This window comes from Muricauda sp. MAR_2010_75 (assembly GCF_000745185.1).
Lineage (GTDB): Bacteria > Bacteroidota > Bacteroidia > Flavobacteriales > Flavobacteriaceae > Flagellimonas.
Genome location: NZ_JQNJ01000001.1, coordinates 3,231,326 through 3,288,996, shown reverse-complemented (window position 1 = coordinate 3,288,996; position 57,671 = coordinate 3,231,326). Strand labels below are relative to the sequence as shown.

General features: G+C 39.3%; 66 protein-coding genes and 1 tRNA gene (2 of these 67 running past the window's edge). 3 read left to right on the top strand and 64 right to left on the bottom strand.

The window, feature by feature from the left end; genetic code table 11:
• A protein-coding gene (locus tag FG28_RS14910) for a relaxase/mobilization nuclease domain-containing protein (protein WP_036384184.1) crosses the window boundary here: on the top strand, positions 1–1,587 show its 3' portion. 714 nt of this gene lie to the left of the window's left edge; the window shows 1,587 of its 2,301 coding nt (coding positions 715–2,301); the start codon falls outside the window, past its left edge; the stop codon is at positions 1,585–1,587.
• 222 nt (positions 1,588–1,809) lie between these two features.
• Here FG28_RS14910 and FG28_RS21050 read toward each other — a convergent pair whose 3' ends face one another.
• Both FG28_RS21050 and FG28_RS14905 read right to left on the bottom strand, forming a co-directional pair.
• Positions 1,810–1,941, bottom strand: a complete 132-nt coding sequence (locus FG28_RS21050) for a hypothetical protein (protein ID WP_262491875.1) — start codon at positions 1,939–1,941, stop codon at positions 1,810–1,812.
• A 202-nt stretch (positions 1,942–2,143) separates the two neighbouring features.
• Complete coding sequence (locus FG28_RS14905) at positions 2,144–2,917, bottom strand: SDR family NAD(P)-dependent oxidoreductase (protein ID WP_036384182.1); 774 nt, start codon at positions 2,915–2,917, stop codon at positions 2,144–2,146.
• Between the two features lie 841 nt (positions 2,918–3,758).
• Between FG28_RS14905 and FG28_RS20845 the strand changes: the two genes are divergently transcribed.
• Positions 3,759–4,172, top strand: coding sequence for a CPBP family intramembrane glutamic endopeptidase (locus tag FG28_RS20845; protein ID WP_197062609.1), 414 nt, complete (start codon positions 3,759–3,761; stop codon positions 4,170–4,172).
• A gap of 59 nt (positions 4,173–4,231) precedes the next feature.
• Here FG28_RS20845 and FG28_RS20215 read toward each other — a convergent pair whose 3' ends face one another.
• The 26 genes from FG28_RS20215 to FG28_RS14770 all read right to left on the bottom strand — a co-directional run bounded on the left by FG28_RS20215 (position 4,232) and on the right by FG28_RS14770 (position 27,546).
• Entirely contained in the window at positions 4,232–4,702 is a 471-nt protein-coding gene (locus tag FG28_RS20215) for a thioesterase family protein (protein WP_051947388.1), read from the bottom strand.
• Positions 4,687–5,796, bottom strand: coding sequence for a DUF4872 domain-containing protein (locus tag FG28_RS14890; RefSeq protein ID WP_036384178.1), 1,110 nt, complete (start codon positions 5,794–5,796; stop codon positions 4,687–4,689). The genes FG28_RS20215 and FG28_RS14890 overlap by 16 nt, the downstream gene beginning before the upstream one ends.
• Positions 5,797–6,732, bottom strand: coding sequence for a glycosyltransferase family 2 protein (locus FG28_RS14885; RefSeq protein ID WP_036384176.1), 936 nt, complete (start codon positions 6,730–6,732; stop codon positions 5,797–5,799).
• Positions 6,733–6,744: 12 nt separating this feature from the next.
• The gene (locus FG28_RS14880) at positions 6,745–7,449 is read right to left on the bottom strand and encodes a PIG-L deacetylase family protein (RefSeq protein ID WP_197062608.1); all 705 of its coding nucleotides are present in this window, start codon (positions 7,447–7,449) and stop codon (positions 6,745–6,747) included.
• A 104-nt stretch (positions 7,450–7,553) separates the two neighbouring features.
• Complete coding sequence (locus FG28_RS14875; RefSeq protein WP_036384167.1) at positions 7,554–8,783, bottom strand: beta-ketoacyl-[acyl-carrier-protein] synthase family protein; 1,230 nt, start codon at positions 8,781–8,783, stop codon at positions 7,554–7,556.
• A gap of 68 nt (positions 8,784–8,851) precedes the next feature.
• Positions 8,852–10,438, bottom strand: a complete 1,587-nt coding sequence (locus FG28_RS14870; RefSeq protein WP_036384165.1) for an NAD(P)/FAD-dependent oxidoreductase — start codon at positions 10,436–10,438, stop codon at positions 8,852–8,854.
• Positions 10,439–10,455: 17 nt separating this feature from the next.
• The gene (locus FG28_RS14865; protein ID WP_081894413.1) at positions 10,456–11,211 is read right to left on the bottom strand and encodes an SDR family NAD(P)-dependent oxidoreductase; all 756 of its coding nucleotides are present in this window, start codon (positions 11,209–11,211) and stop codon (positions 10,456–10,458) included.
• A gap of 17 nt (positions 11,212–11,228) precedes the next feature.
• A complete protein-coding gene (locus tag FG28_RS14860) occupies positions 11,229–12,332 on the bottom strand; it encodes a beta-ketoacyl synthase N-terminal-like domain-containing protein (protein WP_036384162.1) in 1,104 nt (367 codons plus the stop codon).
• A 5-nt stretch (positions 12,333–12,337) separates the two neighbouring features.
• Positions 12,338–12,763, bottom strand: a complete 426-nt coding sequence (gene fabZ, locus FG28_RS14855) for a 3-hydroxyacyl-ACP dehydratase FabZ (protein ID WP_036384161.1) — start codon at positions 12,761–12,763, stop codon at positions 12,338–12,340.
• A gap of 104 nt (positions 12,764–12,867) precedes the next feature.
• Entirely contained in the window at positions 12,868–13,665 is a 798-nt protein-coding gene (locus tag FG28_RS14850; RefSeq protein ID WP_036384159.1) for a glycosyltransferase family 2 protein, read from the bottom strand.
• Between the two features lie 9 nt (positions 13,666–13,674).
• Entirely contained in the window at positions 13,675–14,094 is a 420-nt protein-coding gene (locus tag FG28_RS14845) for a DUF2141 domain-containing protein (protein WP_036384157.1), read from the bottom strand.
• A gap of 93 nt (positions 14,095–14,187) precedes the next feature.
• Positions 14,188–14,997: a glycosyltransferase family A protein gene (locus FG28_RS14840; protein WP_156102291.1), complete on the bottom strand. Its 810-nt coding sequence runs from the start codon at positions 14,995–14,997 to the stop codon at positions 14,188–14,190.
• Positions 14,998–15,017: 20 nt separating this feature from the next.
• Positions 15,018–16,106: a BtrH N-terminal domain-containing protein gene (locus FG28_RS14835; protein ID WP_081894409.1), complete on the bottom strand. Its 1,089-nt coding sequence runs from the start codon at positions 16,104–16,106 to the stop codon at positions 15,018–15,020.
• Positions 16,103–17,083, bottom strand: coding sequence for a hypothetical protein (locus tag FG28_RS14830; RefSeq protein ID WP_156102290.1), 981 nt, complete (start codon positions 17,081–17,083; stop codon positions 16,103–16,105). The genes FG28_RS14835 and FG28_RS14830 overlap by 4 nt, the downstream gene beginning before the upstream one ends.
• 132 nt (positions 17,084–17,215) lie before the next feature.
• Positions 17,216–17,662: a thioesterase family protein gene (locus FG28_RS20210; protein WP_051947384.1), complete on the bottom strand. Its 447-nt coding sequence runs from the start codon at positions 17,660–17,662 to the stop codon at positions 17,216–17,218.
• A gap of 60 nt (positions 17,663–17,722) precedes the next feature.
• Positions 17,723–18,439, bottom strand: coding sequence for an ABC transporter ATP-binding protein (locus FG28_RS14820; protein WP_036384148.1), 717 nt, complete (start codon positions 18,437–18,439; stop codon positions 17,723–17,725).
• Positions 18,440–18,455: 16 nt separating this feature from the next.
• A complete protein-coding gene (locus FG28_RS14815; protein WP_156102289.1) occupies positions 18,456–19,511 on the bottom strand; it encodes a hypothetical protein in 1,056 nt (351 codons plus the stop codon).
• A 96-nt stretch (positions 19,512–19,607) separates the two neighbouring features.
• Entirely contained in the window at positions 19,608–20,321 is a 714-nt protein-coding gene (locus tag FG28_RS14810; RefSeq protein ID WP_036384143.1) for an outer membrane lipoprotein-sorting protein, read from the bottom strand.
• A 22-nt stretch (positions 20,322–20,343) separates the two neighbouring features.
• Entirely contained in the window at positions 20,344–21,561 is a 1,218-nt protein-coding gene (locus FG28_RS14805; RefSeq protein ID WP_081894407.1) for an FtsX-like permease family protein, read from the bottom strand.
• A 58-nt stretch (positions 21,562–21,619) separates the two neighbouring features.
• Positions 21,620–22,855, bottom strand: coding sequence for an ABC transporter permease (locus FG28_RS14800; RefSeq protein ID WP_036384137.1), 1,236 nt, complete (start codon positions 22,853–22,855; stop codon positions 21,620–21,622).
• Between the two features lie 21 nt (positions 22,856–22,876).
• Complete coding sequence (locus FG28_RS14795) at positions 22,877–23,149, bottom strand: acyl carrier protein (protein ID WP_036384134.1); 273 nt, start codon at positions 23,147–23,149, stop codon at positions 22,877–22,879.
• A gap of 92 nt (positions 23,150–23,241) precedes the next feature.
• Positions 23,242–24,327 (bottom strand): ABC transporter permease, encoded by a 1,086-nt coding sequence (locus tag FG28_RS14790; RefSeq protein WP_036384131.1) that lies wholly within the window; start codon positions 24,325–24,327, stop codon positions 23,242–23,244.
• Entirely contained in the window at positions 24,324–25,295 is a 972-nt protein-coding gene (locus FG28_RS14785) for an ABC transporter ATP-binding protein (RefSeq protein ID WP_051947382.1), read from the bottom strand. Before FG28_RS14785 ends, FG28_RS14790 begins: the two co-directional genes overlap by 4 nt.
• Complete coding sequence (locus tag FG28_RS14780) at positions 25,270–25,977, bottom strand: 4'-phosphopantetheinyl transferase superfamily protein (protein ID WP_156102288.1); 708 nt, start codon at positions 25,975–25,977, stop codon at positions 25,270–25,272. The genes FG28_RS14785 and FG28_RS14780 overlap by 26 nt, the downstream gene beginning before the upstream one ends.
• 60 nt (positions 25,978–26,037) lie before the next feature.
• Positions 26,038–26,559, bottom strand: coding sequence for a UpxY family transcription antiterminator (locus FG28_RS14775; protein WP_036384125.1), 522 nt, complete (start codon positions 26,557–26,559; stop codon positions 26,038–26,040).
• A 303-nt stretch (positions 26,560–26,862) separates the two neighbouring features.
• The gene (locus tag FG28_RS14770) at positions 26,863–27,546 is read right to left on the bottom strand and encodes a hypothetical protein (RefSeq protein ID WP_051947380.1); all 684 of its coding nucleotides are present in this window, start codon (positions 27,544–27,546) and stop codon (positions 26,863–26,865) included.
• 299 nt (positions 27,547–27,845) lie between these two features.
• Between FG28_RS14770 and FG28_RS14765 the strand changes: the two genes are divergently transcribed.
• Entirely contained in the window at positions 27,846–28,604 is a 759-nt protein-coding gene (locus FG28_RS14765) for a response regulator transcription factor (protein WP_036384123.1), read from the top strand.
• Positions 28,605–28,618: 14 nt separating this feature from the next.
• Here the strand turns inward: FG28_RS14765 and FG28_RS14760 are convergent, their stop codons facing one another.
• From FG28_RS14760 to FG28_RS14585, 36 genes are all read right to left on the bottom strand, one after another.
• Positions 28,619–29,368, bottom strand: coding sequence for a ThiF family adenylyltransferase (locus tag FG28_RS14760; RefSeq protein WP_036384119.1), 750 nt, complete (start codon positions 29,366–29,368; stop codon positions 28,619–28,621).
• Between the two features lie 867 nt (positions 29,369–30,235).
• Positions 30,236–30,520 (bottom strand): hypothetical protein, encoded by a 285-nt coding sequence (locus tag FG28_RS14750; protein WP_036384113.1) that lies wholly within the window; start codon positions 30,518–30,520, stop codon positions 30,236–30,238.
• Positions 30,521–30,634: 114 nt separating this feature from the next.
• A complete protein-coding gene (locus FG28_RS14745; protein ID WP_051947379.1) occupies positions 30,635–31,060 on the bottom strand; it encodes a DUF5675 family protein in 426 nt (141 codons plus the stop codon).
• 169 nt (positions 31,061–31,229) lie between these two features.
• Complete coding sequence (locus FG28_RS14740; RefSeq protein ID WP_036384110.1) at positions 31,230–31,409, bottom strand: hypothetical protein; 180 nt, start codon at positions 31,407–31,409, stop codon at positions 31,230–31,232.
• Between the two features lie 2 nt (positions 31,410–31,411).
• Positions 31,412–31,696, bottom strand: a complete 285-nt coding sequence (locus FG28_RS14735; RefSeq protein WP_036384107.1) for a hypothetical protein — start codon at positions 31,694–31,696, stop codon at positions 31,412–31,414.
• Positions 31,697–31,705: 9 nt separating this feature from the next.
• A complete protein-coding gene (locus FG28_RS14730; protein WP_036384104.1) occupies positions 31,706–33,313 on the bottom strand; it encodes a hypothetical protein in 1,608 nt (535 codons plus the stop codon).
• A complete protein-coding gene (locus tag FG28_RS14725; RefSeq protein ID WP_036384101.1) occupies positions 33,310–34,860 on the bottom strand; it encodes a hypothetical protein in 1,551 nt (516 codons plus the stop codon). Before FG28_RS14725 ends, FG28_RS14730 begins: the two co-directional genes overlap by 4 nt.
• Position 34,861: 1 nt before the next feature.
• Positions 34,862–36,142 (bottom strand): hypothetical protein, encoded by a 1,281-nt coding sequence (locus tag FG28_RS14720; protein ID WP_036384097.1) that lies wholly within the window; start codon positions 36,140–36,142, stop codon positions 34,862–34,864.
• On the bottom strand, positions 36,139–36,312 hold the full coding sequence (locus FG28_RS20660) for a hypothetical protein (RefSeq protein WP_156102287.1): 174 nt from the start codon (positions 36,310–36,312) through the stop codon (positions 36,139–36,141). Before FG28_RS20660 ends, FG28_RS14720 begins: the two co-directional genes overlap by 4 nt.
• Positions 36,309–36,632: a hypothetical protein gene (locus FG28_RS14715; RefSeq protein ID WP_036384095.1), complete on the bottom strand. Its 324-nt coding sequence runs from the start codon at positions 36,630–36,632 to the stop codon at positions 36,309–36,311. The genes FG28_RS20660 and FG28_RS14715 overlap by 4 nt, the downstream gene beginning before the upstream one ends.
• Entirely contained in the window at positions 36,619–38,286 is a 1,668-nt protein-coding gene (locus FG28_RS14710; protein ID WP_036384093.1) for a phage portal protein, read from the bottom strand. Before FG28_RS14710 ends, FG28_RS14715 begins: the two co-directional genes overlap by 14 nt.
• 1 nt (position 38,287) lies before the next feature.
• Positions 38,288–38,587 (bottom strand): hypothetical protein, encoded by a 300-nt coding sequence (locus FG28_RS14705; protein WP_036384092.1) that lies wholly within the window; start codon positions 38,585–38,587, stop codon positions 38,288–38,290.
• Positions 38,588–38,639: 52 nt separating this feature from the next.
• Entirely contained in the window at positions 38,640–39,128 is a 489-nt protein-coding gene (locus FG28_RS14700) for a hypothetical protein (RefSeq protein WP_036384089.1), read from the bottom strand.
• The gene (locus FG28_RS14695; RefSeq protein ID WP_036384086.1) at positions 39,125–40,141 is read right to left on the bottom strand and encodes a hypothetical protein; all 1,017 of its coding nucleotides are present in this window, start codon (positions 40,139–40,141) and stop codon (positions 39,125–39,127) included. The genes FG28_RS14700 and FG28_RS14695 overlap by 4 nt, the downstream gene beginning before the upstream one ends.
• Before the next feature lies 1 nt (position 40,142).
• Positions 40,143–41,363, bottom strand: coding sequence for a hypothetical protein (locus FG28_RS14690; protein WP_036384083.1), 1,221 nt, complete (start codon positions 41,361–41,363; stop codon positions 40,143–40,145).
• A complete protein-coding gene (locus tag FG28_RS20840) occupies positions 41,360–41,992 on the bottom strand; it encodes a hypothetical protein (protein ID WP_197062607.1) in 633 nt (210 codons plus the stop codon). Before FG28_RS20840 ends, FG28_RS14690 begins: the two co-directional genes overlap by 4 nt.
• Before the next feature lie 32 nt (positions 41,993–42,024).
• Positions 42,025–42,348 carry a hypothetical protein gene (locus FG28_RS14680; protein ID WP_036384077.1) on the bottom strand — a complete coding sequence of 108 codons (324 nt, stop codon included), beginning with the start codon at positions 42,346–42,348 and terminating at the stop codon, positions 42,025–42,027.
• Between the two features lies 1 nt (position 42,349).
• Positions 42,350–43,516: a hypothetical protein gene (locus tag FG28_RS14675; RefSeq protein WP_036384074.1), complete on the bottom strand. Its 1,167-nt coding sequence runs from the start codon at positions 43,514–43,516 to the stop codon at positions 42,350–42,352.
• A 5-nt stretch (positions 43,517–43,521) separates the two neighbouring features.
• Positions 43,522–44,574: a hypothetical protein gene (locus FG28_RS14670; protein WP_051947376.1), complete on the bottom strand. Its 1,053-nt coding sequence runs from the start codon at positions 44,572–44,574 to the stop codon at positions 43,522–43,524.
• A 1-nt stretch (position 44,575) separates the two neighbouring features.
• Positions 44,576–45,373, bottom strand: coding sequence for a hypothetical protein (locus FG28_RS14665; protein ID WP_036384071.1), 798 nt, complete (start codon positions 45,371–45,373; stop codon positions 44,576–44,578).
• Positions 45,373–46,548, bottom strand: coding sequence for a baseplate J/gp47 family protein (locus FG28_RS14660; RefSeq protein WP_036384069.1), 1,176 nt, complete (start codon positions 46,546–46,548; stop codon positions 45,373–45,375). Before FG28_RS14660 ends, FG28_RS14665 begins: the two co-directional genes overlap by 1 nt.
• A 1-nt stretch (position 46,549) precedes the next feature.
• Positions 46,550–47,026, bottom strand: coding sequence for a hypothetical protein (locus FG28_RS14655; RefSeq protein WP_036384066.1), 477 nt, complete (start codon positions 47,024–47,026; stop codon positions 46,550–46,552).
• A complete protein-coding gene (locus FG28_RS14650) occupies positions 47,023–48,894 on the bottom strand; it encodes a phage tail tape measure protein (RefSeq protein ID WP_036384063.1) in 1,872 nt (623 codons plus the stop codon). The genes FG28_RS14655 and FG28_RS14650 overlap by 4 nt, the downstream gene beginning before the upstream one ends.
• 197 nt (positions 48,895–49,091) lie before the next feature.
• A complete protein-coding gene (locus FG28_RS14645) occupies positions 49,092–49,514 on the bottom strand; it encodes a phage tail assembly protein (protein ID WP_036384060.1) in 423 nt (140 codons plus the stop codon).
• A 10-nt stretch (positions 49,515–49,524) separates the two neighbouring features.
• Complete coding sequence (locus FG28_RS14640; protein ID WP_036384058.1) at positions 49,525–49,935, bottom strand: hypothetical protein; 411 nt, start codon at positions 49,933–49,935, stop codon at positions 49,525–49,527.
• Positions 49,936–49,965: 30 nt separating this feature from the next.
• Entirely contained in the window at positions 49,966–51,483 is a 1,518-nt protein-coding gene (locus FG28_RS14635) for a hypothetical protein (protein WP_036384055.1), read from the bottom strand.
• Between the two features lie 18 nt (positions 51,484–51,501).
• The gene (locus FG28_RS14630; protein ID WP_036384052.1) at positions 51,502–52,104 is read right to left on the bottom strand and encodes a hypothetical protein; all 603 of its coding nucleotides are present in this window, start codon (positions 52,102–52,104) and stop codon (positions 51,502–51,504) included.
• Positions 52,105–52,107: 3 nt separating this feature from the next.
• Complete coding sequence (locus tag FG28_RS14625) at positions 52,108–52,494, bottom strand: hypothetical protein (RefSeq protein ID WP_036384049.1); 387 nt, start codon at positions 52,492–52,494, stop codon at positions 52,108–52,110.
• Between the two features lie 10 nt (positions 52,495–52,504).
• The gene (locus FG28_RS20835; RefSeq protein WP_197062606.1) at positions 52,505–52,834 is read right to left on the bottom strand and encodes a hypothetical protein; all 330 of its coding nucleotides are present in this window, start codon (positions 52,832–52,834) and stop codon (positions 52,505–52,507) included.
• Between the two features lie 16 nt (positions 52,835–52,850).
• Positions 52,851–52,923, bottom strand: a tRNA-Met gene (locus FG28_RS14615).
• 57 nt (positions 52,924–52,980) lie between these two features.
• Complete coding sequence (locus FG28_RS14610; RefSeq protein ID WP_156102286.1) at positions 52,981–53,457, bottom strand: hypothetical protein; 477 nt, start codon at positions 53,455–53,457, stop codon at positions 52,981–52,983.
• Between the two features lie 110 nt (positions 53,458–53,567).
• On the bottom strand, positions 53,568–54,641 hold the full coding sequence (locus FG28_RS14605; RefSeq protein ID WP_036384038.1) for a major capsid protein: 1,074 nt from the start codon (positions 54,639–54,641) through the stop codon (positions 53,568–53,570).
• On the bottom strand, positions 54,641–55,093 hold the full coding sequence (locus FG28_RS14600; protein ID WP_036384035.1) for a hypothetical protein: 453 nt from the start codon (positions 55,091–55,093) through the stop codon (positions 54,641–54,643). The genes FG28_RS14605 and FG28_RS14600 overlap by 1 nt, the downstream gene beginning before the upstream one ends.
• A 3-nt stretch (positions 55,094–55,096) precedes the next feature.
• Entirely contained in the window at positions 55,097–56,362 is a 1,266-nt protein-coding gene (locus FG28_RS14595) for a hypothetical protein (RefSeq protein WP_051947374.1), read from the bottom strand.
• A 104-nt stretch (positions 56,363–56,466) separates the two neighbouring features.
• Positions 56,467–57,126, bottom strand: coding sequence for a phosphoadenosine phosphosulfate reductase (locus FG28_RS14590; protein WP_231562637.1), 660 nt, complete (start codon positions 57,124–57,126; stop codon positions 56,467–56,469).
• A gap of 160 nt (positions 57,127–57,286) precedes the next feature.
• Positions 57,287–57,671, bottom strand: partial view of a terminase gpA endonuclease subunit gene (locus FG28_RS14585; protein ID WP_036384029.1) — the 3' end only. It continues 1,661 nt past the right edge of the window; 385 of the gene's 2,046 nt are visible here — the last part of the coding sequence; its start codon lies off the right edge, out of view — the gene reads right to left on this strand; it ends in the stop codon at positions 57,287–57,289.

Sequence of the window (57,671 nt, the reverse complement as noted above, 5' to 3'; positions counted from 1 at the left end):
ACAGTACATAGAAACTTGAGCGGCCCAAAACTTCAGAAGGTCTTCAATATCAATTCCAGTTCCAAGTTGTTGCCCATGCACCGGAAACGCCTGTCAAAACAGGTAGAGACCACCTATGCCCTTTTCAAGACCATTCGGCCGAATGAACTGGCCGATGTGCTCAAGGTGTACCAGGGCATCGATATAAGACTGGACAGGAAAGGGGATATTGTTCAAGGATATACGATTTATGACAAATCGGGATATGTGTTTCAAGAAGCTGAACTAGGTAAACATATCAAGATGCGGAACCGTTTGGACATTTTTGGCAAGGGCGATTCCCCCACTGAGATGGATATCGAAAGTAAGCAGTTCAGACTGGAAATCCAAAAACTGATAAAGGAGGCTTTTTACGCATCGTATTTGAAAACCAAAAAACGAACAGGATTGTTTTCGGAGCATATGGAGACCAAAAACCTGCGGGATGTTCTTCAAGATCTGATCACATTGGAAAAGTACCGATTCTTGGAGCGATACCTTCCAAACAATCAAAAGGTACTGTTCAGGAAAGCGGTTCAAAATATGTTCCCAATTGTTAGAGACAGATTGGTCGGACTGGAAACAAAAAAGGAAAGGGAAACCCTCGAAGGCAAGTTCAGGCTTATTGGCGATATATTGGAAAAGGGTATTTTCGATGTAGGGGTCAAAGGGGGAAGCGTTCGGTATTTGTTCCAAGCATTGGGAGTGGAATACCGTGATGATCGATTGTACTTCGCGGACTCCAGCAAACATTCGATTCCTATAGCTTTGGGAAACCTACCCTCCCCCAAGGACATGGAGGAATATGTATCGACAGGTTTTGTCCGGCAGAACCATTTGCTGTTGGAAATGTTGACGGCACAAAATTCCGATAATGGTTCCAAGTTGACTGCAACTGCTTTTTTTCTGCCCATGGTCTTTCCGAAGCTTTTTGAACGGATGCATCCCGTTTACAGACAACGATACGAACATACTGCACTGGGTTCATATCTAGAGCATGCCGAACGGATGCATGCCCCTTTCGAGAGATCCGCCAAGGATTATATCTCCTTTTTTAATGCCAAAGGTTTCTATTTTGTAAAGGGGGAAAATGCGCTCGAGATCAAGTCCATTTATACGGACAAAGCATCAAGTTATGTATTGCCCAAAAGAACAAATCTTTATTTGAGCTCCACTCTAAAACTAGCCGAAATTTTTAGGGAACAGCAAGCCGTTATCAATGATTTGGAAAAGAACGGAAGGAACCATTTCAAAAACCTTTGGACAGGCCACTTGATGGAATTGGGATTGTACGATAGGGTTGCATTTATGTTGACAGCAGAAAAGGTGTACCCGAACCTACACGGTAATATCGTACAGCACCACATGGACAAGGGACTCCGACAAACCGTGCATAGGGCCATGGAAAGAAAAACCAGTATCCAACAGAACCGTTTGCTCAAAAAAGGTGTCTATTCCATTGGTTCCTTGTTGGTCGATAGAGATGGAGACCACGAGGAGGTATTTAACGGGTTCAGGGACGAGCTGACCGATTGGTCAAAACATAAGGGCAAGGAAATTTCGTTCTAAACCATACCTTGATATTTATAGTGCATAAAACAAATCTCTACTTTTTTGGAACTTTAAAGCAATACGCTTGTTTCCATAAGAAAAGTTTAGGGTTTCAACGAACCATAGGCACAACTATTAGATAATGTACAATATATCGAATCGTGACTTTACGGTAGCAAAGAAGAATCAAGTCTGAATCTCAGACATCACTTACATAAAGATTGGGAAGGCTGAGTGCATTTAATGGTAATCATACTGAAAGTCTATTGGATAGTCGATGGCCAAATCCCTGAATACAGCCAATACAATAATGCTCTCTTGGAAGGTGCCTTGAGGGTCGAGTGGGTATACCATCAAAACCAGAAGATACATTAGACTTTAAATCAATAGAAGAATTTGAAAACAAAATGAATAATTAAAACAGCAATATGTATCTTGTCTCATAATGACCTATATTTTGTTTTATAATCAGGTTGGTCTCATTAGGATATTGGAAGCTACTCAAGATCAGCTACTGGCTATTTGCAGGTTTCAAATGATATCAACGAATCAAATAGTTCGACTCATAAATGATTCAGAGTGCTGTAAGTCCGCCGTCTATAACAAGTTCAGTCCCTGTCATGAAAGAAGATTCATCTGAGGCAAGAAAGAGAATCCCATATGCAATTTCATCATATTCTGCACCTCTGCCCATTGGGGTGAATACGACAGCTGCCTTTGCAAATACTTGGGCCCTCTCCATATTCTTAGTCATGGGGGTAACTACATATCCTGGATGAACGGAGTTCACCCGAATGTTATCTCTAGCCAATTCAACCGCTGCCCCTTTGGTAAATATTCTTGATCCGCCCTTCGATGCCGTATAAGCAGTACCATTAGAAGTTCCTGTTATCCCCCCCACAGACGAAATATTGATAATTGAACCTCCCCCAACTTTACGCATAAATGGAACAACTGACTTTATCCCAATGAATTGACCTAAAAGATTCACGCCTATTACTTTATTGAATTCTTCAATTGTTCTATTCTCAAATGGTGACATAATATTTCCCAGTATCCCGGCATTGTTCACTAAAACATCTATTCGGCCATAACTATCTACGGCTTTCTTAATTACTCTCTCCCAACTCACTTCAGAACTGACATCATGGAAAATAAAGATAACCACACCTCCTGCTTTACTTATTTCAGAGGCAACTTGACTTAAAGGTTCTTCCTGTATATCGGTAATCAGTACTTTAGCCCCTTCCCGTGCGAACATTTTGGCTTCGGCTGCTCCCAGACCTCCAGCAGCTCCTGTAATTATAGCTACCTTCCCCTCCAACCTTCTAGTTGATTTTCTGTTCATAGTTGTATTATTGTATGGTAAATTCCTTAGCAACGGCCTGATAATTGCAGGAAATATTTTTGAGGAATTGTTACCATATACTCAAAAAACTGTATTTCAGATAAACATTAAATTTGAAAAATATCAGGAATAAAACGCATTGCCGAAAGTATTTACAGCACCCAACATTCTATAGGTGTTACAGTTTCTTTCGAAAATTAAAAGCCCACGGAAGAATGGGCTTTTAATTCTTAAGTGACAATAGAAAATTTCATGATTACTAATAATATATTTGAATGTTAGTATCATGCAAACGATACACTTGTGAATTTTGACGATATGAAATCCGTTTTCAACCAGGAGGATTTAAACCGATTATGAGTTTAGTATTTATATTTTTTATAAATTTTGGATGCGATAATCTTTTAACAAACAGCATATAGCAAAAATTTAATCATCATATTAATCCCACCTCATTGATAAATTCAAATTCTCCTTCAGCAATATTGATTATTTTGAATGATACATCGTTTATAAGTAGGTCATGAAGTTATTTATACAGGCCATTTGGGAGAAAAACATGGTATAAAATACAGTGGACTAAACATATAAATAAAACAAATATTATTGTATGAATCTTTCCTCAAAACACCCCCAAGTCGTAATTCTATCACCTCTGCTTATCATAATTGTAAATTTTGGGATTTCTTGGCTATTTCAACCTAGCATCGGTAAATGGGTATTTATTCCAATGATATTGGTTGGATGGATACTTTGGATATCCTTTATTCTCTTTTTTGGAAAAAAAAGTTCAATCCGAAAATGGCTACAGAAACCCAAAAGTGGTATAAAATGGGGGCTGTTGGCCATTCTCTTCGGGCTTATCCCTATACCCCTTTTTATTTTCCATTCACATACCCTTTCGGCCTGGCAAATCTGGTTACCTTGGATTCTATTAGCATTAATAAATCCCTGGATTGAGGAATTTTATTGGCGCGGACTAATCCTGGATTCTACGGCACACTGGAATAAATGGATTGCGGTATTTTACAGTAGTGCCTTATTTGCGATAAACCATATTGCATTTGGCCTTTCCTCTGAGCTTAACAACGGACCGGAAGTAGTCATTTCTACCTTTTTGATGGGATTGATCTGGGCTTTGGTTTATTTTAAAACCAAAAGCCTACGTTGGGTCATTTTAGCTCATTTCCTAGTAGATTTTTTTGGATTGTCCGCCCCAGCCTTTCTGGATTTATGGGAGAAAGGCTCCTGGTGATGATTACCAATTAAAAAACCTTCCTCTTATATTTTTCCAATAGTCACACTTCATCAACATTAAGAGGTCGGAACCAGACAAAAATAAGAGGGATTAGCTTTTTCAGCAGCCTTAATTCTATTAATTAAAAAATCGGGTGCCAATATTTTTAATTTAAGACTTTTGTCCGTAATCACCATTTTTACTTTAGCATGGGCAAAGACCTTATTTGGATTTTTTGCACATTCCAGTACATTAACCATTGTAAACATAGCGAATTGATTGTAATGCATATAACTCTTAACGCGTACAGTATCCACCCAATTCACATGGTTTTTGTATTGAAGTTCAATACTCTTAATTGGGTTAAACATATCTGTTTCCACTAATTCCTTTTTGGATATACCTAAAACATGATCCATAAAGTTAAAATTTGCTTCTTCGATCCATTGAACAAAGCGAGAATGATGAACTATCTGCAATGCGTCTACTTCACAGAACCGTGGCTTGATGATTATTTCATTTAAGAATACATTTATATCTTTTGGCATAGTGTCTTTGTTTTGTCTGACCAGGTCGCTAGGCTTATGAATTGAGATTCTTCTGCGTGCAGTATGAGATCTACATTCTGATTTAAAATACTCCTAAGCTTCTCGAAATCTCCAATTAATATTGATTTTTTAACTTCAACATTGCATAGTTTTCTAACGAATGTAGACCACAAATCAGAGGTCTCTCTGAAATCGGAGGCAATTGACTTCAAATCTTGATCTTCTATTATTGATGCAGCTTCGGAAAGAAATGAACTGTACAGCCTTCTACCAAATCCACCCCCGCTCAGGAAACGTTCAAGCACATAGATTAATTCAAGACTGTTTAAAAGTTGTTCTTTATCCATATTCGGATTCCAATTGGATAAACCTTCATGGAACTTTCTGATTGCAACAATTCCATGAGTGTGATTACCTCTTTTATTAAGGAATCCATTGGTTACTTTTTCAATAGCAAAACGGATTGTCAATTCATTTTTGTGTGCCTCCATTGAAGGATTCTGAATGGTATAGAAAGTGCCGTTGCACAATTGCATCGGATCTTTTGAACTCCTAGTAAATATTTCATCACAGAACCAAATCAGTTTAAAAATTTTGAAATCCAGTGAAATGGGTTTCGGGCAATCTGTTTCAAAAAAAACAACACTCCCGTCTTCAATAGAAGTAATGGACACATAATGAAATCCAACATTGGAAGGCCACCATTTGAATTCATTTATCGATTTGCCTGATAAAACGTGAACCAGTAAAGGTCTGTTCAATGCGACATTGACTACTATACCTTGTGAAAGGTATCCTTTAATGGAATCTAGTATGCCAATGTCATCTCTTTGAAATTTTCCCCGGGTCAGGTAGACTCCAAACACAGTACTAAGTCCTTCTAAGCTTTGATCAGTAAGCCCTGCAAGTGTATAAAAAGGGATTCTGCTTTGAATCGGATCGCCATAGACCATGGTAAGACACCCCGACAGACCGACCATCATTCCATTTGAAACATTGTATTCGAAACAGGTTGCCAATGTGTTTCGAAATGTTGTCATCCGGCAGTCGAAACCAGAAATATATTTAAGACGATATTTTTCGGTTAAATCCATTTATTTCAAAACATGTCTTTTGGACGAATAGTCCTTCATACTCAAATAAAATTCAGGAACATCAATCTTAGGGTAATTGAAAATTTCACTGCATTGATCATTGAATTCCTTTAAAGAGACCTTGGCATTGGTGAACATCAAATAAGTATATAATTCCAAAGGCTTTGAATACTTTTTCACAAAATAGACGGCGTTTCTGGTCATTGATCTCATGATCTTTTCGGAATCACGCTCATGATCTAAATGATATAAATAGCAATTCTCATTGTAATCTGCCTCAACACCTGAGCGAAAAAATCTGTAACATAAATCCGCATCTTCCGGCCCCCAACCAGTAATATTGGTATCAAAAAATCCTATATTTTTAAAGTGTTTTTTAGGTATACATAGATTTCCACCCGTTACAACAGCCCACCATACGCTGGGTTTAAATTCTGTGTACCTCTGTCTAAATGCATATAAAGATTTAATTCCTTCAAAGAAAATATGGTGTGCCCTCAATTTATCAAACTCAGTATAATTAGGTTGAGCATTGGAGAGTAATCCCTGAATAATAAATGGCGAAAATTTTTTATCGATATTTACAAGATTACCAATATGGATCTTATCAGGATTTACACGAACAGCCGCATCAAGATTTATCAAAAACAAAGGATGAAAAATGACGTCATCATCACAAAAAATAACATACTTTCCATTGCACTTCTCAATACCATAATTGCGAGCAGCAGTCAGACCTGAATTCTCAATGTAGTGGTACATCAAAGGATAGTATGGATAAAGTGTTTTCAGATATTCCAATGTTTCGTCTGTTGAGCCATCTACAACAATTTGCACTTCAAACTCTACATTCCTGGTCTCAAGAAATTCAAGATTGGCCAATACTGCTTTGAGCGACTCAACTTTATTATAAGTACAAATTAGAATACTGTACATAGTGCCGATCCGTTAAAAATTATCATTCTGAATAAGTGTATATCCTTCAATCAGCGTCTTCTTAAAACCTTTGATGTGAGTATTGAACTGATTAAATTTTTGTCTACGCTGATTGCCTAAAAACTCAATTATTCTCTTATAATCCACAGATGCCATTTGGGAGCGGTAACATGACATCCCATTTTCCATTTTTGTTTTTGCAGATTTGGAGATTTGGAAATAAGAATTCATCTTAACAGGGCCCCAAACCTCATATATTAACACGTATCTGATAAAATCAAATTGTCCTTTTTTCTTCCCTTCATGGATGATGTTATTCATTAAACCACCTATTACACGGTGATCAGGGTGCATTTCCTCAGAATTTGGAACAAAAATGCAATCTGGTCGCAGACCTTGAATAAATTCGTTAAGCTGGACTTCCAGTTTTTTCTTATTACCCGGCCTCCCATTAAATCCCAATTCTGGAAAATTAAAATAATGAAGATGTTGGTAACCCATAATTTCTTTGGCCTGATAACTTTCTCTTACCCGATGCATGGGATTGAATGCATAAGACTTTGCAATAGATCGCGTACTCTCTTTTGTACAAACCAGCACATGCACTTCGACTTTCTTTTTTTTAGAGAAATGGATTATAGCACCTCCACAACCAACAATCTCATCGTCAGCATGGGGGCATATCACCAAAACTTTCCTGACCTGAAGTTTAGCCACATTTATTATAGGTTCGGACCTCTCATTTTTGTACATCTCACGAAGTCTGCCAATCAATAGGTTAGTACGTAATTCTCTCGATTTCATCGCATTTGGCCCTATGCCTATTTCCTAAATATGAAAGATGCCCCGTTTCCCCCGAAACCGAAAGAGTTGTTCATTACAACATTAAGTTCCTTATGATCAGTATCCTTGGTCGCGACCTGATACTCAACGCCATCAATATGTTCCTCGAAATTTATGCTTGGCGGTATAAATCCGTGATTCATTGCCGTAACACAAATAACACCTTCTATTGATCCAGCAGCACCCAGCGCATGTCCAAGTAATGATTTTGAAGAACTAATAGGAATATTTCTGAGAGAATCCTTGAATATACGTTGAATGGCTTTTAGTTCGGCGTTATCATTATGCTTTGTTCCGGTACCATGCATGTTGATGTACTGGATATCCTCCGGGCTTAAACCAGCTTCTCTCAAGGCTTCCTTCATAGCAACCACTGCCCCTTCTCCGTTTGGATGGGGCTGTGTGGCATGGTAAGCATCATTACTCAAACCATAACCAGCAATTTCCGCATAACCCTTTCCACCACGTTTTATCAAATGGCTTTCACTTTCTAAGATAAAGCACGCTGAACCCTCTCCTATCAAGAGTCCATCCCTATTTTTATCCAATGGTTTTGGCATTTTTTGGGACATCGCCCTAATTGTATGAAAACCCATATAGGTGAGTTCTGACAAAGGATCAACCGATGCAACTATTACAGCGTCGGCCAAACCACTTCTGATGGTATCAACTGCCAATGCCATAGCATTACCACTAGCACTACAAGCTGTAACTGAAGAGGACAACACCCCTGAGATTCCATATTCCTTTGCTATTTCCGTAGCTAGCAAAGGTCCCGGTATATTAAGAATAGTCTCATCATGATTAAGCTGTATTTTGCTATTCAACAATGATGGATATTCTTCATTTCTTTTTGCATAATCCTCTTTAAACAGGCTATCGACGAATCCACCGTAACCCGCAATGGACGTGCCAATTGAAATTGATACCCTGGAACGATCAATATCTGATTCTAACAATCCTGAATCGTTAAGTGCTTGTTCAACAGAGGGACGAATTAACAGGTTCGACCGAACTCCGGTCTTACTTCTTGATTCGTCAAAACCCCTAACCACTCCAGCATATGTATTTCGATAAGTTGAAGTGTCAAATTCCGTTACTTCCTCAAATCCGTGATGAGCACTTATTAATGCATCATTAAGAGCATCGACATTTTTTCCAATTGGGCAATAGATTCCTATGCCGGAAATGATAACTTTTTCTTTCATGGCTATGATTAAATTATAATTAGGGTATGAATCTTGAGAAAACAAGATTGCTTTACGAAATGTTAAGGTTACACTTTCTGAGTTTCTAAGTGTTGTGCTTGTTTGACTATCTTAAAATAAATGTCTTTATCCTGAAATACAGCTTGGGCGGTCAAAACACCGCTTAGAACAGAAGCATAAATTCCTGAGGAGGTAACATCCGAACCGGTCAGAAATACATTGGCCAATGGAGTAAAGCAATTTATTTTATCCGACAAATAGCGTTCTGGGGTATCTGGAATACCAAAAATGTTTCCTTTGTAATGTAGGGTATTATTTCTTACATCAACAGGGGTTAAAACCTCCCACGTCTCTATTAATTCGAAGAGACCTGGGAAATATTTCTCCGCATCATTTAGCAACAACCGCCCAATTTTAAGCTTCAGATTCTCCAATGCACTTATGGCCGCCTTTTCATTCTCCAGTTCAAAATTAAATAATGAAAAGTCAACCAGAGTGTTGATCTTCATTGTGTGATTTCGACCATCTTCCTTTTTAAGCGATGGAAAGGAAATTGAGTATTGGGATATATATCCATTTCCAATATTTCCCTTGTTTCTATAAGTTTCTTCATGACACAGCGAATTATAAATCCATAATAATGAACTATCGGCTCCTATTGTTTCAGGGTTTTTTTTAAGAGTGGCATATACCTTGACCAAGCTCGCACCCGAGTGATTAAATTTATCTATCTGCTTTAACAGGTCATCGTTAACAAATGGTCTCAGCAACTTTTTATAGGTATTGGTTATGCCAATCCCAGAAACAAAATACCTGGCAAAATGTTCAAGTGTATCACCTGAATCTTTGTGATTTACCAAAACAGAATGTGCAGTATCTTTCTTAGCTTGTACTCGAAGGACTTGTGTATTACAAAGAATGGTACCTCCAGCATCTTCAATTCCGCTTTTTACCGATTCAATAAACCGGCGTGAACCGGTCTCAGGGTAATAAACTCCATCCCTATAGTTATTGACCAAAAGACACTGTTTAAGAAAAGCACTTTGACTTGGAGGTAATCCGTAGTCGGTCCAATGTGAAGCCAGAAAGCTTTGTAATTTTGAATTACCAAAACGGAGTTCCAGATATTCCCGGGTAGACATTACAGCCAACTTACTTTCTTCAGCCTTGAAGAGTTCTTCCAACAAGCGCTTGTTATTCTTATCAATACAACACATTGTATATTTACGATACCAGTTGGTTACAGCCCGGATGTCTCGATAATAGATATCAATATTTATAGCTTCATCAGGAAATCTTTCTTTTAAATACGTTTTTTGTTTGTCTTCCCCTGCAAAAACTTTGTAAGTGTCATCTGGGAATTGAAATGTTAAAAAATTCTCTGGCAGTTGCTTCCACCTGCTTTTTCCAAGCGTGATAAATTTCATAATCTTATGGAATATAGTAGATTCATGTAGCTCACCTACCTGATGAATCCCTATTTCAAATTCACTACCGCTTTTTGACACTAATGAACCTGAAAATCCACCTATCGTTTCATGTTGTTCAAGAATCAGAACTTTTTTCCGATAGATTCGGCTTACAATACTGGCACAGGTCAATGCGCCTATTCCAGAACCCATAAAAATAAAATCATATGTTTTGCCAGCAGACATAATGCAGAATTTTGTGACTAGGCAATTAGTAAACCTCCGTCAATAACGAGAATTTGCCCTGTCATGTAACTTGCTGCATCCGAAAGAAGAAAAAGAACAACAGAAGCAACTTCCCCAGCCGTACCAAATCTTTTCATGGGAATCATTTCTGTATGCTCCAGGTCATTTTTGGTTGCATTCTCTAACATTCCCGTGGCTATAAATCCGGGGGCAACCGCATTAACCCGAACATTGAAATCGGCCATTTCTTTTGCCGCGACCATAGTTAATGAGTTGAGTGCTCCTTTGGTAGAACTGTATACGGACTGTCCCTTCAATCCTCCTATGCCCGCAGCTGAACTGATATTGACAATACTCCCATATTTTTGACCTATCATTACAGCAGACACATGTTTCAGCACCAAGAAATTACCTAATAAATTGATGTCCAATGCATTCTGGAACTTCGATAATGACTGCATTGCCACAAAACCGCGAACAAGAATACCCGCATTATTAACCAACGCATCAATTCTTCCGTAAGCCTCCTTGATGGTATTAATTAGTTTCTTTACTTCATCCTCTTTCCTTATATCGGCCTTTACCTTCATGGAGGTAATACCCAAATCGCTAATTTCATTTAAAATCTCATCTGCTTTCTCACCATTACTATTGTAATGAATAATGGGTATAGCCTGATGTTCCGCAAGGGTAATACAGATCTGATGACCTATTCCACCTGTAGCACCCGTTACCAAAACTACTTTGTCTTTCACATTAGTTGAATTCATCATACCTTCGGAATAAGAATTTATACTTCTATGATCATTGAGAAGCAGTTACCTCCAATATGATAACTGTTTACAACAACATAAATCGGGCTAGTTTTTGAATGTTTGATTTCAAGCCCTCTTAAGTATCCGACTATCATTGCAAAACAGTCTGACGCTCCCAGTGTTTCACCCAAATTAGGTTTAGGATAGTACACTTCAGGAATCTTTTCGGGCCAAATCTTTTTTAATGCTTCTTTTTCAGATTCAATCTGATGACTATCTTCTCTTGCCAGTGATATAATCAGTGAAATCTTTGACCTTTCTATTTCGCTTCTTTCCAAAGCACTGGTCATGGTTTTGTATATGCATTCGGCAGAAATAAAGCCAAAGTTATCAATGGATTCCTCTGTATACTGAAGGTTCGAACTTACACTATAATTGCAGAGTTTAAATAGTATCTCTGATTTTCTCCCAATGGCAAACTCCTCCTCTTCCAAAAATAACATCGCCGAACCTTCACTGACATTGGCGATTGCAGAAGGCTTTTTAGTGCCATTTTCATCAACAATTGTGCGGTTCAAGTAGGCTTTTTCAAGCTCTGGAGAAAGTTCATCAAATCCTCCAGCAAGTATTGCTTTGGCCTTTTTATTGCGTATTACATCAAAGGCATAGGCTATTGGATTGTAACCTTGCACCGTTGTACTAAATCCACGGGTCTTCATTAGTACCGCAATAGCACCAGGCGCAGAGTTTATTACGGTATAAGGAAATATTAAGGGGCTTGCTGAATTAAGTCCTAACTTAAATCCTGAGTGAATGAAATCTCGTGCACTGGCAATAGGCCCATAGGAAGAACAGAATATACCCCCTACATCATTGATGTTTGACTCATCCACAGATAATTGCACTTTATCAAGGCAATCCACAGCTGCCATCATCGTAATCTTCGTCAGGCGATCCATCCTTCTTTGATTTACGGTTGAGAAGTTGGACAGATCCTTTTCCAAATTGCCATCATCAATATGTCTACGACAACCTATATCTTTTTGAGAATAGTTCTTTGCAAATGATGTGATTGAATTTCCATTGGGTGAACTTACACCAAGGGAAGTCACCACTACATTTAAAGGTTTGGTTTTCATTGTTCCTATTTTTCGAAGTTATACGTAATCATTCCTTTACCGACAATTCGGTCTTCCACACTCGCCGAAACATCGACTTTAACAAACTTGCCAATCATATTTATTAATTTACAGTGGATTTGTATTGAGTCTCCGGGTAGAATAAAGTCTACAAATTTGAAATTGTTTAGCATAGCAATGTATCCTCTACAGTCGTAGCCCGGATGTTCCGCAATCATTATACCACCGGTTTGGGCACTTGCCTCTACAAGTAATACTCCAGGAAATACTGGATTTCCGGGAAAGTGTCCGACCAAATAAGGATCGGTGAGACTAACATGCTTTACACCAATCACTTCCTTTTTGTTCACTTTTATTATTTTATCTACCAACAGAAAGGGGAATCGCTGGGGGATGCGATCTGCGATTTGCTCATATCGTAATAAGGTCATATACAAAGAATTTAATAGTGTCAATTAGAGATACCTGATCAAATAAAGTTGGGAAATTACCAGTCTGGCAATGCTAATGTGTTGGGAAATAATTGTTCAGATTGTTATACAACAATTTTATCCTTTGTCCACCTTAAGGGAATCCAACCATGTTCCTGTATCCAGTATTTTATAATATCTTTTCTTTGGGCGAAGAATTTATTTTTTTTCCATGTGGCCATCGAATCCCCTCCGTAATGTATCCTTATATTGCTACTATCAAATTCGTTTTGCGGTAAAACGAAGGTGGGAATTCCCGCTGCCACCATACATGAAGCAGATAAATGGATATCTTCACCATTGTTGAGCATTAGCGGAGTGTACCGGAAGAAATAATCTAACCATTCCCTTCTGAAGAAATAGCTACTACAGGCGTAGTCTACTTGTGTTAAATCCCTGATACAATTGAACTTTGGATTAATCATGTCGCCGACAAACGTATCGGTGCTTATTTTTGAATCCGCTACGGAATAGCAACCGTCCTCCAAACATCTCCCCGTTCCAGAAATTATTGCCCCTAATTCGATACAGGCGTGGTAACATCTTTCAATCCACCCCGGTGTTGGAATAACATCGTCATCAATAATGTAAACAAAGGGGGTTTCCAAACTAGCGGCAATATGAAATCGGGCGAAGTATTTCAGATTAAACTCAGATTCGATAAAGTACAAATTGGAATGTCTGGATTTAATACTGGTTTTGATATCCTCTGGGATTTCAATATAATCTTCATTATGGATAATAATTACATTTTCAACAGGTAAGGACTGCGATAGAATAGCCTCAATTTGCTCTTCAAAATAGGGACGTTTGTAAATATTAAGGATTACAGACACTCCATATGTTATTTCTCCAGGTTCCATGACAAATTTTTAAAATTTAATACGTATTGTTTTTTGATTGGAAGAGAAGGTGAATACCGCTTTCTTCCAACCCGGTGGCCCAAATAGCGATTTAACATTATTGGAAAACGCATACGGTTCTTTTGGTAGCCCCAGAAAACCGATATCGAATTTGTCGTTATTGTTTACATCATGAAAACAGGAAATCGCATAGTTGCCATAGGGTAAATCTGTAAATGTTGCCACAGCCGTTCCACTGCTTATCAAAGCTTTCTCACCAGCATATTGTTTGGTTAGCCATTGATTCTCTTCATTATAAATCCCAATCAGGACCATTCCATCATCGCTCTCAAGATTGGTAAGGACTACTTCTAGAGATCCGGTTGTATTTGGATGTTCGAATTGAATCATGAAGAAAATCAGCAGTACGATGTATATAAAGATTTTCATGAGAGTTAATAATTATTGTATCCAGCACCTCAGGCTGGCCGTTCATTAAAAAAAAGTTAATACTTGAAACCCTATCCAATTGGGACAACTTATTTAAGCACTGCGATAAATTGTGAGACCCGACAAAGAGAGATAACCCGCTTTCTTATGGAAGCAGTTTAGATCTTTGAGAAAGTCATTTCCAGAAAGAAGCATTTTTGCTTCTCCATTGCTTATTTCACCTTCAATAATCCCCCTAACCATTTCTGATTTATCCATTGACAAAGGCTGTGATAATTTGAATAGTTTTTCAAAATGATCCCTGTTCATGGTATTATTTCCATGGATAAAGTATATGACCAAATTGGGTTGGGAAAGTGGAACAACACCGCCTTTTTCCATCATTGCATTGACCAGGATTGCATCCTCACCACGTTGACGAGAACCATATTTAAGGTCCTCATTAATGCATTGCTTTTTGCAGAGCAAACTTGTTTCCCACAATCTGAACATAGAGAAGTATGCATTACCGGTACGTTGGTCATAAACCAAGAGATTGGTAAGTACTACCGCTTTCTGCCCCGTTCTCTCGAGAAACTCAACTTGCCGCATAATTCGATCTGGATGATACCAATCGTCATCATCCCAATTACAAAAATACGTGCCATTGGAAATGGAGACTGCTTGGTTTCTAATATCCCCCAGTGTAAGTTTTGGCGAGTTTAACGCATGCCCGACAATGTTTTCATTTTCCAAAGAATCTAAATATTCCTTGGTTTGATAGTCATCAGCACGGTAAATGACTAGTAGTTCAGTTCTGGGATACGTCTGAGACAGAAAACAACGAATAGATTTCTTTAAAAAAGAGACTCTGTTATAGGTAACACATATACAAGAAACGAGCTTGCAACAATTATCTTCCATTCTATTGATCACTTTAGAATTCAAGCCTTCATGAGTTCAGATACCGATAGTTTTGAAAGTATTGATTCCAAATCTTGAATTGCCTTCAACTCCAGTTCATAAAGCTCCCTTAGTTTCTTAACCAAATTGGAATTTGCCCCCCAATGGGAGTCATTCAATGGATTTTCCGCTACCTTGTCCAGGAACTCAATGAATTCCTGCCAAAGACTTCCCGATAGTCTGAATTGGCCTGCAATAAGAATCAGTGCATCCGAATTCAATTCCGAAGCACATCTATTCAAGTATTCTGAAAAGTTAAAGCGGTATGCTCCTCTGGCCATACCCGAAACTGTCAAAGTAATTTTAAGAGCGGCGAGAGTTTCGGATAATTTTTTCTCGGATAGCATTTTATTCCAAATGGCAATATGTCGTATTGCTTTCTGGTAGCCATAGCTTCCCGTATAAATGGACAAATTGGTATATTTCTCAACATAGAGAAATCGATGAACTACTTTTTTCAGACTCAGGTAATACGAGATGTTTCGATTAAGAACTTCATCTGGAAACTGAATACTCAAAAAATAATTTTGTGGATTTTGATTAAAACTTCCCGAGTTTCTCCCCTCCTTGAAATCCTCTATGCTCATTTTAGTTATGCTCAGTTTTGCACTATCGAAAAAGTACAATTCATGTTTATTCAAATCATAACCAATAACTACAATCCAATGTTGGGAAAGATAGCGTCTATGTCTTGAATCCGTACGTGTATAGAGATTGCTCGAATATAATGGGTTAATCTTTACAGCCACTGGAAATCCACGATCAATACAGTTAATGATCTGGTTTAAAGCCTCACTGTTGTTCCGAAGTGTAATCGTTTCTCCCCCGATTCCGATATTTGTGAGAAAGTCAATGGCAATATTATCTGAAGTAATCGGCATATTAAATTGCTTTTGGCTCGCAATAGCGGAGTAGTTAAAAGCAAATCCGCAACCTATCCCAAAAACATCGATCTGATCATATCTAAAACCTTGGTTTCTCATTATCCCACTCCATGAGGAAACCGAGCAATTACTCCCAGGTTCATGAGCAAAATTGTGAACCTTATTTGAATATGTCGTTCTGATCATTGAATTAAATCTTTATAATAGCATTGAATGGCTTTTTCCTCTTTAGATAACAATTCCTTATAAGCCTCGATAAGTTCAACTTTAAGCAAACACTCATTTCCGTGTTCTATAAGAAATTGAAGGTCTTGCCATGTTCTCCCAGCATCTTCGTAGGCTTTTATAGTTCGATTTGCCGTAAACCAGGATTTCTCCGTACCATAGCGAAGACAATCGGCAAAATAGAGACGGTTCATTTCACGCTCACCTTTAGCAGCCATGGCAAGAAATGATCGCATCCAGTACTCCCTATGTCTTGCAATTTCCTCTACTGACCCTTCATTTGATATATTGGCCAATAGTTTTTCTAGCAGAGAAGAATTACTATTGGCTGTTTTCTGTTTTAATAAAGCATAATGCCGTATCAAAGCGACCCGCAAGGGATATTTATCAAAAGAAGCAAAATCCGACTGGGGAATTGTACTCATGATCACATATCTGCGTGCATTTAATTGAGAAGATTTGACAATCCAATGCTTTTTGAATTCACTTGGTTCCAAAATCAATGAACGCTTTGCTGTGAATTGCAAATGGAATCCAAGACCTGTATTGTAGTTTTTTGCATGGATATTCTCATCCAAAGGGCCAATGATAGCGAATACTGGAGTATTATCCATGTTGTCACTGATAATGCCTTCATCCAGCAAAACGGAAAGCCCAAGTTGTACGAGGAACTTTCTTTTATTGACTACCATCTCTTTGATCAACCAATCAACTTCATCTACATTCTCATAATCATGCAGTGAATAGAGTTCAAAACCACATTGGTTAGCGAATGTTTCAAGAAAGAAATGACCCGAGGATGTTGCATAGCTCTTTCCAAGTGATAATTCTCCCGGGGCACTTATCAGTGGGGGGGCAATTTGCTTGGAATAAAGACCAAATGATGAGGAAAGTAAACAACATAACCTATGGTCCATAGTATAACCATTCTCTTCCATTAGATGTCTGGACAGACAGAAAGCACCATTATTTCCATATGCCATTTTGACATAAGGAGATCTAATCAAAAAATGAGACTGTCTCATTGGCTAGAAGTAATAGTTGTAAATGGATAAGTTTATTCAAATAACCTAATCTGCGTAGAAAAAGGCAAAGGGAGATTGATCATAAGACTTACTAATCGCCTCCTGCAATACCTCAGGCATCGTTAATTGAACTTCAAAGTCTTTTGATACTATCGCCTGACGCGTGTTAGCTTTTGTGAAAAGAGTATTTTTATTACTATCCCAAATATGATATTCGAAATCTATAAATGGTTTGTCCGTAATTTTCAGTCTTGCAGCTACTGCCAGTTCAGATTCGATGTATACCGTTTTCAAAAATTTACAATCGCACTGAACAACTTGCAAATAAAATGGGGATTGTCTTAGGTCATCATAGGTTATATCCAAAATTTTTTTGAGGAAGTTTAAACGGGCTTCCTCAAACCAAACCCAATAGATTGAATGATGTACTTCAAGAGTTGAATCAATTTCATTCCATCTAGGAACAATCTGTATTTCATTTTTGTCTCTCATCGACATCACAAATATTTATCGCTCAATTCAATTTAGTCTAGGCCACAAATGAGTTGAAAACTAAGGTTCAATCAAAATAGTAGAGTTTGGTTTTTGCTGAGGTGCCAATTTTCCATTTTCTATAGTGTATAATTCCTTTGCGGATCCAATGACCGTTTCATCATGGCTGGCAAATACGAATGAAATGCCCTGATCTTCGTTAAGCCTCTGCATCAAACCCACAATGTTCTCTGCATTCTTTCTATCTAAATTTGCGGTAGGTTCGTCGGCGAAAACTACCTTGGGTCTTGTTGCGATGGCACGTGCAATAGCCACACGTTGCTGCTGACCTCCTGAAAGTTCTGACGGTTTATTATCCATTTTATCACCCAGCCCAACTAAGTTAAGTATTTCCATGGATATTTCATTCCGTTCGCTTGGCGTATAGTCATGCAAATGCATCGGCAACTCCACATTCTCCTTTGCGCTTAATACTGGAATAAGGTTAAAAGACTGAAAAACAAAACCAAAATTATCTTTGCGAATTTTTGCGAATTTCTTTTTCTTTTTGAAGTCAACAAGAAAGTCATTTAAATAGTAAGTTCCACTATCCGGTTGATCCAAACATCCAAGTATATTAAGCAAGGTTGATTTTCCAGATCCAGAAGGTCCCGCTATGACACTAAAACAACCAGAACCAAAGGTCACAGTAATGTTATTCAGTACAATTACTTTATTTTTACCCATGGTATATGATTTACCAATACCATCGAGTTTAATTAGTTGATTTGATTCCATATGCACTTAGATTAAGTCAGAAAAATAATGAAAGTACAACTCTACTTTGAAAGTTGTAAATCGATAATGAGTTATGATAAATGAAGGTTGTAAATTCAAATTTGAAGTAGTCTCCTGTGTATGAATATTCGGGAAACAGTACAATTTGACTGCTTATTGGATCAAAGAAGATGTTAGTGGCCACTTTGTGTTTTTCATAAGTATCCCGGAAATTCAGTTGACCATAAAAACTGTGTCTTCCCATTGAAATAGGGTCATAAAATGCCATGTTATCGGGAAGATTATTCTCAAAGTTCCTATTCGACATAGAAGTATTATAATCCTCACGAAACCGGTATTCCGCAATCATCTGGCTCTTTGACGAAATGTTTATCATCGTACCGAGAAGGGATTCAACGTAGGGGTCTTGCAGCCCACTCTTTTGCCTGTTCGGCTCTGCGATTCCTAAATTGTCGACTAGAGCAGTATTGGAAAAGTTTCTGACCACTGCCTCTCCGTAAAAAGTAAAGTTATCACCGCCATAACTAAAATCTGCCCCCATTTGTTGTTTATTCTCCCCAAGATAGGCATAGCTAAATGAAAATGATGTGGCCTTAATATGGGTGTTCAATCGAGTAGCGATAGTAGTACTGTTAAAGTCCTTATCCGGAGCGAAGATAATTTGCCAATCCAATTCCTTAAGTAGGAGTTCAAAATCTGTCAACACCACTCCTTCCAATCGATTGTTTAGACGAAAAGGGTCTCGCTGTAAGAATGGATTGGTCGGATTCCATACATTACCGGTTCCCCAATTAATGCGCTCTTTACCGAGTTTTACAAAAAGATTGCTTGACACCTCATACTGTGTGTATAGTTCATTCACACTCAGAGTAACATTTTCCTGTATTGGATCAGTTAATAGCTTAGGTTCGAATTGTACTTTCAGCTTTTCATATTTTGCCATAAAGACAGGGAAAAAACGATTTTCGGCCTCTAGTTCATTTAAGTCTAAAAGATTATCAGGATTGGCCTTGGATGCATTTTCCACATTGTTATAGGTCAAAAGGTTTTCATTAATTAATCGAAAAGACACATCAATCTGGCCTGACAAAGTATATGGGAATAAAATCCCCCAAATAGTAAAATGGATTATCCTAATGCGCAGCATTATCAATTCATAAGTTCTCGTTTATTTACTTAACGATCCCGTTGTAAAAAACACATCTGGTTGATGTACTTCCAAGAGGAGATTTGAATAAAGAAATACAGTCTTGGTATCCCCCTGAAGTGCATCTACTATGGTAAACCTGGTCGGGATGTATTTACCGTCAATCACTTCAATATCCTCATAGTTAATAGTTTTAATGGTTTTTCCGGAAAGACTTTGCATTTCCTGCTTTATCGGAGCGAAGTTTTCGCGATTCAGGTAGAAGATTACCTTATTATAGGAAACACTAAGGTCATTGGCTTCCAAATACAGAATTTGAGTTTCGTTGTTAGTCTCCATTTTTGTGACTTTATAATCATCAACCAACGATACTCTCAAAATATCCCGATTGGAAGCATCTCCTCCCAAGAAGGCTTGTTTATATGGGATTTTGATCAATTTGCTCGATCTTGGCAGGTACATCCAAAGATTATCACCATCGTTGAGGATACGGCGATCTTTCTCAATATTTGGCTTAACAATTTCAAGTCTAAGTTTATCATCTTTTTTAAATACATGCATGAAGTAGGACCTCTTTACCTTTTCCTTTTTATAAATGCTCATCTCCATATCATACTCCATATTGGCGGAAAAGAAATTTCGGTCAAGAAGTTCAAGAACTTCATTTGCTGAGCTTTGCTGTCCAAAAGTTACGGTATGAAGTACCACGCAGCAGAGAAATATTTTGAATTTCATAGTTCTATTTTTAACTATAGTTTTAACGATCGTACAATAGATTGATAGGATTTACGCTGTGTAACCTTTGAGTACTCAACAGAGCGGATAAAGAAGGGTAAACAATACCAATTGCCAAACCCAGAAACCCCAACATTACCGAAGGTGAGGGCCTAAGAAGAGAGCCGCCGAAAATCAATGATGTTGTATCGCCAAGGAAAATCCCGTGTCTGGAGTAATAAAATAACAATCCACCAAAAAATAGTAATCCAATAATCGAGGCTAGACATCCAACTATCAGCATTTCCACAACAAATAAGAATCTAATACCAAAAGGATTAAACCCCAATGCAAGTAATGTTCCTACTTCTTTGGACCGTTCCAGAATGTTGTTTTTGACGACGAACCCTATGCCGAAGAAGGATATGATCTGCAAAAAAATAACAATGCTTAAAAAGCCATATCTATTGGCATTTCCAAGGGTAGATGCAACAAATGAACGGTCTTGATAGGTCTCTACGTCAAATTCAGTATTATAAAGGTTGTTGAGGATTTGGGAAGCTTCAGCCTTAATTTTATTTGCACTGTCAAGATTTTGTGAATCCAATAGAACATGAGTGGGCATATTGGTATTCAGTAGGCTTTTTGCATGTGTCAAATCCATGAATACCAAACTATTGGACCAAGTTGAAATATTCTTGAAAATCCCAATTATAGTAAAATCTTCTAAATTCAGGGAACCTTGAACAGTCTGAATTAGAATTGAGCATTGGTCATTTAGACCAACTTTAAGTTTTTTTGCAAGAGACTTACTAATAATCAATCCGGGGCTGGTCAGATCCCCTGTATGGGGAGCCTCTTCAAAAGTGAAACTATTGAGTAAAGGCTTTTCTCTTGACCAATCAACACCTCGTATATTCACGTCAGAAATACGTTGGGAATTACTAATCATAGCACGGGCATGAACCCTTTCGCGGAGGATGCTTACCCCATTAATATCCGAAAGCTTGACTGTTAATTCCTCAAATTTTTTCTGATCAGCCTGGGTTTGATTTTCTAATAGTTTACTATCCGGTGAAAATGATACTACACCTGTTTCTATTTGTACCTTGTTAGCCACGAGTTGTTTCTCCACACCATCAGCAATAGAGATAACAGCAAAAAAAAGACCAACCGAAATGGCTATGCTAATACCGATAAGAAGATTTCTATTGGCTTGACGAAATACATTTCGCCAGGCAATGTTCATAAATGTTGCCATGGTTATCAATAATTGGTATTTTAGACCTGAAATACTCTCAATTCAGTTAGATAAGCCCTCAGGTTCCAACTCGTAATAATTCGGTGATTTTAGCCTTTGGTAGTTTGTGAAGACTGATCCATACGGCAAAATAACAGGCAATGCTGAAGTAGAAACAGATTAGAAGAAGATCTTTCCAGCCCAGTTCCGGGAATATATAGGTACTCAAATAAGCTGCCTGTAGCTCTTCCCAAGGAATTGGAATACCATTAGAGAGAAAAGATTGACATAGGATTTTTATTAGAAACCCAGAGAAAAATACACTCACGACAACCACAATGATGTACTCCAATGCGATTGAATTGATTATTGTAAATGGAGAATACCCAAAGGCAAGCATAGTCCCTATTTCCTTTTTCCTATTATTTGTTATCATGATTACTATGTTCATGACAATAAGGAAACTGAAAATGATGAAAATGACCTTTATCAAATGTCCAAGATTAACCCATAGTTTTACTACTGAATTCATAAGAGGGGAAGTCTCGGACCAATTGGCAATTTTAAGAGAAGACTTCATTTTATGTAAAGCGTTCTCCAGTTGGCTTTGGTTCACCTCCAAATTGTCCAGGTTCTTAAAGTTTATGAGTATTTCCGTGAATTCATCTGTCTGGAGTCCAGTTATGGTTTTCCCACGAGCAAAGTTTAAATAGCCAATCGGAATAAGAAACTGACCAAGCCCGGAAGTTTTGAAAATTCCGGAAACAACCAATAGGTCGTCACTTAAATATCCATCTCGATTATTGGCCAAGAGCACTAGGGTATCACCAACGTTGACTTCCAAAACCTCAGCAAAGGATTCGCTTATCATTATATCAGAGTCTTCCTGAGGGGCCTTCCCTTCCACGAAATTTAGTATGGAACTCAGGCGTTGTAGATGATCTGAGGTTAATCCCTGTAAATTAATACCCATACTTTCATCTTTATAGGACAGCATTCCACCGAAACGGATTCGGGGAGAAACCACAGTTATTTCAGGAACCTCTTTTCGAATTATCGAGGTGGTCTGATCCGACCAATCAAATAATCCCAAATCGGAAAACTGAGATTCTAAGACATCTATCTTTTCCTCAGAATTGAAGAGAATAAATTGACCGGAAATAGCTTCTCCAATCAATTCTCTTAGGTTTTTTTGTACGCTATTCTTTTGAGCAATTTGGATAAAGATGTTCAGAGAAGCGATGAAACATACTCCAAAAATTAGAAGCGTCCTTGATTTTTTACGGAGAATGTTCTTAAAAGATAAGCGAATCATTACTGAGTCTTTTGGTTAGGTCTAGCTAGCCTCAACTATTCTATCGGCAATAAATTGGTCGATTGTATTTACATATTCAAAAATATGCATGTCATCATCCGAGACTTCCACATCAAAGGTATTCATGATTCCAACAGCAAGTTCTAAGGCATCGACAGAATCGAGACCAAGACCATTCTGTTCCACGGGAAGGAAGAGTGCCGAGTCATCATTTATATCGTCAACACTAATTTTCAAATTCAACCGATCAATAATTAGTTGTTTGATTTTGAGTTTTCTTTTTTCTGCATTCATGTTAATAAAGATTAAGATTAGTATTTAAACAAAGGTTTCAATGTACAGTACCATAATGATATGGGTAAGAGAGGTATAAGAACCAAGTCTTTCTAAGCTTCTTTTTCTTGCCACCGAAATGTGCGAATGGAGGTGGCGGCAATGAGAAGTAATAGGACTAGCATCAACCCAAGTGTAATGGTGTATCGATTAAGAGGATTGCCATAGTTGGCAACACCTCGCATAACATTAGCTAGGTGGGTAAGCGGGTGAATATTTGCAACAAATTGAACGATTTTTGGCAAGGTATCTATCGGCATAAAAATCCCACAGAGAAAAGCAGCTGGAAAACTAATGAAGTTGATTAGGTTATTGCCATTTTCAACACTTGAAACAAAATTGCTTAGGAGGATGCCTATACTTATAAAAATCAATGACGAAAGTAGAATTATCCCTAATATTATGAGGGGTGAGCCGCTAAAAGAATAATTGAAAATAATTATAGCTAAGGCTACATAAAAGATGTTTTGTAAGACCATGATTGATAAATAGCTCGTAGAATACCCAAGTAAGAACTCCCATTTTTTTAGTGGTGTGATTTTTAGGCGTTTTAGATTTTCATTTTTTCTTTGAGTAAGTAAGGTCAGACCTCCCGAGAGTCCAATTTGCATAATGGAAAAAATGAGCAATCCAGGAAATATAAAATCAAAATACTTCAAGTTTTTACTGGAAATATATTCGGACTCTATCGATATCCTGTTCAATTCTTGGTTGAGTATCGTATTGGATTCAATTGCAGCCAATTGCAGTCCTGGCTCAATGAATTGCAACCACATTTTTCTGCTAGGATCTCCAAAAACACGGATATTAAGGGAAGATTGAATATTAGACGCTGGATTAATTTCAATTCCTGCTACTAAAAGGCCATTTTTTACATCATTGATTAAAGAGTCTCTACTCACATACCGTTTCAGGGTAACATTGGACTGTTTATCAAAATGTTCTAAAAGTAACGAGGCATTTTCTGTTTTTAACTCCTGAAAATAGCCTAAATCCACATTGAGATTGTATTTATCTTCGAGGGTTAAGCCAAAGACTATCATTAAAAATGCATTAAAGAAAAAGATGAAAATAATGTTGCCTTTATCCCTAAAGAATATCTTCAAAAAAGTAATATAAATCTCCCTTGCCCTTTTCATAATAATATATTATTGTGTTTGAAAACCTGTTGGGTGAGTTCGAGATATACATCCTCAAGATTAGCTTCCTGAATTCGGATACTGTTTATCGTTTTGTTTTGTTGGCTTGTCATTTCCAGTATTTTTCTAAGATCATTAGAGTAATCATGCGTAGATATGACAATTTCGTCACCCACGTTTTTGGCATGAAATCCGTTCCAGAATGACGGCAGTAAACGCTCTTTAAACTTCAAAATAATTTTTCTCGGGTACCCTAATTGATTAATAAGATTTTCGGGAGAATTGTTTGCAACAAGTTTTCCATCATGTAGGATGATTATTCGCTCGCAAAGCTCGTGTGCCTCTTCCATATAATGAGTGGTCATAATAATGGAACATCCCTTTTGTTTGAGTTCTCTAATCCTCTTCCAAACGGTACTGCGAGCAGTAGGGTCCAAACCTGTAGAAGGTTCGTCCAGAAATAGTATTTTCGGGTTATTTAACAGTGCAAGGCATAACTTCAATTTTTGAAATTGTCCTCCTGAAAGATCTTTGGCCATGGTTTTAGCATGCTGAAGAAGGCCTACCTCTTCAAGTAGATCATTTATTTTATGCTTTTGACCATATAGCCTCGAGTACAGGTGGAGATTTTCTCTTACACTTAACCTATCGAATAAACTGGTTTTTTGAAGTTGAATTCCCAATTGGTTTTGAATTTCTTTGGATTGTCGACGCTGATCATACCCCAATACTCTAATTTCTCCCTTTTCCAGATGCCGAAGCCCTTCAATTGTCTCGAGCAATGTTGTCTTCCCCGCACCATTAGGGCCTAAAATTCCCAGAATCTCCCCTTTTCTTAAGGTAAAAGAAACATCATTCAGAACCATCGTACCCGAATAGTGCTTAAACACATTTCGGACTTGAATGACTTCCTCTACCTTCGGGTTTTCCAATGAATCCTCTTTAATTATAGGGGCTGTAGTTATCATGTTCCGAACCATTGTTTTTGTTGATCAATTCTGAAACGGATATAGTCTCAATTGTTTTGGGTAATTGTTTCCCTTTAATACAGATTCCAATAATGTAATCAGAATCCAAATCAAAGGATTTAAGATTAAACACGGTATTTTTTATGGATCTGTCAGACCATACTACAGATCCGTGATTTATTACGCAAAAGCCTTTCAGGGGATATTTAAGACCTCTCCCTATACATTTCAAATAGCTTTCCTTTAATGTCCAAATCCTATAAAAGGCCCTTATTTTATCCGATTCATTTTTTATATAGTCTTGTTCAAGAGTGGAAAAAAAGGTTGAAGAAATAGAATCGACACTTTTTCTTTTGACATACTCAATATCTACTCCAATCTCTAAATTTCCTATTCCACATATTACCCATTGGTTTGAATGAGATATATTGAAAAACAGTTGATTGTCATTTTTCCAAAATGGCTTTCCACTTGACCGTTTTTGAATTTCTATGTTCTCGGGGCTTATATTGCAGCATAATCCAATGCAATGTTTGGCTAGCAGCAACCCTAGTCTTGTTTGAATACTTTTCAAACTGTCTTCAAACGTAATACTGGAATCAGAGTTAGTATTGTATTCAGAGTAGTCACTTTGTGACATCTCATCAATATGAAGGGCAAAAAGTCTTGGTACTTGAAACACAATCGGAATGATTACACACTTCGTGTGCGTGTCTATTATCAATTACAAATATCTTCAGTTCTAATGTGTTATGAAGTGTAATGGCAGGGTTGCGGATATCATCTGGTGCAAAGAAGAAATTTTCACAATTACTTTTTGTGTATTTTTAATTTCCACTATCTCGCATTCCAATCCCTTTAAAGGCCCGGATGTTATTTGTCTCATTTGGCCTACTAAAAATTTAGGTATTGTTTCGGTCCTTATTTCTGAAAGATCTTTAATACCCAAAACACATTTAATCTGTTGGATCTCTTTATCACTTACTTTTGCATATTCCGTTCCGAATGACAAATAACAACAAGCACCTTTTACCTGTATGGCTTGATAGAATTCCTTTTTTGATTTGATATTCACGAACACATAGCTCGGAAACAATGGAGCCTGTATTTTTTTAACGCGATCAGCCCATAGTCGCACTGTCTTTGTCAACGGAAGAAAACTCTCCAAACCTTGTTCTTGAAGTGAACGGTCCACACTCTTCTCATGTTTTGACCTGACATAAATTACATGCCATCCTGTGTTATTAAGCGTTGTACTTTTCATCTGTGCAGGGCTTCGCCATTCCCACTTACATGGTCCTAGGAAGAATTCATTTTCAAATATTCTTTTAATGCCTACGAATTTGGATTAAGCAGCAAAGCAATATTTCCTGTGTTGGAGATAATAAAATCTCTTCAACTTTTTCCAAATTCTGATAGATTTTAGCCTTGTTGGACAATTGATATACATCATGATTCAGATTGAATGGGCATTGATTAGTTCTCCGCATGGGATTAGACCATATCACTACATCAATCTATCAGTTAAACATTAACCCCAAGATACTATCTAAGCAATAAGATTGGACTACACCGAAGTGTAGTTGTCCTTTACCCTATTGAAAACTACACTTTTAGGCAGGTGTACTATGGGGTTTTCAATTTGTGGTGTAATTTTATTAAGCAATGCCCTGTTGGCAAGATAGAACTCTGATAAATCATCAAAGGTCATACAAATCGGAATTGTTTCTGACCCCAGATACTCAATCGAATCCCCAATGATTTGAGTTTTGATTCCTAATCGATTTAATACCCGAAGTAGTTTGGCATCGCACTCCGCAAATGCCAGATTGTTTTTTGAAGCACAGACTGGGGCAATTGCACAAACCATAAGTGTTTTGAAAAGCGACAGGCTCCGATTTCCCTTTTTTATGGCAAATCTACCTATATGACAGATTTTACCCAAAGGTTCACCAACCATACAGTTCAAGGGATTAATTCCAAATAACTTTTGAATCGGTAGAATAGAACTAAAATCCCATTCCAAAACACGTATTGCACCTAACAGTTCATCAAAATTCCAAATTGAAAAAAAGTCAGCCTTGGGAAAAAAGGCCAATTCCTCTTCGAAGATGGAAAATACCTCTTCAGTGCTGCTAAATGAAGGGTTCTGGTCCTGATGGTGATTGTAATTTTCATCAACAATAAATTGAGCTACTTTTAAAAGTTCACTTTTTTGTACTCTACGAATGTTAAAATTTTGGAGAAACATGGCGAATGTTTCTCTTAAAAGTAGTCTCAGTTTTTTCAATAAAAACTACACAAAATACTAGTAATCAATTGATTGTGATAATTCTACCCATTTGTGTAGTTAATCCCATTCTGTGTTTTTCGCAATGTTGAAAAGAATTTGGGAAAGATGAAAAATCTTAAAAAAAATATGTTTTTTCCTTCGTACTTGTTAAAAAATCTCATATCTTTTCTATGTATTTTATGAAAAATACATAGAAGCTTCTCCCGAAAAATACTCACGTATCGTACCTAATGTTTTTCTCTAAATGAAGAAATATTATGCCTAAGGAAAGTGATTTTTTTTCTTCCAAGAATACCGTTCGAAAACTTACGGAAGCTGATTTAATCCAAGTTAATACGTATTTGGAACCCATCAAGGCTTTTGCCCGGACCACTTATAGTAGCATCTATGTTATTGACTACGAAAAGAAGGGGTTTGATTATGTGTCGGATAACCCTCTTTTTCTATGCGGAAATACGGCTGACGAAGTTAAACAGATGGGATATGCTTTTTATTTTAAGTATGTTCCGAAAGCTGATCTTGATCTATTGCTCAAAATCAATACTATTGGATTCGAATTCTATGAAACCATCCCTGTAGAAAATCGCTTGAAATATACCATTACCTATGATTTTCTTTTACGTATTCCTGAAGGGAAAGCCATTCTGATAAATCAAAAACTTACACCTATGTTCTTGACAAGCACGGGGAAGATATGGAAAGCTATATGCGTGGTGTCCTTATCATCCGAAGAAAAGTCAGGTAACATAAAGATTTATTCCAAAGGAGAAAATAAAATCTTTAAATATGACCTTAAACAAAACCTTTGGCGAACTATACAAAAAGTAGGGTTAACCAATAGAGAAAAGGAAGTGCTTCACTATTCTATTCGCGGCTATACAATTAATGAAATAGCCAATGAGATTTTTCTATCCCCTGACACCATTAAATTTCACAGAAGAAAACTGTTTGAAAAGCTTGAAGTGAACAATATTACCGAAGCAATAGCCTATGCAACAAATAATAGGCTCATTTAAACAATTATTTTTTATTAGACATCATCAATTACCTTTGAAAAGTAAAAATCAGGAAATTTCTTTACTGTTAAACCAGTGGCCAGGTTAAAGAGAATATGTGTGCACATAGACCCTAAGAGCCATGAACCTATGGAGAGTTGAGGTGGAGAGAGTCGTGGTTTTTCATTTATATAAGCCACCAATACTTCTTCTAGCCAAATTTCTGGATTGCCCCAATATCTCAAGTGCCCCTTTATGTATTCAACCATAGTAATTTCTGAAAAACGCCCCCCTTTATCTATTATTGACTGTAGGGGTAGTGATTGATGGTCAACTACGGCCACTGCGCCTGCCCAACCTAAATTATAGGGATGAATAACCGTAATTTGATTTTGCCTGCAGTATTCATCCAGATAGAGTGGGGCTTCGGTATCAAAATCCAGTGCATTGATTACTACTTGATGGCCATCAACCCAACTAGGAATATTGCTCCGATTGAGATACGTATTTGAAAATTGAATTTTAGCGTTGGGATTAATAGAATTTAAGCAATTATAAAGGGATTTCGCCTTAGCGTAAGAAATATCGCCTTGCTTATAATTTTGTCGATTCAGGTTGTTCCTCTCCACTATATCTCCATCAACTAAGGTAAGATTTTCAAATCCCAAACGCAAAGCACATTCGGCAATGACACTGCCTACTCCAAGACCAGCGAAAAGAATTGGAAAATCTTTTATTTTTCCTTGTTCCTCACTGTTAATATAAATCCTATTCCGTTCATACATGTTTGCACATCAAAGTTTTTCAAAATTACAAGTTTAATGTAGAATTGATTTAATTTAAAAGGTAGTTTTTAGTTAATGATCAATGTTGCATAAACTCTCGCTACATAACGCACATCAGACATAGAACTTAGCACCCAAAGGGTGCTTTTTGTGGACAGGGAGAAGAAGAAAAACATGGATTTTAGAGTAAAAACAATCAAAAAGTTGTCTGAAATGAAGTCATATAAAACCAAATAGCATCAATTTTTGAGTGCAAATTGAGTGCAAATAAAAAAGGCCTTAAAGAACTAAATCTTTAAAGCCTTGATTTTCAAGTGATCGCGGAAGGATTCGAACCTTCGACCGTCTGCTTAGAAGGCTACTATCTTTATACTGATATACAGTATTTTATAAAGTAAATATTAATTATTTGCACACTATTTGCACCTTACATTGACCATCTGCCATTTAGCAGACTTTGGTTATTACAACAATAGTTTTCAAATTCCTTGTGGTTTTCCGTAATACAACCAGGCTAATATTCACCTATATTGCAATCAATGATTTTCAGCACAGTGAATTGTCGTTTTTATTAAATTTTTGGAGCACGGCCCCTCAATTAGCTACTGAGGGGTTTTTTATAATAACAGCACAATTACCCCACCTACCGCAATTCCTTTTAGAAAGGCCCAAAATTTCACCCAAAATGTGTTTGATTGAATTTTTGAAATGTGTTTGGTAAGAATATCAACTTTAAACTCAGTCTGTTCAACAATAACACCTTGAGATTGAATGATGAGTTTTTGATTGGTGGATATTTTTTGAAGGTAATTTACCTCAACCTTTAGCTCTGCAAGGTTTAAAAGTACGTTATAAAGGCTGTCCCTGTCAATCAATACTTTGTCCTGACTTGAACAGGGAATCCAAAATAGCATTGTCAGGATAACGGCCACGAAGCTCTTCGATATGTTTTTTTTCTTTTTCATATTGTACGGAATCTGATTTCATTTTTTGTTGCAACTCCGATATCACATACTTTTGGATGCTGATGGTGCTGTCCTTTTTGGCCAGTTCATCCTTAAAGTCATCACGGTAATTGGAATGGTTGCACTCCTGGGCAAAAACAACTAAAAGAAAAATCCCCACTGTTATGTATGGCCAGTATTTTTTCATAAGAACAAATCGTCTATAGCTTCAATAATTATAAGCACTAACCTGCAAACCCCATAGAACAACCCCATAGCTATACCTAACTCAAAGAAACTATTTAAAAATACATGTTCCATTTCACAACACCATTTTATCAATATCGTTAATAATCAAAGTGAACTCATCCGGCGCGGTAGCCCTTAACAGATTCATGGTCGGCCCACTGGCCGTAACATCCAAATGTCCGTCCTGATCAATGTCAACATAGTCCTGCCCCAATAGGATGCATCCGGTAGTGTCATCCTTATAATTTCCTATATGGATCAGGATCCAAGTTCGCCCATCCACATCCTTTACCCAATAGTGCCACTTGTATTTAGGGCTGTAACGCCTTTCACAACAATAGACCCCTGCGGGTATCCGGCTCTTCCTTACCTCGTTGTTCAGGTCGGGAAGCTCCAGTGACTTGCACTGCATGGCCACGTCCATATTATTGTACAATATGAAATGCCCCAATGTCTGGGCGTGGTCATTGTCCTTGAGCCTGTTGAGAACCGCGTACATTTAGAATATCCAATTAAAAAAAGTTCCCATAAGGATAAGAATTACAATCCAAGCAAATGGGTTCCACCATTGCAGTTCCCTACGGTAATCAAGTTTCTGGGAATTCCATACATATGGACCCAAAATGGTGTCCTTCAAATAAGACCATAATAATTGCCAGAAATCCATATCACTTTTTCTTTTTTTTTACATCCTCTCGCCATCTCCATATCACATAACCGGAGGATAGTGTAATCGGCACCCATCTGGCCATTTCAAACATCGTATCGGAATTGTCGATAGCGAAGGTTATCATTGTACCAAAAACACCTACGGCCACAACTCCTATTTTGTGAAACAAACTGTCCATACTTACTTTATTCCAATTTTTCCCAACAATCCTTTGATCGCCGTAATTATCAAATCATAAATGTTAACCATCCTGTCAAGCGCAAGGCTCAGGGATATGAACAACAGGGCAAACCCCGAAAATATCCAATGGAGTGTCCCCCATTCCGTTTTTGTATCAGATAGCAACAGCATTTCACGGCCACCCGCGTAGAACACTATCACCAATAAAAAGAGGCCCAGTAACATCAGTACCGCCCTTAGAAATATTTTTTGCCCTACAGAAAGGCTGTTTACCCAGTTTCCCATATCTATTTTTTAATTGTCTCCTATATTCATGTTGTTGGTCCCATCGATCATTGTCTCAAATCCCCCGGCATAGAATTCCGCACACATTTCCAAATTGGTATATCCCGCATTGTTGATGACCACGTAGTCATGGGCGGCACCAATATTGCCAAAATCCCATGTGACGTTACTTGTGGTCAACATATCGGCACTACTGTTCTTGTCAAGGAATGCAAACTGATCCTCGAACCAATCGGGCATGTGGTCACCATCTGAATCAGTATATAGCGTAGTGCCAGGGAAGGTCGAATTGTCCCAAGCTCCCGGTAAACGGTAATCGCTTTCTGTGGTTCCTGCCAATGTCTTGGCTATATAATCGGAGTCCTTGTCGTCGTGGCCATAAAATGGCGTTCCATCGGTGTTGATGCCCCTATTGTGGCCCACTGCATATTGGAGCTTGGTCGGGACTTCACCATAATCCCAAATACCATCAGCGGGATCGCCAAAACTGTTTATCCGTGATGGTTCATAGTGGTATGACAATATGGGCTCCTCATCATTCCCCTCTGAATTGTCCGTAAAGTTCACCCAAATATTGGTTTGGTTCCCGGACGGGGTTTCATCAAAACCTGTCACATAGTTATCTGCCGTGTAAGTCTTGAAGTCATCGAAATCAGCGGCCATCTGGTTGACGTGGTTTGGGGTCCAATGGGATTTGTTCCCGCCTTGCGCATAGTTCTTGAACCAATCGACATCAATGTTGCCATTAGTCCTTGATAGCCTGCCGTTCCAGTTTGACACCCAGTTGTTGTAAACTTCAAACCCACCCGTGAGGCCGCTCATGTTGGGTGTCCTGTGGCTGATGTTGTAGAACATATTACGGGCAAACGTAAAGTTTCCCACATGGTTAGTGTCGTTGCCCTGGTCTCCTATGATACTGCCGGTGTTATGGTCCGGGTTGGCCTCCGCTATCATCAGGTAGGCCGATGTACTCTTGGCCGTGCCCTCTTCGCTTTCTATGGTGTAGACTTGATCGGATGCATACCTGAACGAACAGTGATCGACATAAATGGATGTGTTGGCCTCTTGCAGGTAAAAATTGAGGCAATCAAAACAATCAACATTGGGGGTACAACTTGGGTCATTGTGCTGTGAGGTGATGTGCCTTATAAGAATGTTTCCTGAATTTCTCCAAGAAAATCTTTCCCCAACTTGGGTCATGCCCAATCCCGGTGCCATTTGCCCCCAAATGGCCACATTTCCGTTACTTGATGATTGGTTGTTGAGCGGGGACGTATGGTTGACCACCCCCTCGACCTTTATGATGACTATCCTCGGGCCTGTAGCCTCAAACGCCGCCCTGAAACTTCCAGTGCCGCTGTTGTTAAGGTTTGTTACCTCATAGATCGTTGCGGTGGATGGGTCTATCCTGAAATCCTTTCCAGCTCCAAATGCAGATGGAAACGCCTTTAACAAGGTCAATGTAATGGTGTCGTTGGAAACACCTCCGCCATCACCACCACTTCCGCCATCGCTCTGTGAAGATTGTTGGGACGATATTGCCGAAAGAAGCCCTGTCAATTGGGCACTGGCCAATAATGGAAGAAACAGAAATATGGTTATGATCAGTTTTCTCATGGGGTCTCTGTGATTCTGATGTTGTCTATGTGCAAAAGAAGGCCCTGAACATTTACCGCCAGTGTGGTCGTTGTTATCTGGATCCTTGGATTGGTTACGGCAGGGGTCGATGTGAACGAATATTCCACAAAGTCGGAATCTGGGTTCACCTCCACTTGGTTTGTGGATGACCAATCGGCGGCAACACTACCGGATGTGCGCACATAGCTGTTGTTGGCATCCCCGGGCGTCGAGATATATGCATCAAATGTTATGGTATGGCCAACCCCTACGGTAAGCCCTGAAAGCTGGATTTCGGCAGAAGCATCGGTCCCGGCTGGCGTGTTCTTTTCAAATTGTATTGAAAAACTACCGTCAGAAACAGGGGATGCTTCGCTTGTTACTAAATAATCTGTGCCTTCAACAGTTATACCAGTAGTGGCATCCACTTCATTGTCGGGATTTGCTGCATTGGCCAAGGTATATAGATTTGATGGTGGTGTGTACGGTACATATTCCGAACAATCCCCGCAAAGGAACGTCCAACCAGTTCCGGTATAATGCGTCATCGCAATAGTTCCCGGGTTGTTCGTCTTATAATAGACATCCTTTCTAATGTCCTTGAAATCAAAATAGAGGTCACCTATTGAATCCTGTACAAATGTGATTGCATCGCCATCGGAATAACTTCCTGTAGGTGTAGAAACCACAAGGCTGTCCAAATTCTTCCCGTACTTCAACCTAAAGGTATCGGCCACAACGGGGGTATAATCGGTGGTAAATGTGTCGTCAAGTATCTTGCTTGAACCACTGCCACCCGGCCCTACTTGGTCGTCAACCCAAGTAAATTCATTTGCTGCGCTTTTTGACAAGACCTGTCCAACTGTTCCAGTATTGGAAATGTTCAAATCAATTGGCCACAAAGAACCATCTTCAACCCTATCCGTATTGACTGCTGAATTTGCCAATTTGCCTTGTGTAACGCTGGCATCTCCAAGCTCAAAAGTCGACACAACCCCCATATCCAAGCTGGCTACATTGGAAATAACAGAGAAATCCCCAAAATCCCCATTGGCTATTTTAGCAGGGGTCACGGAATCATCATCAGGGGTTCCGCTTCCACTGGCGGTTGAGTTTATAACATAGGGATTTCCGCTTGTTCCACTTCCCGTTACCGTGACATTGGTGCCTGCGGTCACTATCGTTTCAGAGCCGTCAGCCACAGGGATAATGGGAGAAAGATCTAACATTTCGGTATTGCCCCCGCTCAATGTAATGGAAAGTGTGTTACCCGATAAGCTAAGATCGGTGACTGTCTGTGAGTCGGTATTGTCCAGATATTGCGATAGGTCCACGTTCTGTGTGCCACCATCCTCAAGGGTCAGGGTCAGAATATTAGATGTAATCGAAAAATCTGTTATCTGTTGGTCGTCCAAACTATTCGCAGCTGTAATGACGGTTGGGATATTGTACACCCTTCCCTTCAATGAGATCTTGGTCATTATGCTGTCCTGGGCATTTCCAAAAAATGCCACTAATAGTACTGCAATAAAAAGTAACTTTCTCATTTTAATTGGTTGAAACTATTGTTATTTCTATTTGAGCCCCGCTTACGACTACGTTTTCCAATTCTGTCATTATGCCAGGATTATGAACATCGGACAAAAGCACTATTTCTGTACTTGTATCGCTTCTTGCTACTAAATGATGAGTTAATATGTCACTTGAGGAATAACCTCCCAACATAGTGACGCCTTGCATTCTAACTGTCCCTATCGCGGTTGGAATCGATGGAACGTTTCCTATTATCAGGGTTCCTGTGGGCGTTCCTGTTGTTCCTGAAGTTTCAATGAAGATTTTTACAACAGTTACAGGACCAAACCTAGTATAATCACCAATAGCTTGCGAAAGTGTATAGGTCGCTCCACCTCCCTCATCTATTAGTGTAGGCGTGAAGCTAGAATTTACATAAAAAGAACTGTTGAGCTTCGCCAGCGTTATTGATGCATCCGCTATTTTGGCAGTCGTTACAGCATCGTTTTGAATGTTTCCGGTTCCGGCACTGACCGTAATATCAGCAGTACCATCCCCATCTTGATATGTAACAGTTGCCCCAGATTCTGTATTCCCAGACCACATTGCCCCAGCTATATCCTGTACCTGTTCGTTGGACAATTGGGTATTGGTGTCCGTGGAGTTAATCACATAGGGGTTTCCCACGGTTCCAGAACCCGTGACAGATACATTGGTCCCCGCATTTATTTTGGTCTCGGATCCATCGGCGGCACTGCCCCCATCGGAACTAATTGTGGTCTCCCCTGTGGTATCGTTATAGTCTACAGTGACATTCATTCCGGCAACCACTTTGGTTCCTATGATGTCCTCAACATCTTCTTGGAAGGATCCAGGGGAATCTTCATCAACAATCAAATAATCCTCTTCGTTCTTTTCAGTTGGGGTGAGCAGGTCAAAATCATCCTGGGTAATTGGTTGAAGGTTTGTTCCTTCCAACAGGTAACCCACATCGTTTGTGAGTTCAGAAACATTATCCCCACTTTCCAGTTTATTATCAAGCTCGATCTGAAGGTCTGTTTGATCGGAAAGTGTACCCGTGATTGAGCCCCAAATACCATCACTTCCACCACCTGGTAACAGTAATTTAAAATCAGATACGGCAATGCCCCTAACAATACCATCAGCCTTCTGAACCATTATGGTATCATTGTTAGATAAAGTTGATTCAGCGGGTTTATTGGGCATTAACGGATAACCCTCTGGCGTGACCCTAATTTGCCCCGCAACGAATGTTGTGGTCAATAAGAGAAATATTAAAAAAACTGATTTTTTCATTTTCTTGGTTCTATGGATAGTTCTCCGTTTACAATTCTTATGACAAATCCACCTACAATCAATTTTTTAGTGGTTATGGAATTTTTTGAGTTTTGACGCTCCAAATACAGATAAAGGATTACCAATAGCTGGATGATGGCCAAAATGATAAGTCCGGTCAATGCGTTCATAATGCTCTAGTCATTGAGTTGGGTGAATAACTTTCTAGTTTTTTAGGGTCACCTGAAACATAGGTTCCAGAAACAATCATGTGTGGGTTGTCGCTGACATCCGTGACCAAAAGATTAACAACATGGCTACCATTCTGAGTGGGGGCATCAATTACAATCCCACAGTTCACCCAATCGTTTGTCAATCCGGGTTCAGAATTAATTCCAGTAGCGTTGGACCAATAATATCCATTGTGCTTAATAGTGGACCCTACACGGGGTCTAATGTTCTGGGACCAATCTGAAGTCTTGTTAATCAATATGTTCTTAATCCTTGCCATTGACTACTTTTAATTCGCCCTCACTTCCTTCTTCTTCAGTGTTTTCTTCCTTCGGTTCTTTGGGCTTATGTTGGTTTTCCTTTTCAATTTTCTTTTGGTTTTCGTAAAAATCACCGCCCGTAAGTTTTTCAGTGGCCTCTTCGCTGCTCATAAACCTTTTGTCAACCATTTCCGCAACTGCTTTGACTTCTTTAACAGGGTCTATGTGTGGCATCTTATCACCAATGAACCTAGCCTTACAATATGCGCCCATTACCATGAAGTTTGTGGAGTTTTTGATATATCCAGGGGCGTTGATATTTCCCTTTAAAATCTCAGTGTGCAACCATAGTTCATAAAATGGGGCGTAGAATACATCTGTGAACAGTTTCCTATAGAAGCTTACAATGTATTCCCAACCACCAATTGCAGCACGGGAAGCACTATAATTACTGTTGTATTCCTGCATGGCGACTTCAGGTGGAACGTCAGATGAAGCACACAATGTTTTGAAAACAGCTTTCCAAAAAGGCTCGTACTGAACTTCGTTTTGACTGTACAGGGCACTCAACTTTGCACCTACAGGCATGTTGAATGTTTGCTTTCCGGTAGTTGCGGACACTATCTGGGCAGTCTTTTCACCAAGTTCAAACCCAACTGTTTCTGGAGCAGCATTCTTTCCTTTACCAGCAGCTGCCCGTTGTGCGGACAATAATGGATTTTCCCCTGTACTATCTTTTGTGTGCTCAATACTAAAGGCTATCTTGGCCCGCTCTTCCAATGTTCCAACGGTGGCCTCTGTATACCTATCCAGCTTTGTGAGTTTTTCCAAGATTGCAGTGGTCATTGGAATGTACCTATCATTGTCAATCCGGTGCTTTTTTAATCCAAAAAGCATGGCCATTCTTCTACCCGTCCTTTCCCCAAATGCGGGAATCCTTTCAAACTCATTGGACATGGCACCATGATCACGTTTGGATGTTCTCACATAATAGGCCACATGCCTTCCTTTTTTGTCAAACTCGATACCATTTCTGATTTCGTGTCCTTTTTCTTTAGCGGCTTTGTGGTACCCATTGGACTCAATCAAAGGTGGGTTTTGGACGTGTTCCCCATCTATAAGTTGAATGGTTGGGTAATTATCTTCAAGTCGATGGACAATCAACCCATCACCGTGCCACGCCATTTTGAATGCATCGATTGCCAAACCATGAAGTGTCTGTTCATTTTTATAGTCACACATCTTGGAGTTGGCATAGACATCAAACCTTGATTCAACATTGTCCCTAAAATCTTCGGGGACTTTTGGGACATTTTCTGTACTAAGGGCTTTTTCATTTGGTTCGGCCTGGGTTTTCAACCCTTTTCCAATCACCCATTTAAAAAACTTTCCGGATATGATGTTTACCACATCATTGGTAAGTTCAGCTTCATAGCTCCTGTACCTCAACAATTGATAACTTGGGGTAAGTTTATAAACATCTCCCAATTCCCCGGGGGTCTTTTCGCCATGGAAACTTCCATAACGGACCGGCATTATCCTACCATCATAAACTTCATGCACTGCTCCATAGTGTTCATGGGGCTCAATGGATGGTTGATCATTGATGTGGTCGTTGTTTGGATTATTAGTGCCAAACAAAAACTTCCCTATAAATGTATCTTTAAACGCCATATTAACTTAACCCGCGAACATCCCTCAAGACCGAAACATGGCCGTTGTATCTGTTCACATACATTTGTTTCAATTTTTCCAAGGATTTGATGCCAGCTTCCACATCCGATATAGATCTATATCTGGTGCGTATTTTCATCTGGCCATCATCCAACTGATATTCTTCAACAGTGGGGTTCATGCCATTGGTTGCATCCGCAAGGGTCAACAGCATGGCATCTATCAAGGCATCGATTGCAGTAATTCTGTCTGCATGGGTGGTTTTGGAACCTACAAAAGCAGAAATGGATTCGTATATCATAGCCTTGAAGTGATGGTCAAAACTATGTCTGGATACAGCTTATAAAAATAAGTTAAGGGGCTTTGATACTTTCAATCTTGGATGCTGAAATATCTATGTTGAGGGGGGTTGGGGTATAAGTACCACCAACACTTGTAATAGCAGATGCTATTTTGGTAAGCTCTTGATTAACGTGGGTATTCATTTGTTGTATGGCGGTATTCAATGGTTGGAACCTAATTAGGTTATCAGAATTACCACCTATTTCACATGTGCCGTCATTCTTTAAGTGAACAGCAAATGAGAGGTCTCCTTCAGGGGTCAAACTAAAAATTCGTTTTTCACCAACTGAAGCTATTTGATTTTTGTTCAAATAACCCAAAATTACAGGTTCGCCCCGTTCAGATGTCTTTCCATATATGGCAACCATATCCTTCAAAGGGTGGGAGTCATCACCAAAAGGTGCTGCATTCATGGCTGTCTTTGGTCCAAATTGCACTACCTTGATAATCCTTTTATAGTTTTCAACTATAACACTCTTTACCTGTGCCAAACTTATCATGCAAAAATATTTTTTGGGGTTTCACCGGTGTAGGTTTCTGGAAGGACCAAATCAAGGGAAGTCTTGTACCCTTCTTCGGTCTGTTTTATATCCATAGCAGAAACCATGAACCGTGTACGGCTATATAAAAACACCTCATCATTCTGGACCTCCACTATATCCCCTGGAATCAAGTTCAAAAGGGTTTCCATATCCATTTGAAGGGTCAGTGCGGACAATTCGGATGCCATATAATTATTGGCCGTTTTTTTGGTGTCCGTTTGCTGGCCAGATGAAAGTATGGAAACCTTTGGCCTGTATTTTCCAACCAACGGGTTTTTGACCTCATCTTGTAATGAAACGTTGGGGTTTTCATCTGATGGCTGTCTGATCACTCCAATGTTGCTATGAAGGGATTGGCCATTGACCGCCCAGGACATCTGATATCCATTTTCCTTATTGAAGAAGTATTTGGGCTGCACCTTGGTATTTGGGCGGTACATTTTCAACCTTCCCTTTTCATCGTGCCCAAGTACGATGTTTCTTTGTGCGGCCAATTCAGCCAAATAATTCTCTATTGTTTCCCCAGGATCCGCACTGGTCTTTTTAAAAACCTGATTGGCTTCTTTGGTCACCGAAGAATCAATTACCAGCTTAAGATCAAAAGGCGCAATGAACCTTTCGGCAATTTCCTTTAGGCTTCTATTGATGCTTTCCAGTGGGTAAAGTGACAATGGAATATTTACATCGTTCAAAATACCAGTTGTGGAGTATCCGGATAAGGTGGTCAATTCAGGTTCAGCTTGTGACTTTTGGTTTTGGTTTATCACTTCACCTGTCAACATAAGTGTTCCATCATCCTTGAATATCTCAACCTTTGGAAATGATAATGGCCTAAATAGGGTTTTGTGGATTGGGTTGTTAGGGTTGAACCTTGCGGAAAAAGCAAAAGATGAAGCAATGGAATCCAAGGCCAACGATATGGTTATATCATTGAAAAACAAAAACTCAGAACCATTGACCTTTATTTTCATCCTATGTGAAGTATTTGATTTGCCTTCCCTTCTTTATTTGGAAAAGTTCATTGTTCCGGATGTTGTTGATGGTCCTGAAGGTTTCCAATTTCTTATCATCGATATCAAGGCCACCCATATATCGATGTGCCAATATGATCAGATTGGTATCGGTTTCCACCTCAACAATCCTTTCCTGTTTGGCACCAAATGCAAGATTGTACAGGTTGCCAACCGTATCCATTACGAGTTCATAAAGGGATTGTTGCAGTTCAGGATTTGGTGACCATGAATTGTCCACATCATACTGATCTACCTGGGCATTGTCAAGCTCCAACAGGTAATCATTGTATGTTTCCACCAATGAACTGGATGATTCCTGTACCTGCCCCTTGGTAATATAATCATCAGCTAAAGGGTTTACAGTTGCAGTTGCAATTGAAGTTATCAAAGTTGCTGCCTGTGATTCAAAATAAAACTTCCCGTTCTTTCCTGTAATCACGGATTTCAATTCTTGATAAACCTGAAGAAGTGCCTTTAACCGGGTTGGAACAGGTATTTCAAAAGTGCTTGGAATCAACAGCAGTTCTTGATTGGACGACATTACCGTTTCAGCATCTACAACAATGTTATCCACTGCCTTTACAGCAGTGGACAAAGCATTGTTGTAGGGTATATACTGATCACTTGGTATATAGGGTGAAAACTTGGAAGCTGTCTTTTTTGAATTGTCCTTTATGGGTGATATGTCCGCACTGGTCGGTCTGGCACCGGCTGTATAGTTTGATGTTGCCAATATGTTAACACTATCTGACTTAGCGGAAATAATGTCCTTTGGACTTACTGTTTCATTTGGATAATCTTCAGTGATAGTTTCCCAAAAATCAACAGATATCTTGGTGACGTTGTATGAATCATCCACACGTTGTATGGCCGTTGGTTGGCCAGTGATCAATCCATAGAATGGGTGGTTTACCTGCCATGGGCGTGAATCATTGGCACTTTCCATAAATGATTCACTAACATCAATGTTATCTTCCCCTTGAAAGTAGAAAACCAAAGGATATTGATTGGCCTTCCTTTTCTTCCTTTCTATCATGGAACCTGGAACATTGATGAACTCATATTTTTTTGTACTGAATTCAACGGATGTTTCCCCATTTACCCATAACGGGGTAAAGGTCTTACCATCACCGGTGGTAATCTTGAATTTTATATTGTTCAATCTATTTTCCCAACTCACATCAATGCTTTTTTAAATTGGCGTTCAGCGTGCTTCATATAGAACATCGGCATCTTTGATCTGGCCAACATTGCGGATGGTGCCATGAACGGGCGTTTCTGGACACTGCTTTTTTTGGTCCTACGATAAACATACAATGGTGTCAACTTTGTTTTGGTCTTTAACCTTTTGACCTCAAAAACAGTTCCACCACTTCCCTTTTTGATCAAAACATGTTTACTTCCAGGCTTTCTATTTCTGGCAGTTGCTATGTTGATGTTCCTAAATCGGTTCTTTGTCTTTACCTTTTTTGAATAGCTCCCGGATATCCTGCCCATATCATGTGGGATAAGTTTTCTACCTACAATGGTCCCACCTATTTCCTGCTGTTCCAACCCGTCCGCAACCTCGCTTCCCTTTGTGGCATCAATACCCGTAACTGCGACCATTCCATTTACATTGAATCCCTGCGCCTTTTGGACAATGGAAAAAGCCCGGAAGAAGTTCTTTTGTCGGGTTGTGAATTTTTGGGCGGCTATACGCGGCACCAACTGTTTGGTCATAAATGCTGCATCGTTCAATGTCTGCCTTACGGCTACGGGAAATGCGGACCTGTTCAACCTTTCCAATTTGGCCGAATATTTTATCATTCCATCCATATTTACATTGAACGCACCCAATTTTATTGTTGATTTAGTTTTTTCAATTCATTTTCCTGTTCATCACTAGGGGTATAATACAAATGGGGCAACGGTTTCAAACCAAGTATTTCCCTTCTTTTGTGGTATTCGTTAAGAATGGAAAGACAACGGATTGCAATCTTTGGGTTCCTATGTCCACACAAATATTTTAACTGCTTGAAAGCCTTATATACCACATTGCCCAATTCACGTGCCTTGCTTTCAGCTTCCTTGGATTGTTCCAATATCTTTTTTAAGTTGGTGTTTTCTTCCCTCAAGATGGCCAGTTTCCTGGCCATTATCAAAACTTCTTCGCTGTCTGCCATATCACACGGTCCATTTTTTGGCCAATTCGCCGTTGCTATAATAGGTTTCACCATTGAACCTGAATATCACGCCCAACACACTGTTATAATCCCCAAGGTTGGTTTCACTGGCCGCGACCATATCGTATTTTCTAAGGGATCCTGCTATGAATGTAATTATGTCCGTTCCTTGGATAACCGCATTAGTGGACTTTGTAAAATTGGCATGTAACACCCTACTTATATTTAAGGTCAAGGTAGCTGCGTCCGGGTCATATAAAAGTCCTGCAAGTTCATTTTCATTTGCAGTGGTGCCCGCTTGGTTGGTGATATATACCAAGTTTCCATCAGTATAGCAATAAGGCTCATTGTTGGATCCTGTTGGTATGGATATCCCTGATACATTCACCGCAATGGCCGTATCAAGATCGGAAAGATCAAACTGATAAAATTTATATGTCTGTACATCACTGATCCAACAGAAACAAAGCAATTTACCCTGTATCACAAAAGCATCATACACGTACAGTGTGCCATTGCCCTCCGCAATCCTGATCGTGTTTTGGATATTGTTGATGGATGGGGCGTCCGATAACACGTTCCCTTCTTCCAAATAATACATTTTAGCACCATCATTGAATGCCAATGGAGTTCCAAATCCGGTGTTTATATCACTCTCAGTTGATTCCTTGGTAAGACCAATGACCCTTACCCCGGATTGATCGATTACAACCAATACCACATCACTGGCATTGAACCCTGTTGCGCTGGAAAGGGAATATGAATTATCATCCGTTCCGGTGAACGTATAGGAAACAGATGCGTTATATTCTGCTGTGGTCCTTGCTACAAAAACGTATTTATCAGGAAGATTATCAATATCAAAATTAACGGACCAAACAGTACCATTAAGGGTCAACACCTGTTCAACATCGTTAAGGATGTTGGCAAACTTTTTGAAAGCTTCCAATAACTGGTATCCTGCTATCTCGCTATCTTCAATCTCATTTGGTTCAATGCCCACATCCGATAACAGAGCATATAGATTGGTTATCAAGTCACCGTAGATTTCCCTAACCACCGGTGTTCCAGCCTGACTGTCCGTTTCGTTTTGGATAGTGTGAAATGGAAATTTTGATTCGTCTGAATCTCTTGGTACAGCTGATGGTAATCCTTTGATCGTTCTCATAAAAATTAGATTTGGATTGCTTCAATGTGAATTTTCAAGTTTTGATTTGCACTTGCGGTTTCTTCCAAGAACATATGGAAAACCGTAGTGGATATCGGTTTGAAAACAATTCCCCTAAAATCATTGTCAGTACCCAAATAAGCTGATTGGGATTCAATGAATATTCTAACATAATAGTTTAAGTTGTCCATGGTGTTGTCCATGGTGATTTCAAATACATCACCATTGCTTTGGGAAATTCTTCTTGCTTGGGAAACATTTCCAGAACGTGGATAGTTTTGAACGGTTGTTCCCCCGTTGATATCAACCCCACTGAACCAACCAATGTTCCTTACCCTATCATTGCCAATATTTTCAACTATCTGAAAATGTTCCTTTGGATAAAGCCCATTTCTGATTGCAGATGCCAAACTAGCGGAACTGGCAGCACCATTTACCCATTCCACAAATGCTAGAATATTTCCTTGTGGGGTGGTGGCAACGGTATTTAATAGTCCTGCAAGTTCTTGGGGATTGGTGGCTGCCTTTAAAAACAAAAGGGCAGAAACCATTGAATCCAAACTGATATGGTCTGAAATCCTTACCAATTCGATTGATGAAGCCTTGTTGATCAACCTCACGTATTCACCGGATTCAAAATTACCTTGCTTGGTTATGTTCTTTTCGGTGTTGTCAGTTCCCCTGATAACCGTTTCACTTCCAATGTCCACCGTGGACTTACATGTAATGGCTTCATTTTCCTTCAATGTACCAACCTTTGTGTTCAAGGTCAGTTTTCCCCCAGATTCTCCGATTGAAGCTATATATGAATTTTTGGTTGCAAAGGCTTTGAGGGCATTTACAAGCTGGTAGCCATTTGCAACATTGTCAGGAAGGCCATTATATGAAATACCGGCATCACGCATCAATTTGGCAAAGAATTCATGCAAATCACCATATACAAGTTCATTTACAGGGGTGCCATCGTCTGCCCCCGTATTATCCTTTACCCTGCCGTTTGGCCAGTTTACCAAATCAGACTTATCAATATTTGTCAATGTTTGTTTATCTCTTGCCATCTTAAATGAAATTAATGAGTAAATAGGCCACTGTATGGGCGGGTTTTAACTTTAATACCAATTGACGAAATTCCCTTTCCCTAGCTGCATCAACTATTCCAACGGTTTCAAGGGTTGGACCGGAAATAAAGAATGTGGACCATAGATTTTCACTTCCACCAATATTGAATGATTCGTTTGGATCCTCACTATTGGCCACAACCTTAAAGCCCGTACTTCCGTGTTGGGAACCACCACCATGCTGGGTGCTTCCATGTTGGGTCTTTACAGTGGCATTGGCAACAATATCATTTGGTGTCTTGTACACATATTCCCCGGATTCTAAAAACTTGTTTTCGTATACCCTTACATCAAATCCGGACAACCTTAACTGCCCCTCTATGAACAATGGGTTCTGTCGAGCCTTTATATTGGATGGATATGCCATTTTTCTAAGTATGGCTTTTTTTCTACTTTCAAGGTCAATAGGTGGTGCCACAAAAAGGCCAAATTTAGCTTCCAAAAAAGCAGCATCTTGTTCTGTGAAATTTTCGTTGTCCGGTATCGATTTATCAACAATTGATTTTGTGTCATCTATCAATCTTGAAATTGATCTGTTTATACCAACATGAAGTTTTTCAAAGTTTCCACCTTCGGGAAGATTAAAGGCCCTACCGGTTGGATAAAGTTGTTTTACAAGTTGAAGCAACTGATATGTTCTGCTGTTTTCCAGATCAGTAGGAAACTTATGGGGCGTTGAAAACCCGTGTGGTGTTGAAAACCCGTGTACAGTGCTGTTATTTGTTACCTCGTAAGCCATCAATCAAAAATTAAATTTCTTAGATATGGTATATTCGAACCTGTAAACTTGAATGAAGTACCCGCAACGCCATTGACTTCCAAAGTAAAGTCTGTGAAGAAATTTCCACTATCAAGTATATCTGTCACAACCGCACTTAAACGGGCCGCATATAGAACATCGTTTTGGTTCTGGGGAAGGTCGGCACCTGAAATAAACGGTCTGACCGTTGATAAATATATCTTCAGATTGCTCTCTATTGATTGCCTAATGGCCGTGGTGTCCGTATCCAATCCGGTCACCGTCACATCAACGGGAACCAAATCTATTGGAAGCACCTCAAGTATGGCCTGAATTGGCCTTCTTCCACGCTCATTTGTTGGTCTGGTGTCATCTGGGTCAAATTCAATTACCTCAGCAACCTCATCCAATATAGCCTGTGAAGGAGTTCCGTTCCCGTCAGTACTATCACCTTCGGCTGCCTCTACAAATACCTGTACCGTGCCGGAATCCCCATTCTTTACATAAGGGTAAACCCTTCTCACTCCCTGGACATCAGCTGCCCAAAGCCTGTAATCTGTTCTCGCACCACCTTGTGGTTCCAATTGAAAGGCATCTAAAACCGTCTGTCTATAGTCGGATATAGGTTCAGCTTCCTTGGGCTGTTCATCCACACTTTCAACCACAACCACCTGTTCAACCCCTATGACCGGTTCTGTTATGGTAAGCTCATCACCAACGTTCAATAAGCTGGCGTTTCCACCTTCAAAAGATCTGATTTGAATCATATCGTTTGAACCGGTTAAAATGGTTTCATTATCAGTAACAAATAAAAAGCTGGGGGCATTGCTGTTCTCATTGGCCTTGAATGTAAGGTTTGCCCTAATAACAGCATTTTCTTCACCAACCAACGAAACAGTATAAACACCAGCTGTAGCAGGTCTTGGATTTCGGTTCAACCGTATTCTCCCCAGCCTTTCTAGCTGCCCCCCATTTTCTGCAGTATCTGCAGTATCTGGATATAGGTTTCTCATAACATCCTCATTATGTAGATAAAGGAGTTTTAATTGTGCGGAAAAAACAGAAGTCATGGCACTAAGTGCCTTCCTTAATTGATCATCATCAAGGTTCAGTTTTGATTTTAGATCCTTTTCAAGGGCACTGTAAATATTGTTTATTGTAGGGATGCTGTTCACTTTAAATTTCCTTTTGGATGATTATTTCATTTTTAGCGTTGTCATACAATAGCTGAAGTATTTTTTCCTGTTTGTTTCCATAGGGCAACATTGTTATCAAAATGGAAAGTGAGTTATGGGAAACTATGCCCACTTGAACATCTATTTCTGCAACTGATTTTAGAAATGCCAGATCCATTTCAACAGCCCTTTCGATTTCAATCCTTCCAGATGTCGTGACGGGGGTTTGGTTAAGGGCACGTTCAGTATTTGAGTTGAATTGTTTGTTTGGGTATTGGGAATGGAACAACCCGTTTCCCCACCAATCAAACCTCTGTTCATTTTCCAATTCGTTACCGGATGTGTTTGATTCCACATTGCCCCCAAACATTGCTAAATATGCTGACTGAAGCAGTGTTTCTGTCATTGCTATGTCATTGCCCAATATAGTGATGTCACCACCACTTCCATTTTCCGCTAAGTTGAAATCTGTTGTCATTGTCCTCTACCTTGCGTTTTTCTTAAATTGACTGGAATTGGTGTGGGTCCCTCATTTGAAACATTTCCAACATGGCCGCCAGGGTCATTGATATCCATGGTTATACGGTTCTGTTGAATGGTTTCATTGGTCACCTTTGCGCTTTTCAATTCTGGACTTTCCAACGGTTTTTTTGGATTGTTCAGGTTCACTTCCGTTTCACCGGTCAGGTCACCTATCTTTTCCAGTCCCATGGAAGCCATCTTTCCTATCTTACCTGGGATTTTGGATAATAGGGTCAATAAAGCCTTCATTGGCATCAATAAGAACTTAAGGATGCTCTGGCCGATTTTTTTAAAGAATTCTTTAAAATCAAATTCTTTGAACCACTTAACAACACGGTCCCAAACTTTACCTATCCATGATGTAAATTTTTCCCATTGCTTACTAAACCATGCTATAATATCATCCCAATAGTAGAATATGGCAATCAATGCGGCTATTGCGGCTATAATCAACAATATTGGCCATAGCCCCAGATTGACCGCAACGGCAAACGCTGTTGAAGCTGCAGTGGCAACCCATGTGGCTGCTGTCATTATTCCCTGTACAATAGTATATGCGGCCAATGCAACTTTAAATACCACAAACGCAGCGGCCAACCATCCCAATATTTTCAATACTTGAATAGCTGTCTTAGCGTACTGCCTTATTGTTTTTTCACTGGTGGTAAGTTCGCTTTCGGCCTTTGCTGTTCCGCTGGCCATGGAAAGCATTTCAGTGGCAACCATAACAACATTCTTGATGGTGTCAGAATATGGTCCCTTTCCATTGTCCAATGATAAAATAAACCCCTCATAAGCAGATTTGAGAATGGTTGTTTTACCTGTCAAGGTATCCAACTGCTTTTCTGCCATTTTTTGTGCAGTGCTACCAGCTTCACCAAGGGCACTGTTAAGCTTAAGTGTTTTATCCGTTCCAGATACAAATGTGGCAAAAGCCGCAACGGATCGTTTATCTGTAAGCTCCAACATCTTGGCCAATGGGGTTCCCCTTGCATCCAATTCTTTCAGTCCAGCAACCAAACTAGGCAAATCCTTTACCGGTCTGCCCAATGATTTGGCCAACTTACCATTACTGTCCGCAAGGTTCAATAGTATGTTTCTGGTAGCTGTGGCTGCACTACTGGCATCAAATCCACTGTCTGCCAAACTACCTAACAGGGCGGTCACTTCTTCAACCTCAAATCCAAACTTTGAAGCAACCGGGGCGACAATGGACATGGCCGTATTTAAAAACTCCATGTTAAGTGCGGACTTTGACGTACTTGCTGCAAATACATCCGCTATCCTAGAAGCTTCTGAAGCTTCATAGTTGAATGCCCTCAAAGTTGAACCCACCTGCATTGCTGCCTGTGACAATTCCGTTTTTGTTGCAGCTGCAAGGGCCAGTGTGGAATCTGTTACCTTTAAGATTTCTTTTTCGGTAAATCCTAGTTTGGCGTATTCCGTTTGAAGTCCTGCAACCTCGCCTGCTGTAAAGGCTGTAGTTGCACCCAGACGCTGTGAACTTTTTTGAAGTTCTGCGGTCTGTTCTATATTGACATCAAGGACAGAAGCTAGGTTGGCATTGGCTTGTTCATAGTCGGCCATTATCATTATGGCTCCACCAAGTGCGCCAACCAATGCAGCTCCACCTAAATATGCCCCAAATGAACCTACAGAACGCTTCATCCTGTTAAGGGATTTGGTGAACCGTGCATCCAAACGACGAACCGCCGATATTCCGTTTTTTGAATATTTACGGACACCGGCGGTCATTTTTCTTAGCACATGGCTAGTTTTGTCAACCGCCTTAAATTCTGCTGGTATTTTAACGGTTGCTGGCATTTATTTTCTCTTATTTTTTAATCTGTTCGCATAATCTTCAGATTCTTTTGCTTGTTCTTTCGCATCATTGTACCAATACACCAAACCAAAAAAATCATAATCGTCCAGATATAGTTCATCAATTTGTTTGGGTGGCCATTTAAAGTACCGTGCAACGGTCTTTATCAATACATCCGTATCCTTTAATGTCCACCCGTCTAAAAAACCGAACAGACCTGCTGGATGGTATCATAATCGTCACGATCCAATAAGTCAAGTTCCTTAATGCTCATTTGGGTAATGTACGCAGCGTACCTAAGAGAAAACTTCCCAACATCCTTTTGAACCTCAAGACCACTCATAATGTTGGCTTTGTCTGAAGGTCTTATTCTACTCCTGAAAGTCACCTCTTTTACAGAAGTTTCATCATCACCGGTGGTAAGTGGTTTTCTTAATGTCAATGTTGGATGGTCCTTATCATCGAATGTCAAAAATCCATCCTGAATTGCTTCAATGGCATCAATATAATCTTCTTTGATGTCCATTTCGGAAATTTCGCCACGTCTAAGTTCTTTAGCTTTGAACTTCTTTAAAAATTTGGTGAACGCTTCTATGGCCACCTTTTCATCAACTTTTTTCATTTTATTTTAATTAATTTTCAATAGGCAACATCTTTCCACCACCTGCTACTTTCAGGCTCATTTGGGAATTATTGGTATCAACCTTGATATCCCCTACAGGTTTACCCTTACCCTTAAATACTTTTCCAAAAACCATAGTAACAGTAACCACTGAAAGTTCAGGAGAAGCTGCTAGGTTTGGAATGTTTTCAAGGGAAGTCTTATCAGTAAAATTTATTACCAATGGGCCTTCCATAGACCATCTTTTACGGTTTATGGAATCAATCATTTCACCGGCTCCGGTGACTGCATCATCATCATCATTTGACCTCAATCCACCTGGGTCAAAAGTGAAAGCTTCGTTTCCCTTGGTTTCACATCTTATTGTGCCCAAAGTTGGGTGTTTGAACACTACTTCTTCTATATCACCACCAGTGTACATATCTTGAATTTTTATTGATTAACAATTATTTTAAAACCCCGCTTCCACATCGGTTGATTCAATACGGGCAACACCGGTCCTTTTGTACCTGAAGAATGTTTCAAAGCGATTAGGGTTGGTGGTACTTACCTGCACAATCAAACTTGATACTGAAAATTCAGGTTCATTGATCAGTGCCCTAACAGCTAAATCAGAAAAGAATTCTTCCAAAATCGCCTTCCATTCCTTTGGTTTGATTGCTTTGGTGGCACTGGTGACCTGATTGTCCTTGACCAAAACATGGTCTTTTACATACAATTCTTCCAATAACCTGTAAGCAAAGGCTAAATTCCAATCCAAATTGAGGTTTCGGGCATAGTTGTACTGTAATGGATCTTCACCATCAACATGGTATGTTGAAACAAAATCCTGAACAACATAATTGCCATCCTTAAGGATTACGGTTGAAGAACCTTCCTTTAACAATAGGTCACGGGTTGCATAGTCGGCCATATCACCAATAAGCCCATTGGATGGTACGGGCATATCAGGATACGCCATGTTGTTAATGTCCAACTCTGGATTGTCCTGCATGGTCCTTGCAAAAAGATATGCTGCATTTGCGGCTGCTTCCCATGGAAAACCATCGGATTTTGGAGCAGGACAATGAACATTTGTTACTTGATCCCTTCTAGCGGCTGCATCGGTGATTGCAATGATATCATCCTTATCATCCAACACTGAGCCAAAAAGAGCAACAAAAGGTTTAAATATTTGACCACTATACCTACCAGTTGGGTTTTCTGGATCAGGAAGGCCGTTGAAGGTTTCCAGGGCATCAAAAGTAGCCGCACCATAAGGGTTGATAACAATAGTATGCCATTGTTCCCCAAATTGGTCCAATGCTCCTGAAATATCAACAGCACCCGCACCTGCGGTTTCATCCGTCATGCTATAGGACACACCTGCAGCATTGTTAAATGTGATTTTGGATTTAAGAGATGCGCTTGTTGTTCCCTTCCATTTAGTAGTCAAGGTCACAACACCGGCCAAATTAGAAGCAATAACTGGGCTGCCCAAAACAGAATTGATGGCATCCACAATTTTAGCCGCCACCGCGGTGGCGGTGTCACCTATGGCAACCGTATACTTATATTCCTGAAAATCCAAAGATGAACGGCCAGCAATATAAATGGTGTGTACAGCATTAGCCGTAGCGGTTCCGGTAACGGTCCATTCCTGTTCCGTTGCTGTGGCACCTGCATCAGCTGCCTGTGGAAATGCTACGGTGGGAATACCCCCAACACCATCACTTGAAACAGGGCGCAATATTCTGAATATTTGGTGTAATGGGCTTCCATAACCATATCTTTCAGCGGCTTCTTTTGCTGAAGTTATTTCATAACCATCAGTATCCAACCCGCTTTGGTTGGCATCATTTGCCTCACCAAAAACAGCTATTCGCTGTGGAAGGTTAGGGGTATTGTTATCAAAAAACCCCTTCTTAAGTTTATATCCGGATGTTCTGGATCTTCTTTCCAAACCAACGGCAGTAGATATTGCTGTCATAACCTTTTAAGTTTTGTATTAATCGTTTTCTAATATGTATTTGAACCCTTTATCAGTTTCTTCAAGCTTGACTTGGGTATCATTTCCAAGCAGTTGTGTACTTTCCCATAAATCTTGGTTTTCAACTACCTTCACCTCAAAATTCAATCGCATCATACGTACATAGGCGGCATCTTGTACATTCTCTAAATCATACACTTGAAACCCTGTAACATAGGTTCCCCCTATGGTTGTAGAGGGAAGTAACAATGTTTTGTGTTTGGTATGGGAAAGTATATATCTAATCCAACCGATGATTTTTTGCACCAGTTTTTGACTCAACTTATCCCCCTTATCATCCTGATTTGATTTGGCCGTGCCATAAACATCAACATTGAACCTTACGGGTCCGTTGGATGATGATGGGTTGAAGCCTTCATAGGTTGCATTATCCAAAAGAACATTCACCATTACACCTTCTGACTTATCATATGGTGTTGTACGTTCATGGTAAACATCCATATTTTCAGTCAAGCCGTGAAGTGTTTTTTGATTGACCAGTTCAATAGTCAAAATGGCACCAATCTGTTCGCCAACAACTTCAAAAGCTTGTTTAGGAATTGTTTCTGTTATTATAGCCATGTTCTAATTTTGAAAATCACCTAAAATGCAAACAATACCCCCAACGGTTTCATCTGGAAAAGTCTGTTCAATAATGTAATTTTTTACCTGGCCAGTACTATCCGGATAATCCACTCTCCATTTAAAAAGATTAACTTCACCACTAGCGTTTCTGGTTTGGATTCCCAGGTCAACCAAACTTGATTCAACAATACATATATGAGCGTTCTTACTGTTTATTGGGTTGCCATCACTGTCAAAATTGATGTGGTGCTTACTGGCAGACCCTTTAACTTCGTATGATGTTACCCCATCCGGGGTTTTTAAAACTATGTCCTCATAAAATCCACCACCTTCAATGAATCGTTTGAAATCAGCGCGGGCAGCGGCTAAAATTTTTCCAGTGGACATAGTGAGTTAATTACTTCTTGGCAGCTTCGGCTTCAGCTTTTTTAGCCTCTTCTTCCTTCTTCTTGGCAGCTTCGGCTTCAGCTTTTTTAGCCTCTTCTTCCTTCTTCTTGGCAGCTTCGGCTTCAGCTTTTTTAGCCTCTTCTTCCTTCTTCTTGGCAGCTTCTACACTGGATTTTGATTTTTTCCATTCCTCAACCTCTTTCTTTGAAGCTTGAACAATGTAACCCTCATTCAAAAGGGTTTTAACGTTGCCGGCCAATTGTTCTTCTGAAACCAATTCACCTGCCTTTGCGATTTTGTCGCCCTTCAACATATGGGCAATTACATTGATTTTATACATGACTCTGAGTGTTTTGTTGCGGGGATCGGACTCGAACCGATGACCTGCGGGTTATGAGCCCACCGAGCTACCTACTGCTCTACCCCACGATTTTAACACCCCCTTTATAGCCCCATTAATCGGGGCTTTGAGGGTGTTAGATTGACCTATTCAGACGGTTCAATATATTTTTGTTGTGTGTCTGGTTTATAGTACTTTGGAAGTGTTGCGCCATTATCCGATGTCACAAAACAATATTCTTGTAAATTAAACTCGGGACCATATATGAAGATGGCAGTAGTACCTTCAATTTCATCCAAAATTTGATTTCCAAAGCTATAAAATAGAGTTTTTGTATTGACCCCTAAACCTTGACAGACCCATATATCATCTTGCGTAACATATCGGTTAATCAACACTAAATTCTTGGGGTTTTCAGGTTTTGCATCATCTGGAAGATTTACTTGGAAACTAAAGCCTTCATCAATAGACGCCCCATCTTGAATTTCACTATCCAAGATGTTCTGGGGTTGAATAAAAGCTGTTTCTTTTTCTTCAGAAAATGGTTGTTGACTTGCAAATGTTGCTGTGGAAACAAGGCAAATTGCAATCAACGCAATGGTAAATAATCTAAGTGTTTTCATTTTTTTGGTTTTTGTTTTTGATGTCAACACAACTGTTGTTTTTGATTGAGAAAAAAGACCCCTTTAAAAACCTCACATCAAGGGGTCTTTTCAGCTATTGAAAATGAATACTATTCTGTTACTTGGATTGTGTAAATTCTATCAATGCTCACGGGCAATGCTAAAGGCTTAGAATACACCTTAAACAAGTGGGCAAAGTTGCGTTGATCTACATAGTTATACGTGTTGTATTCAGCTTCCACCAATTGAACAAATTCCTCATATTGTCCATTGTTGACCACTCGCATTGGTTGTGGAAGGGCTGCGTGTGATGTGCATCCCTTAAAGTCTGATGGCAACATAACCACCTTGTCATTATCCAACATCTTGATGTAGTTTCCAGACTCATCTTCATAGAACTCATTATAAGTCCAAATGTTAAACAAGAAATCATCTCCACTAATCTGTCCGTGGAATGACAATCCGGTGGCATCGTTCAATTCAGGTCTGTTCAATTCACCACGGTTAATTCTCCTGTTTTCCAACATCGCCTTAACCTTGGTGTCAGCAATCAACAACCTAAATGCGTCACGACCACAAATCACATCAATTTCATTGGTTGCGGACTTTCCAACTTGTCTTAGAAACTCCCCACCTGTAGAAAGATCTTTGATGATATCCGCTGTGGTTCCGCCCCAAACATTATTTCCGGTCAAAGCCTCTAGGGAATCAGCCTTTCTTTTAAAGTCAACCGTTGCCCATTTGTCAAATGTTACAATACCTGTTTGTAGAACTTGGGCGCGTTGTCTTTCCTTTGAACTTTCAATCTTATTTCTAAGAATTGTAAGTTTCTTCATTGCTTCGGAAGCCATGTCCATGGTTTGGTTTTCAATCGGAATGTTTCCGGCACCAAACGTCACATCATAATACCTGGTCTTACTGAAATCAAAGAATTCTTTATACTCAGCTGGCTCAAAGAGCTTTTCAGTTGACTGATCAAACGTATTGTAATTACCTTCACTGTGCGGCAACACATCTGCAGCAATTTTTTTGCTGTTCCGTTCAACCTCAATACCAACCAATTTACTTTTACTGGTTTTGGTTGGAAACCAGGCACCAAACCCAGCCTTTGGGGTGACCATATCACTGAATGTCTCAATGATACTTTGGGTTAAAATTCTCCTATGCTGTACAATTGGTATCATTAGTTGTCAAATTTTGTGTTACTAATTCCGCTTACAAGTTCAAATCCAAGACCCTTGAGAATATCCCCTACAGTTTTGCCTGCATTCAAGGGAACAGTGTCTAAGGTCACACCGGCTGGTAAAATCAAATGATCTGTATTGATTGTACCACCGTGGCAATATTGGCTGTTATCATCAGCGTTGTCAGCTAATGTTTTCTTGGTTGTATTACTGATAACACCAATAATGTTTACCAATCCAGATGTATCAACAGAAATATCGGGAACAACAGCCTTGGTTGGGTTGGAAGCATCTCTAACCACTACCAACCCCGGGACCAACTCATAATCATCACCAGTATCATTATTGAAAATGATGTCGGCAAATTTGTTGTCAAACAAAAAGATGTGCTTGAACTCAATGTCCATGAAGCTTTTACTTGCTGTCTGATCTCTTTGGGTGAATTCTTCCATGGCCTACGCTGTTTTTTTAAGGTGATCTTTGATTGAGTTCCCCAACGCATCTTCCTCCTGCTTTTGAATAGCTTCATCTGCGTTGGTGGTTGGTTTTGTTTCAGGTGTGCTCACCCCTTTGGATGAATCTTGTTCAAGGTTGTTCAACCCCTGTTTTGCAGTTGCGGCAACCAAAAGTTCTTCACGCTTGGTTGCAGAAATTTCTTCACCGCTTTTTATTCCTTCAACCACGATTTTTTGATCGGTTCCCAAATGGGCCAACCATGAACCGGTACGGTCTTTTTCAGCGGCAACACCAGCATTAAATATGCTATTATATGTAGCTGGGTGATTTTGCTTTAGTTCCTCTACAGTCATTGTTTTGGATTTTTGATTAATATTAGATTTTGACCGCATGGTCGTATTTGAATTTTTAAATGCACTGTCAACCATTTGGTCAAAAGTCATAAACCCATCTATGAAAGAACCAACACCATCTTTTGCAAAAACATGATGGCCATCATCAAATTTGGTCCCCTTTAAAACGGGTCTGTTTTTTACTATTTGTTTGAGAAATTTTTGATTGACAGGGTCCAATAAATCATTGATGATAATTTCATAATCATCATTATTCAATGCTTGTTCAAAGCTTTCATTCTTTCTAATGGATTTTGTGGCATATAGACGTATATGTTTGACTCCTTCGGGGTCCTCTGTGTTGGCTGATCTACCATCAAACTGTATCATGGTACCACAGCTTCCAACGATGTTCATCTTATCAGCGGCGTGAATGGAACGGCAAGCGGTAAGTATCCCAAAAGCTGCGGATGCGGCCATTCCACCTTTTTCAATATGTCCATAAACCGGTTTATCAGCGTCAATTTCTAAAATAGTATCTGCTAGTATGTCAACAGCTGAAGATGCTCCACCACCGGAATCAGTATGAACAATAAAAGACTTGATTCTGTCATCCTTTGCCATTCTCATCATCATGGCTGAAAGGTCTACCATACCATAAGATGACATACCTCCTTTTCTGGTGATTGGACCATCTAGCCTTATCAGGCCAACACCTTCAAAATCTTCATTGTTGTCTAGTTGGTAAGGTCTTTGGATTAATCTTTTTCCTTGGGTTTTTGAAACTACAAATGGACTATTGAACTTAGTTTCGGGGATCTCAAGGGAAACCCCGTTTTGAAAATCCTTTAGCAGTGAACCATAGGCTTGATAAGAAAAGAAGTCCATGTTCCATGGTTGCCCATATACTTCACGTGCCAATGCTACATTCATAGTGCTCAATCGGTTTTATTTCCGATTGATCAAAACTATATCTGGATGCAGCTTATAAAAATAAGTTAGTGTTGGATGCCAAACAGTATTGAAATGGTTGGGTCCTATATTCCACAAAAACAGCTTTCTCCCTCATCACTAAAAACCTCTATCTGATTTGTTATGCTGGCCATGGAAATCAAATCATCTATACTTAAATTATTTCTAAAAAATCTATTGTCGTATTTTCTTTCCATATCCCTGTACCAATCAATACAATCAACTCCATAACGGATGGATTTGATTAAATTTTTTTCACTTTTTTTCCAGCACAGTTGGCAATTACCATAGTTGGAGTTGATTTTTAACTTAAACGGTTGATTGTTCCAAAACCTATTTAATTCCCTTAACGGGATTGGTTGTTCAAAATCAGTAAGCAAAGGGGCTATTAAGTCGGTTTTTTGTTCCAATGCTGAAATTGTTATCCTTTTTGGCATATCTTCAAACCTGTATCCAATTGCTTTAATATAATTTGGGGTTCCAAACACATCAGTTGCAAATTTGTGGATTGGGCGGGTTTTTAAATATGATGAACAATATGGGGTTGCTTGATTGGGGACACCGGTCCATTTGATTTTATTTAATTGCTCTATGGCTCCTGTAAATGGACCTGAACTCATATCCAAATTTTCAAAGTCAACAATTTTATAGCTTACACCAACTCCAAGTTCGTTGGAGTATAATCCTTCAATTAAAACCAAAGGAATTCCCCAATGATCAACCAAATCCCTTAGAAACTGAATGGTTTCGGGGCGTTCCTGTCCTGTATTGGCAAAAACATATAGTTTTTCAAAATCTGAATATTTAGGGCTGGTTTGGATGTGTCTGGCCATCATCGCTGATGATCTACCCCCACTAACAGAAATAAGTAATTGTTTTTTCATATCAACTGACCAATTCAACATACTCAGCCCAAGTTATGGAACGAATATTCTTTTCGGATTTTACAAAAAGATCCAACCACACATATCTAGCGGCTAAGTTGTATACCCTAACATCCCAAAAGTGGTTAAGACTTTGATTGTTTTTCTTTTCCCACTTGAAACCAACTACATTTCCGTCCCTGATCTCTTCAACCCTTCGCTCACCTTCAAAATGTTGGAAAAAGCTTGTCATGGTATACTTACCATCCGTTGGTTGGGGAAAGTTCATAAACCCAGGTGGTTGATAATCATCATTGCCTTTTTTTAGTTTTATGTAGCTGCTCAATTCATCTTTAAGTTGGTTTACCTCAAGCAAATAAAGCGTGTTTACTTCCCTGGACAACTTA

Excerpts from the sequence above, each read along its gene's own strand:
- FG28_RS21050 (WP_262491875.1), bottom strand. The coding sequence starts at position 1,941 with ATGTATCTTCTGGTTTTGATGGTATACCCACTCGACCCTCAAGGCACC.
- FG28_RS14905 (WP_036384182.1), bottom strand. The coding sequence starts at position 2,917 with ATGAACAGAAAATCAACTAGAAGGTTGGAGGGGAAGGTAGCTATAATT.
- FG28_RS20215 (WP_051947388.1), bottom strand. The coding sequence starts at position 4,702 with ATGCCAAAAGATATAAATGTATTCTTAAATGAAATAATCATCAAGCCA.
- FG28_RS14890 (WP_036384178.1), bottom strand. The coding sequence starts at position 5,796 with ATGGATTTAACCGAAAAATATCGTCTTAAATATATTTCTGGTTTCGAC.
- FG28_RS14885 (WP_036384176.1), bottom strand. The coding sequence starts at position 6,732 with ATGTACAGTATTCTAATTTGTACTTATAATAAAGTTGAGTCGCTCAAA.
- FG28_RS14875 (WP_036384167.1), bottom strand. The coding sequence starts at position 8,783 with ATGAAAGAAAAAGTTATCATTTCCGGCATAGGAATCTATTGCCCAATT.
- FG28_RS14870 (WP_036384165.1), bottom strand. The coding sequence starts at position 10,438 with ATGTCTGCTGGCAAAACATATGATTTTATTTTTATGGGTTCTGGAATA.
- FG28_RS14865 (WP_081894413.1), bottom strand. The coding sequence starts at position 11,211 with ATGATGAATTCAACTAATGTGAAAGACAAAGTAGTTTTGGTAACGGGT.
- FG28_RS14860 (WP_036384162.1), bottom strand. The coding sequence starts at position 12,332 with ATGAAAACCAAACCTTTAAATGTAGTGGTGACTTCCCTTGGTGTAAGT.
- fabZ (WP_036384161.1), bottom strand. The coding sequence starts at position 12,763 with ATGACCTTATTACGATATGAGCAAATCGCAGATCGCATCCCCCAGCGA.
- FG28_RS14850 (WP_036384159.1), bottom strand. The coding sequence starts at position 13,665 with ATGGAACCTGGAGAAATAACATATGGAGTGTCTGTAATCCTTAATATT.
- FG28_RS14845 (WP_036384157.1), bottom strand. The coding sequence starts at position 14,094 with ATGAAAATCTTTATATACATCGTACTGCTGATTTTCTTCATGATTCAA.
- FG28_RS14840 (WP_156102291.1), bottom strand. The coding sequence starts at position 14,997 with ATGGAAGATAATTGTTGCAAGCTCGTTTCTTGTATATGTGTTACCTAT.
- FG28_RS14835 (WP_081894409.1), bottom strand. The coding sequence starts at position 16,106 with ATGATCAGAACGACATATTCAAATAAGGTTCACAATTTTGCTCATGAA.
- FG28_RS14830 (WP_156102290.1), bottom strand. The coding sequence starts at position 17,083 with ATGGAAGAGAATGGTTATACTATGGACCATAGGTTATGTTGTTTACTT.
- FG28_RS20210 (WP_051947384.1), bottom strand. The coding sequence starts at position 17,662 with ATGAGAGACAAAAATGAAATACAGATTGTTCCTAGATGGAATGAAATT.
- FG28_RS14820 (WP_036384148.1), bottom strand. The coding sequence starts at position 18,439 with ATGGAATCAAATCAACTAATTAAACTCGATGGTATTGGTAAATCATAT.
- FG28_RS14810 (WP_036384143.1), bottom strand. The coding sequence starts at position 20,321 with ATGAAATTCAAAATATTTCTCTGCTGCGTGGTACTTCATACCGTAACT.
- FG28_RS14805 (WP_081894407.1), bottom strand. The coding sequence starts at position 21,561 with ATGGCAACATTTATGAACATTGCCTGGCGAAATGTATTTCGTCAAGCC.
- FG28_RS14800 (WP_036384137.1), bottom strand. The coding sequence starts at position 22,855 with ATGATTCGCTTATCTTTTAAGAACATTCTCCGTAAAAAATCAAGGACG.
- FG28_RS14795 (WP_036384134.1), bottom strand. The coding sequence starts at position 23,149 with ATGAATGCAGAAAAAAGAAAACTCAAAATCAAACAACTAATTATTGAT.
- FG28_RS14790 (WP_036384131.1), bottom strand. The coding sequence starts at position 24,327 with ATGAAAAGGGCAAGGGAGATTTATATTACTTTTTTGAAGATATTCTTT.
- FG28_RS14785 (WP_051947382.1), bottom strand. The coding sequence starts at position 25,295 with ATGATAACTACAGCCCCTATAATTAAAGAGGATTCATTGGAAAACCCG.
- FG28_RS14775 (WP_036384125.1), bottom strand. The coding sequence starts at position 26,559 with ATGAAAAGTACAACGCTTAATAACACAGGATGGCATGTAATTTATGTC.
- FG28_RS14770 (WP_051947380.1), bottom strand. The coding sequence starts at position 27,546 with ATGTTTCTCCAAAATTTTAACATTCGTAGAGTACAAAAAAGTGAACTT.
- FG28_RS14765 (WP_036384123.1), top strand. The coding sequence starts at position 27,846 with ATGCCTAAGGAAAGTGATTTTTTTTCTTCCAAGAATACCGTTCGAAAA.
- FG28_RS14760 (WP_036384119.1), bottom strand. The coding sequence starts at position 29,368 with ATGTATGAACGGAATAGGATTTATATTAACAGTGAGGAACAAGGAAAA.
- FG28_RS14750 (WP_036384113.1), bottom strand. The coding sequence starts at position 30,520 with ATGAAAAAATACTGGCCATACATAACAGTGGGGATTTTTCTTTTAGTT.
- FG28_RS14745 (WP_051947379.1), bottom strand. The coding sequence starts at position 31,060 with ATGTACGCGGTTCTCAACAGGCTCAAGGACAATGACCACGCCCAGACA.
- FG28_RS14740 (WP_036384110.1), bottom strand. The coding sequence starts at position 31,409 with ATGGACAGTTTGTTTCACAAAATAGGAGTTGTGGCCGTAGGTGTTTTT.
- FG28_RS14735 (WP_036384107.1), bottom strand. The coding sequence starts at position 31,696 with ATGGGAAACTGGGTAAACAGCCTTTCTGTAGGGCAAAAAATATTTCTA.
- FG28_RS14730 (WP_036384104.1), bottom strand. The coding sequence starts at position 33,313 with ATGAGAAAACTGATCATAACCATATTTCTGTTTCTTCCATTATTGGCC.
- FG28_RS14725 (WP_036384101.1), bottom strand. The coding sequence starts at position 34,860 with ATGAGAAAGTTACTTTTTATTGCAGTACTATTAGTGGCATTTTTTGGA.
- FG28_RS14720 (WP_036384097.1), bottom strand. The coding sequence starts at position 36,142 with ATGAAAAAATCAGTTTTTTTAATATTTCTCTTATTGACCACAACATTC.
- FG28_RS20660 (WP_156102287.1), bottom strand. The coding sequence starts at position 36,312 with ATGAACGCATTGACCGGACTTATCATTTTGGCCATCATCCAGCTATTG.
- FG28_RS14715 (WP_036384095.1), bottom strand. The coding sequence starts at position 36,632 with ATGGCAAGGATTAAGAACATATTGATTAACAAGACTTCAGATTGGTCC.
- FG28_RS14710 (WP_036384093.1), bottom strand. The coding sequence starts at position 38,286 with ATGGCGTTTAAAGATACATTTATAGGGAAGTTTTTGTTTGGCACTAAT.
- FG28_RS14705 (WP_036384092.1), bottom strand. The coding sequence starts at position 38,587 with ATGATATACGAATCCATTTCTGCTTTTGTAGGTTCCAAAACCACCCAT.
- FG28_RS14700 (WP_036384089.1), bottom strand. The coding sequence starts at position 39,128 with ATGATAAGTTTGGCACAGGTAAAGAGTGTTATAGTTGAAAACTATAAA.
- FG28_RS14695 (WP_036384086.1), bottom strand. The coding sequence starts at position 40,141 with ATGAAAATAAAGGTCAATGGTTCTGAGTTTTTGTTTTTCAATGATATA.
- FG28_RS20840 (WP_197062607.1), bottom strand. The coding sequence starts at position 41,992 with ATGATAAAATATTCGGCCAAATTGGAAAGGTTGAACAGGTCCGCATTT.
- FG28_RS14680 (WP_036384077.1), bottom strand. The coding sequence starts at position 42,348 with ATGGCAGACAGCGAAGAAGTTTTGATAATGGCCAGGAAACTGGCCATC.
- FG28_RS14675 (WP_036384074.1), bottom strand. The coding sequence starts at position 43,516 with ATGAGAACGATCAAAGGATTACCATCAGCTGTACCAAGAGATTCAGAC.
- FG28_RS14670 (WP_051947376.1), bottom strand. The coding sequence starts at position 44,574 with ATGGCAAGAGATAAACAAACATTGACAAATATTGATAAGTCTGATTTG.
- FG28_RS14665 (WP_036384071.1), bottom strand. The coding sequence starts at position 45,373 with ATGGCTTACGAGGTAACAAATAACAGCACTGTACACGGGTTTTCAACA.
- FG28_RS14655 (WP_036384066.1), bottom strand. The coding sequence starts at position 47,026 with ATGACAACAGATTTCAACTTAGCGGAAAATGGAAGTGGTGGTGACATC.
- FG28_RS14650 (WP_036384063.1), bottom strand. The coding sequence starts at position 48,894 with ATGCCAGCAACCGTTAAAATACCAGCAGAATTTAAGGCGGTTGACAAA.
- FG28_RS14645 (WP_036384060.1), bottom strand. The coding sequence starts at position 49,514 with ATGAAAAAAGTTGATGAAAAGGTGGCCATAGAAGCGTTCACCAAATTT.
- FG28_RS14640 (WP_036384058.1), bottom strand. The coding sequence starts at position 49,935 with ATGTACACTGGTGGTGATATAGAAGAAGTAGTGTTCAAACACCCAACT.
- FG28_RS14635 (WP_036384055.1), bottom strand. The coding sequence starts at position 51,483 with ATGACAGCAATATCTACTGCCGTTGGTTTGGAAAGAAGATCCAGAACA.
- FG28_RS14630 (WP_036384052.1), bottom strand. The coding sequence starts at position 52,104 with ATGGCTATAATAACAGAAACAATTCCTAAACAAGCTTTTGAAGTTGTT.
- FG28_RS14625 (WP_036384049.1), bottom strand. The coding sequence starts at position 52,494 with ATGTCCACTGGAAAAATTTTAGCCGCTGCCCGCGCTGATTTCAAACGA.
- FG28_RS20835 (WP_197062606.1), bottom strand. The coding sequence starts at position 52,834 with ATGTATAAAATCAATGTAATTGCCCATATGTTGAAGGGCGACAAAATC.
- FG28_RS14610 (WP_156102286.1), bottom strand. The coding sequence starts at position 53,457 with ATGAAAACACTTAGATTATTTACCATTGCGTTGATTGCAATTTGCCTT.
- FG28_RS14605 (WP_036384038.1), bottom strand. The coding sequence starts at position 54,641 with ATGATACCAATTGTACAGCATAGGAGAATTTTAACCCAAAGTATCATT.
- FG28_RS14600 (WP_036384035.1), bottom strand. The coding sequence starts at position 55,093 with ATGGAAGAATTCACCCAAAGAGATCAGACAGCAAGTAAAAGCTTCATG.
- FG28_RS14595 (WP_051947374.1), bottom strand. The coding sequence starts at position 56,362 with ATGAATGTAGCATTGGCACGTGAAGTATATGGGCAACCATGGAACATG.